Genomic DNA, 57,671 nt, shown 5'->3' on the forward strand with positions numbered 1-57,671 from the left:
TATCATCAACGAGTGCCCACACAGATTGATAGGTCTATATTGTTAAAGAGCTTGCTTTGCGAGAAGTTTTTCTCTCAAAGCGGAGGTGAATTCTAGCGAGATAATTGAGAGTGTCAAACACTTTTTTCAATTTATTTTCTCAGAAGTTTTTACCTCCTCGACTCTGCTGAAGCCTTGTGGCGTCTGCCGTGTCGATGGATGCGCATTATAGGGAGAAGATTTTCTTTGGCAAGACTAAAAATGCATTTTTTCTAAAAAAACATGCCAAGTGGATACTTTCCATCCAACCAGAAAAATACCCATAAATAACACCCAAGATTTCTACAGATTACCCACAAAAGCCTGTGGATAACTACTCATCACTGTCAAAGAAATAAGAAATCCGAGATCTTGGATTTAGGTACTCCCTAATTTTTTCGGGCAGTTTGGATGGATGAATCGCGTTTACGATTTTTAAGTCTTTTGATGCAAGGTCAATAATCGGCGCTTGTGTACGCGGAACTGAAGGGTCATAAACTAAGACATTAGGAAACAACAAGTGTGACGCATTTACTGAGATCACCAACCCCACCATATTATTGGAAAGTTGTACTACCGTTCCCGGTGGAAAAACGCCCATAAACTTGATCAAGATATTAAGGTTTCCTTCTTTATATAGATGTTTGCAATTCTTATATAAATGAGAGAGCGCGGTATAAGGTATCTTTTGTTCGGAAGGGACTGGCGTATGGCACAAATTATCAAAAGCATTCGCCACAATGATCACTTGAGCCAACTCATCGATACCATCCCCTTTTAACCCTTTAGGATAACCCGAGCCATCTCTCATCTCATGATGTTGGGCTATGACTCTTTTCGCGCTTTCAGGAAAGTCATCAATTTGATTCGCCATATCCAAGCCGTACTTGGTGTGCAACTTAAGATAGTTACTTTCTGGTTCAGTGAGCGGCACCTGTTTACGTAAAATAGCCGTTGGGATTTTAATTTTGCCCATATCATGAAAGAGCGCTGCAAAAGAGAGCGCTTTAAGCTGCTCTGCGGAGTATCCTTTTGCACGTCCAATCATCATAGCAATGACAGCAACGTTCAACGAATGGAAGTAGATATCTTCAAATTCATTTTTGCCATTCATTAAATGTAATGTGACATTATCATCGCACATCAACTTCTCAACGATATCGTCAATCAATTGTTTGGCTTCATCAACAGCAGCGGTGGGACGATTACGTATTTTCGTCATCACAGAGCGCATACGGGCGAGGGAACGCTCGAACTCTTTCTCACATTGAATGACTCGACGGCGATAAGCGCTAAGCTTTTCGATGCGCTTTTGCTTCTCTTGCCATAGCTTCTGAGCTTCCAGTTCTAAAGTGTCGTCCTTCTTTACTTCTACTTGCGGCTGATTCGCTGGTAGAGGCGATACTTCGCTCTGTTCTGAGTTAAAATAAACAAACTTAACTCCAAGGTGTCGGATCATCTCAACTTGTTCTTGGTCTTTGATTTTGAAGCTATTTAATAGGAAGGGGTGCTCGTTCCACTTGAGTGGGAGACGGATATGTAAGCCGGGCTGAATACGATCCACTGTAAGTTTAATTGTTGCCACTTTTCCACTACTGACTTAGTTCTTCTTGATAAGTCTTTAATAGTAGTGGATTTTGTAAATGAATTCATCAATAAGGCCGATGTATAAAGCGTCGATGTGCTCACCATCAATAGACAATAACGAGTAGGTTATAGGCCACTCAACCTTTAGCACTTACCATAAAGACCTATCGGCCTTACGTATTTTCAGTTGAGCTTCAAAGATAGGCTTGCTTTCTATTTGTTGATCTTTGACTAGCCCTATAAGAGTTTGCACTGCCACTCTCGCCATGTCACTAATTGGGAAATGAACCGCAGATACCGTAGGGTAGAGACTTTCACATAGGTCGACACTATCAAAGCTTACTAACGAAATTTGTTCTGGGACAGATATCTTATGTTCATGCAGAAATTGCATTGCCCCAACCGTCATCTCCTCACTACAAGAAAAAAGCGCGGTTATTTCAGGATGCCGTCTATATATAGAAGCCATTGCATCATAACCACTTTGACGGCCGTAGTTACCTTCTTCACACCAGCTTTCATCAATTTCGATGCCCGCACTCTTAATTGCATCTACATAACCTAACTTTCTAAGTAAGCTATTATGACGCTGTGAAGGGCCGGTAATACAAGCAATGTGCCTGTGCCCCCCCGAGATAAGGTGCTCTACCGCTATTCGACTCGCATCATGATGATTGAACGTGACACACCGCTCTTCAATACCTTCTACATAACGATCAAGTAATACAAACGGCGTTGGTAACTTTGCTAGTTCACGCAACTCATCATCAGACAAATAACGGCTGTGAAGCACATAACCATCGCAGCGAAGATCATTAAAACGCTCAATAGCCTCTCGCTCTCCTTCTGCGGAATGGTGACCTTGTGCGGTAATCAAAAACTTCTTATGGATGTCCAGTTCCGTTTGAACTTGCTCCATCATCTCCCCGAAAAATCCACCGGTGTAGTACGTCACCAATAAACCAACCATGTTACTTGATGAAGTCGCTAGGGAGCGGGCAATCGCACTTGGGCGATAATTTAATTGCGCCATGGCCGCTTCGACTTTTTTTCTTGTCTCTTCACGGAACTTGCCTTCGCCATTAATAATGCGAGAAACGGTGGAACGGTTTACTCCAGCGAGTTCTGCGACATCTTTTATCCTTGCCATATTGCTATTTAATCCAACTGCATGTTTTATTCGAAGAGATAACCTAGATAAAGCGGCCACCAGCAAGTCGTAAGGTGATAATAGGGTTCGACGCCGGCGGCCTAAATCATACACTGGCAACTTTGTGAGAAGAAATAAGCTCAGAGTAATCCGTGACTGCGATACCATGTTGAACAAGTTCTTGCTTAAGTATCGGGGAGGTCAGAACCTGCAGCTCTAATTCTCGTTGCAGCGCGTAACCGCTGCTAAGTATTAGAGGTTGATCGGCCTCTGCGGGATGACACATCACTTCGACAATATCGTACTGAAACTTTAATCTGAGCAAGCCCCTTAGCAACCCATCGAGACTTACACCTTGATCATAAAATTCATCAGTAAAGAAATATCGAACAGGATTCCTGACATGGCATAACCCACTTCCGCGTAAAGGTACACGATATTTTGTAGCAAGTTCTCTTATAACAGGGAGCAATTGAGGGTGAGTGTGCGCATGGTGATGGCTATCTAGATGACTCAATGATAAGCCTAAAGCAAGAAAGTGCTCTATTTGGCTTTGCGCTTCTTCATACACAGCCTTTAAATCGAAATCTTGTTTTTTCCATAACTCGGCATAACTAACAAAGTGCTCCTTACCATTGGTAAGATTAGGGTGCCCCGTAATTGGAGCACCAGCGGTAAAACGAAGGTGTATACCAATTTTCAAGTTAGAATTTTGTTTCGCCAATTCGACGGCATGCTTCTCGGCCCCCATTCCTACCATCATGGTGGTCGACCGAACCACACCTTGCTGGTGTGCTTTGATGATTCCGTTATTCACTCCGGGCGTTAAGCCAAAGTCATCAGCGTTAAAAATCACTTTCATTGGTGATATCCCTTTTTACAGCATTGTCAGTTTAAATTGAGGAAGGTAAGGTGCATTCACTTTCAATATGTCGTCCAAAATGGATTTCGCTCGCCCAATATCAGGCACTAACGGATTATTGGTCAACGCCATAAGTGCTTTGTCATAACTCCCTTCTACCGCAGCTTCAATCGCTAATTGTTCGTAAGCCTTAACTTGGTAAAGTAGTCCTTTTATGTTGGTCGAGAGCTCCCCTACTGCGAGCGGTTTTGCCCCCCAACTACCAATAACTGCACTACATTCAATCACAGCATTGTCAGGTAAACCGTTAATTGCGCCATTGTTTAGTACGTTCACCACATGAATACTATTGCGATTGTTATAAATCGAGTCCACTAGGTTCAATGATGCATCGGAATAGTAAGCTCCTCCCCGCTCTTCTAACTCTTTTGGTTTATGAGCCAAGTTAGGATCTTGATACAGCTTAAATAGTGCCGATTCGGTCTCCATAACTTGTTCAGCACGCGTGCCTTTTTCACCCGCGCTCTGTTTTTCTTCCGCTAGCATGGCATCTGTTTGATAGAAATAACGATGATAAGGACAAGGGATCGCCCCTAACGCTTTAAGAAATGCAGGATCCCATGGTTCCTCCCAAATATTCTTCATACTGAAGTTGGCACCATCTCCAACCTTCTCTAGTACTGTTTGAGTAATATCCTCTCCTCTAAGCCATGCTTTATGTACCCACACCAAGTGATTCAAACCTGCGAATTCCAGTTGCAGCTCTTTTGGTTCACAATCCATCATCTCGGCAATCATCATTTCCATCGAAACAGGCACATTACAAAGCCCAATACTCTTCACTTTGGTATATTTACTCACCGCTTCAGAGACTAAACCTGCTGGGTTAGTAAAATTTAACATCCAAGCATTTGGGGCTAATTCTTCAATATCTTTGCAAATATCGAGGATTACAGGAATGGTTCTCAATGCTTTGGCGAAACCACCCGGTCCTGTAGTTTCCTGACCGATAACATCATATTTAATAGGAATACGCTCGTCGTTCGCTCGCGCAGCTAAACCACCAACACGGAATTGCGTCATAACAAAGTCCGCACCTTTGATTGCTTCACGTCGATCAAAACCCGCTTTAATTTCAATGTCAGCACCAGCTTTATCGACCATACGTTGCGCTAAACCTGTGATGATCTCTAACTTCTCCGCCCCAGACTCAATATCAACAAAGTGCATCTTTTTAACAGGTAAGAACTCCAAACGTTTAATAACACCCTCAACAAGTTCAGGAGTGTAGCTACTGCCGCCACCTATAATAGCGAGCTTGATTGCATTTCTCGGCATCGTTGCTTCCTTACCTTTCAGAAATTTGCTTGTTCAATGCGACGATTTCTACCGCCATTTCCTGCGCTAAGATGGTCGTCATTAAATGATCTTGAGCATGCACCATAACCAAGGTCATTGGCACTTTGCCCTCTCCTTGATCCTCTTCAATCAATTGCGTTTGAATCAGGTGCGCTTTGTTAATGCACTCTTTCGCTTGAAAAAGCTTTTCTTCCGCTGCTGCAAAGTTTCTCTCTCTCGATAGGCGCAATGCCTCATAACTCAAACTTCTGGCTTCACCCGCGTTGCAGATAATTTCCATCACGACTAATTCTTGTTCCATGTCTTCTCTCCGAAAGGGAGGGCTATCGAATGACAGCCCAATCATCTTTATGCTGTTACGCCTTCACCGGATGGTTGTTCCGCGTCTTTTGTTTCTTTGCTTGTTGGAAGCTCTTGCTCTAATACTTGCTTTTCAAACATCTTGAAGAACGGCAAGTAGATAAACAGGTCAAGAATCAGTAGCCCTATCACGAGCAACACAGGTGAGAATGTCCAACCGCTACCCCATGATGCACCGATAATAGCTGGTGTAGTCCAAGGTGTTGTTGCTACCCCCATGCCAACAAAACCAAGGTGCACAGCAAAATACGCAATAGTGGCATTCAAGATAGGTGCGAATACGAATGGAATAAATAGAATAGGGTTCATCACCACAGGGCTACCAAAAATAACCGGTTCGTTAATTTGGAAGAAACCAGGCACTGCACTCATACGTCCAATACTTTTGAGGTGAGCTGAACGACTGAAGGACATAAGCATTACCAGCGCTAATGTTGCACCCGAACCACCAATAAAGATGTAGAAGTCCCAGAATGGCTGAGTGAATACATTTGGAATAGGTTGGCCAGCAACAAACGCGTCGATGTTAGCACTGATATTAGTAAGGAAGATGGGAGACAGAAGACCAACGACAATCGCCGCTCCATGGATGCCCGCAAACCACAATAACTGACAAACAAGCAAGGCGCCAATGATCGCTGGTAACGTATTTGAAGCACTGATCAATGGTTTGAACATTGCCATCACCGCATCAGGAATCAACATATCGTATTGCATTTGAACAAAAATACTCAGAGGGTAAAGTGTAACGAAAATCGCTAAGACGGGTAGCAATACCTCAAAGGATCGTGCAATAGCCGGAGGCACCTGCTCTGGCATGCGAATCGTAATGTTATGCTTTTTCATAAAGCGGTACAGCTCGACAGAAAAGAAAGCACTCATTACCGCAGTAAAAATCCCCGTTCCTCCCATATGATTCATTGCCAAAGCGCCGTCTTTAGCAGGAGCTGCAATTAATAAGAAACTCATAAGCGACAAAACAGCACTGGTTATCCCATCCATTTTGTACGCTTTCGCCAAGCTATAGGCGACCCCTAGCGAGACGAATATCGTCATGATTCCCATCGACATATTGAACGGCATCATAATGGTATCGAAATGCGTCGTCGCAAAGTCCAACCATATTTGACCTAGAGTAAACGAAGTCCCTTCTTCAAATGGTGGAAAAGCAAATATTAAGATAAAGCTACCTACAATAATAAACGGCATTGCCACGATAAATCCGTCTCTCATTGCTCTAACATGAGGTTGATTACCCACTTTTGCTGCAATTGGGGCTATATGCTTTTCGACTATTCCTATAATCGCATCATAAAGCTTCATAGAGTCCATCCTTATTTTTAGACAAAAGAACCCCGCATCAAATATCAATATTTGATGATTGTTCTTTTTATTTTAAACTATTGAATTAGTTAATAAGTTCTAATGCTTGCTTTAATACTTCTTCCCCTTTCATCATTCCATAAGCCTGTGGGGAAATTGCTTCTATATTTTTACCGTGCTCTTGAGCTGTTTTTCGCAACTCTTCTAATTGGAATCGAACTTGAGGTCCAAGCAAGCAAACATCGTACTCTTTGATTGCTTCATCAAACGCGTTCACAGACAACGCATCAATCTTACATGCAATACCTTGCTTTTCAGCAGCTTGCTCCATCTTTCTAACCAACATACTGGTCGACATCCCAGCGCTACAGCATAAAAGGATCTTTTTCATAGCCTTACTCCCGTTGTGTAATTTTCAACCTACAAAAACTGTAGCAAAAATAACCAACGCAAAAAAGCGCAACCGGTTGCATTGTTCGTGAACTAAATCTCACTTTAGAAAATACGCTCTATTTTTTATTAATTATTTAGGTCTAGGATAAAAGCCAGCAGAATAATAAAACACAAAATTTATATTTATAACTATCAATATATTACTACTGACAACGTCATAATTAATTTCTTAAAAGGAATAAAGAATGAAATTAAATAAACTGGCTATGGTTACACTCTTAGGCACTGCTCTATCTCAATATTCGTTTGCCCAAGCAGACCCAAAAGGCACGATATATTTAACTTTTGATGACGGCCCTATTAATGCGTCAATCGATGTGATTAATGTGCTTAATGAACAAGGGGTTAAAGGCACTTTTTACTTTAATGCTTGGCACCTAGATGGGATTGGTGATGAAAATGAGGACCGCGCTTTAGAAGCTTTGAAACTGGCTCTCGATACAGGGCATATCGTAGCGAACCACAGTTATGCCCATATGATCCATAACTGCGTGGAAGAATTTGGCCCTAGCAGTGGTGCAGAATGTAATGCGACGGGCGATCATCAAATTAACTCTTACCAAGATCCTGTCTACGACGCTCTAACATTTGACGAAAACTTAGCAGTACTCGAGCGATACCTACCAAATATTTCCAGTTACCCAAACTATCGCGGTGAAGAGTTTGCTCGATTGCCATATACCAACGGCTGGCGTGTAACAAAAAACTTTAAAGCAGATGGCTTATGTGCAACCTCTGATGACTTAAAACCTTGGGAACCTGGCTACGTCTGTGACACTAACAACCCGTCAAACAGCGTTAAGGCCTCGATTGAAGTTCAAAATATCTTAGCGAATAAGGGATATCAAACCCATGGTTGGGATCTCGACTGGGCACCGGAGAACTGGGGCATTGCAATGCCAGCAAATAGTTTGACGGAAGCAGAACCGTTTCTAGGTTATGTTGATGCGGCCCTAAACAGTTGTGCGCCAACGACGATCAACCCTATCAACTCCAAAACACAAGAATTCCCTTGTGGTACTCCGCTACACGCAGACAAAGTTATCGTGTTAACACATGAGTTCTTATTCGAAGATGGCAAACGCGGCATGGGAGCAACCAAAAACTTACCTAAGCTGGCTAAGTTTATCCAAATCGCAAAAGAAGCAGGATACGTTTTCGATAGCATGGATAACTACACACCAGTTTGGCAAGTTGGTCAGGCATACGTTGCTGGTGATTACGTAACACATTCAGGTACTGTTTATAAAGCGGTTACAACGCACGTCGCACAACAGGATTGGGCACCGTCTTCAACGTCTAGCCTTTGGACAAATGCCGATCCTGCAACTAACTGGACACTAAACGTTGCTTATGAAGCAGATGATGTCGTGACTTACCAAGGTCTTCGCTACCTCGTAAACATTCCGCATGTATCACAGTCGGATTGGACTCCTAATACACAGAACACCTTGTTCACAGCTCTATAGGCTGTTCCTACTATCACCATGTAGTAGTTTGCGCGAGGCATACCCCTCGCGCTTTTTTTTATTTTGGATAACCAGAAACAACAAAGCCCCGACTTTCGTCGAGGCTCTGTCTTGGAATATGGTACCGGTGGGCGGACTTGAACCGCCACGCCCGAAGGCAACGGATTTTGAATCCGTCGTGTATACCAATTTCACCACACCGGCATCTCGGGGCTATTGCCCTTTGATGGTTGGCATTATACGTAAGCTTTTGACCTGCGCAAGCAGAAAAACCTTAAATAACTATCGTTTGCTGATAATTTCGCCACAAAGTGTGACAAAGAAGATCTCATCACAGTTCAGTCTGCCATATCACCTGATAACAAGACCTCCCTCTCAGCCCTATAAACGGTTAACTGTAATATCCGAAACGTAACCATTACCAATATTAGAAAGCGCACCATGAATCATCCGCGCTGCATCACCTGCACTCATAAAGCTACTGGTGTCTAAAGTCTTACCGCTCGTCTCCCAAAATTCCGTCGCCATACCTCCGGGATACACAGCGATAATTTTCATTGGTTTGCCTTTTAACTCCATACGAACGGATTCAATCAAACCTTTGACAGCCCACTTCACCGCACAATAGGTCGATTCTTGTGCCTTAGCTTGCAGTGCTGCTGTCGACATCACCATCACAACATTTACTGGCTGCTCTTGATAACGTTTGACCAACTCTCGAAGAATATTAATCGCCGAAGTGAGGTTATTTTCAATCAGCTTTTGAATCTCTTGCGGGTCTTGCTCAGCTAATAAACCAAAATACCCACTTCCAGCACAGTGAATCAGAGTAGAAGGCGCTTTAGGCAGCTCATTAAACAAATTCTCGATTTGGGATGTATCCACCAAATCACAACTACACACTTGAGCTTTATTAGATAGGTGTTGAGCAAGAGTCGCCAACTTCTCTTCACTGCGTCCAGTTAACAGTGTTTCTTCGCCTTGAGCATCATACAACTTAGCTAGTTGCGCACCTAGTCCACTGCTCGCGCCGGTAATCACGATCATCTTGTACCTCTATCACGTCATTCGTAATCTCATGTTCTAAGCAAGGTACCGTATGTTTGACGATTTCACAGGTTAGGTGACGCGAAGTTTGAACTGGATAGCTTTGTTAAGTTAGACGATGGATATAAAGTGTCTTCTGCTATGGTGATTTCTTCGTAATTAGAGACTCTGTGCGTTAGCTCTCTTTTCACCGACAAGCGGAATCTATATCCTGACGCACAATTTTAAAGGTAAGTGATGGAACTATGACGACTTCTACAACTCTTCCACCAGCGGGCTTATTTCGCCGATTAGCGGCGTTGTTCTACGATATGCTGATTATCTTAGCAATTGAAATGATGGCCGCCGGCGTAGTGATGGCAATCGTCTTTGCGTTAAATGCAGCAGGATTATTGAGCTATGGAGAATATACAGATGCAGCGGATATGCTAGGAAAGCACCCTGTATTAAGCCCGCTATTTACCCTTTACTTGGCGACAGTCTGGGTATATTTCTTTGTCTTCTTCTGGACACGAGCAGGTCAAACACTAGGCATGCGAGCTTGGAAGATGCAGATCCGAAACAGCAAAGATGGCTCAGCTATTTCTGTAACTCAGGCACTGATTCGCCTAGCAACCTCTGGTTTCGGCTTAGCTAACCTCACTGTACCCATTGACCCACAGAAACGTGGTTTCCATGATATTTGGGCAAAAACTGAAGTCGTGGTATTACCGAAAGCTAAATAGTTAAATGGCAGAAGCAAAATAGAAAAAGGAAGGCATGGCGCCTTCCTTTTTTATGTTTACTGTCTTTGGGAATCTATAGCTTTCTTCTGAGCAGAGATACCGCAATAGCTAAGAATACGAGACTTGGAGCCAGTGCACCGAATACTGGCGGGATGCCATATACCAAGGTTAGAGGTCCAAAGAATTCACTGGATATGTAGAAAGTAAAGCCAGCAACCACCCCCGAAAGCACCCTTGCCCCCATGGTCACACTACGTAATGGACCGAATACAAATGACAGTGCCATCAACATCATTACCGCGATAGAAAGCGGTTGAGATAGCTTGCGCCAAAATGCCAGTTCATAACGTGAAGCATCTTGCTCTGATGCTTTCAGGTATGTCACATAGTCATACAAGCCACTTAGTGACAGCTCTTCTGGTTTTACCGTCACGACTGCCAGTTTGTCTGGTGCTAATGAGGTGTGCCACTCCATTTGTTCCAAATCACGCTTGGTAATGACGTTTTCATTCTCCATGTCAGTAACTTGCACGTAACGCATCAGCCAATTGTTGTCTTGTTGGTAATCAACCTCTTCAGCAAAAATGACTTTCTGTAGGTTTTTATCATCATCAAAACGCCACATGTTCAAACCATAGAGTTTGTCGTCTTCAACTTTGCCGATAAAGATAAAATCATTGGCATCACGAGCCCAAACACCAGCCCGAACAGAAACGATACTACCGCCAGACAGAGCAAACGCTCGTAGGTCACGTGCCATTTTTTGTGCTTCAGGTGCGCCCCATTGGCCAAGCGTCATGACGATTAGCATTAATGGAACCGCGGTTTTAAGCACTGATAAACCGATATCCAACTTAGAAAAGCCGGCTGCTTGCATTACTACGAGCTCGGAGCTGGATGCCAACATACCAAGGCCAATTAATGCCCCCAACAACGCAGCCATCGGGAAAAACATTTCTACATCGCGAGGGATACTTAGTAACACAAAGTAGAGGGCATGCATTAAGTCGTATGCACCACGGCCGACTTTACGCAGCTGCTCTACGTATTTGATGATGCCAGACAAACCAACAAAGGTCGCTAACACCAAAGCCGTGGTAGAGATTATCGTTCTACCGATGTAAAGGTCTAAGAGTTTGAACACAGCTTACGCGAGCCTCTTCTTACGGAATTTTTCTTTCATTCGACGAGCAGGAACACTGTCCATCATGTTCGCCAGGATAGCGACCAAAAGCAGTATCGCATTAATAGGCCACATGCCAATAGCAGCAGGTATAGCACCATCCTCTAACGCAGATTTCGTTGCACTAATTGCAAGGAAGTACGCCAAGTAAATCAAGATGGCAGGGCCCATTTTGGCGAAACGTCCCTGACGTGGGTTGACCGCGGAAAGCGGAATAACCAACATCGTCAACAGCGGAATACACACAAATAATGAAATTCGCCATTGCAGTTCTGCTTGCGCTTCTGGATCGGGGTGGCCGATCAAATCTGCGGTTGGGTAAGCTTCCCAATCACGACCTTTTTGCTTCACTTCGCGCTGGCCAATCAAGCCTTCATATTCGTCAAACTTGGTGATCATGTATTCCACGCGAGTCGGCACACCTTCATAGCGCGTGCCCTCATGCATCGTAATGATCTGACGGCCATCCGACAGTTCTTTTACATCGCCTGAAGAAGAGAACATCACGCTTGGTAGAATGGAATCGCGAGGGCGCATCTGTGCAACAAACACGTTGCTTAACGTGCTGTTTTTGATGTCGTCAATAAACACGACTGACGAACCATCTGGCGTTCCTTGGAATTGGCCTTTTTTTAGCAGGTCAACGCTGTTTTCTGCCGCGACTTGCTCGTACAGCTGCTCGACACGGTCCTGAGACCAAGGCGATAACCACAACGCATTAAACGCAGCAACACCTGATGTAATCAGAGCTAAGTACAATGCCGCCTGTACCAAGAATTTATTCCCGATACCGGTGGCATTCATTACCACGATCTCACTTTCCGCATACAAGCGACCAAAGGTGATCAATATGCCGATGTACAAACTTAATGGCAGCATCAATAAACCCATGGCTGGCATGTTTAAACCAACCACTGAGAAAATTAATCCAGCAGGAATATCCCCGTCCGAAGCATCAGCAAGAACACTGATAAACTTCTGGCTCACAAACACCAAAAAAAGTACGAAGAAAATCGCAAATTGGCTCTTGAGTGTTTCGCGGATCAAATATCTAACAATAATCACGCTGAAATTACCTATACAAAACTTGTTTTTTTGGTCGAATCACTATAGTTTCCCGTTGAACCATTTATTTTTTTAAAAATTATAAACTAGATGTTAGCGCTTAAATCAGCTCTGTTGGTAAGACCTGAGCTTAAATTCAACAAGTAAGCGATCATTATCTAACATTTAGAGCAATTTGTCTTCAGGATGTAGGAGTACGCATGGAGTTCAGTGTTAAAAGTGGCAGTCCAGAGAAACAACGTAGCGCATGTATCGTTGTTGGTGTGTTTGAACCACGTCGCCTTTCTCCAGTAGCCGAACAACTTGATAAAATCAGTGACGGTTACATCAGTTCACTACTTCGCCGTGGTGATCTAGAGGGTAAACCTGGTCAGATGCTACTACTGCATCAAGTACCAGGTGTTTTGTCAGAGCGCGTTCTACTTGTAGGTTGTGGTAAAGAACGTGAACTCGGCGAGCGCCAGTACAAGGAAATCATTCAAAAGACGATCAGCACACTTAACGAAACCGGTTCAATGGAAGCAGTATGTTTCCTAACTGAACTGCACGTTAAAGGTCGCGATACGTACTGGAAAGTACGTCAAGCAGTTGAAGCGACTAAAGATGGTCTTTACACATTTAACCAGTTCAAGAGCGTTAAGCCAGAAACTCGTCGTCCACTGCGTAAGCTAGTGTTCAACGTACCAACGCGTCGTGAACTGAACCTAGGTGAAAAAGCAATCACCCATGGTCTAGCTATTTCTTCTGGTGTGAAAGCATCAAAAGATCTTGGCAACATGCCACCAAACGTAGCAAACCCAGCTTACTTAGCCTCTCAAGCTCGTCGCCTTGCTGACGATTACGAAACCGTAACCACCAAGATCATTGGTGAGCAAGAGATGGAAAAACTGGGCATGACATCTTACCTAGCAGTAGGTCGTGGTTCGAAGAACGAATCTATGATGTCGATTATAGAATACAAAGGTAACCCAGAGTCAGAAGCAAAACCTATCGTTCTCGTCGGTAAAGGTCTGACGTTCGATTCAGGCGGTATCTCTCTAAAACCTGGTGAAGGTATGGATGAGATGAAGTACGACATGTGTGGTGCAGCATCTGTATTCGGTACAATGAAAGCGCTAGCGAAGCTAAACCTACCAATCAACGTTATTGGTGTTCTAGCAGGCTGTGAAAACATGCCAGGCAGCAACGCTTACCGTCCAGGTGACATCCTAACAACCATGTCTGGTCAAACTGTAGAAGTTCTGAACACGGATGCGGAAGGTCGTCTTGTTCTTTGTGACGCACTGACTTACGTAGAGCGTTTCGAACCAGACTGCGTAGTAGACGTTGCAACGCTAACGGGAGCTTGTGTTATCGCACTAGGCCACCACATCAGCGGCGTAATCTCTAACCACAACCCACTTTCTCATGAGCTAGTAAACGCTTCTGAACAAGCAAGTGACCGTGCATGGCGTCTACCAATGGCAGACGAGTACCATGAGCAGCTGAAGAGTCCATTTGCTGATATGGCAAACATCGGTGGTCGTCCTGCTGGTACTATCACTGCGGGTTGCTTCCTGTCTAAGTTTGCTAAGAAGTACAACTGGGCACACGTCGATATCGCAGGTACTGCGTGGAAATCAGGCGCAGCGAAAGGCTCAACGGGCCGTCCTGTCTCAATGCTTGTCCAATTCCTTTTGAACCGCAGCGGCCAAGAGACAGAAGAGTAATTTCTGAACACTATCTAAAAGGGCCGCAAGGCCCTTTTTTATTACCCCGATTTTCTTGAGAGAGAATAGGAATGTAAAATGGTCTAAGGATGAGGCCAATGGCAAGTGAGAGAATGATGCAAACTGCAACCTTCTACATCATTAAAGAAGAGAGCCCTCAAGCAACAAAGACGGGCTTTGAACAATACATCGTATTCTTGGCTCAGCACTTTGCTCGCCAAGGAGCTAAAGTGTATTTGAACTGCCAAGACAAGTCGCACGCCGAACAACTGGCCGAGGCTTTTTGGCAAATTGATGCAGATAAGTTCATGGCTCATAATCTCGTAGGTGAAGGACCGAAATACGCCACCAATATTGAGATCGGCCATGAAGGCGTAAAACCTAATTGGAATCGTCAATTGGTAATTAATTTGGCGGAAAATGAGACAACCTTTGCGAACAAGTTTGCTCAAGTGGTAGACTTCGTGCCTTGCGAAGAAAAAGCTAAACAGGTCGCAAGAGAAAGGTATAAAATTTACCGTCAAGCAGGTTATCAACTGCAAACGATCGAAATTCAATATCCTTAACGGTCAATCCTTATAGTTAAGGCGATCTTGTTAAGATCCCTCACTTATAAAGATTGACTTAGATTCAACCATCAACGTATCCATTAAAAGAGCGCTATGGAAAAGACATACAACCCAACTTCAATTGAACAAGCTCTGTATCAGACTTGGGAAGAGCAAGGCTACTTTAAGCCACACGGTGACACTACTAAAGAATCATACAGCATCATGATCCCGCCACCGAACGTCACTGGTAGCCTACACATGGGCCACGCGTTCCAAGATACGATCATGGATACGCTTATCCGTTGTGAGCGCATGAAGGGTAAAAACACTCTTTGGCAAGTAGGTACGGACCACGCAGGTATCGCAACTCAGATGGTTGTTGAGCGTAAGATCGCTGCAGAAGAAGGCAAAACAAAACACGATTACGGCCGTGAAGCTTTCATCGACAAAATCTGGGAATGGAAAGGCGAATCTGGCGGCACTATCACTAAACAGCTTCGTCGTCTTGGCGCATCTGTAGACTGGGATCGTGAGCGCTTTACGATGGACGATGGTCTATCTAACGCTGTTCAAGAAGTGTTCGTACGTCTATACGAAGACGACCTAATCTACCGCGGTAAGCGTCTAGTTAACTGGGATCCAAAGCTACACACTGCGATTTCAGATCTAGAAGTCGAGAACAAAGACACTAAAGGCAACATGTGGCACTTCCGCTACCCACTAGCAGATGGCGTTAAAACAGCGGATGGCAAAGACTACATCGTTGTTGCAACAACTCGTCCAGAGACCATGCTAGGCGATACTGGTGTTGCAGTTAACCCAGAAGATCCACGTTACAAAGATCTTATCGGTAAAGAAATCATTCTTCCTATCGTTGATCGTCGCATCCCAATCGTGGGCGATGAGCACGCAGATATGGAAAAAGGTACTGGCTGTGTGAAAATCACACCTGCGCACGACTTCAACGACTACGAAGTTGGTAAGCGCCACCAGCTACCAATGATCAACATTCTGACTTTCGACGCGAACATCCGTGACGCTTCTGAAGTATTCAACACCAACGGCGAAGCAAGCGACGCTTACAGCACTGAGCTACCAGCTAAGTACCACGGTATGGAGCGTTTTGCCGCTCGTAAAGCTATCGTTGCTGAATTCGACGAGCTAGGCCTACTTGAAGAAGTGAAAGATCACGATCTACAAGTTCCTTACGGCGACCGTGGTGGCGTGGTTATCGAACCAATGCTAACTGACCAATGGTACGTACGTACTGCGCCTCTAGCGAAAACAGCGGTTGAAGCAGTAGAAAACGGCGACATCCAATTCGTTCCTAAGCAATACGAAAACATGTACTTCTCTTGGATGCGTGACGTTCAAGACTGGTGTATCTCTCGTCAACTATGGTGGGGTCACCGCATCCCAGCTTGGTACGACAACCAAGGTAATGTTTACGTAGGTCGTGACGAAGAAGAAGTTCGTAAGAACAACAACCTAGAGTCAGTCATTGAACTGCACCAAGACGAAGACGTACTGGATACATGGTTCTCTTCTGCCCTATGGACGTTCGGTACTCAAGGTTGGCCAGAGCAAACTGACGATCTGAAAGTATTCCACCCTTCAGACGTACTAGTAACTGGTTTCGACATCATCTTCTTCTGGGTTGCGCGCATGATCATGATGACCATGCACTTCGTGAAAGACGAAAACGGCAAACCACAAGTACCATTTAAGACAGTTTACGTTACTGGTCTAATCCGTGACGAAAACGGCGACAAGATGTCTAAGTCGAAAGGTAACGTACTTGACCCAATCGACATGATCGATGGTATCGACCTAGAGTCTCTAGTAGAGAAGCGTTGTGGCAACATGATGCAGCCTCAGCTAGCGAAGAAGATCGAGAAGAACACTCGTAAGACGTTTGAAAACGGTATCGAAGCATACGGTACAGACGCACTACGTTTCACTCTTGCTGCAATGGCATCAACAGGTCGCGATATCAACTGGGATATGAAGCGTCTTGAAGGCTACCGTAACTTCTGTAACAAACTATGGAACGCAAGCCGTTACGTAATGATGAACACAGAAGAGCAAGATTGTGGCTTCAACGGTGGTGAGATTGAATACTCACTAGCGGACAAGTGGATCGAGTCTCAGTTTGAACTAGCGGCGAAAGCGTTCAACAACCATATCGACAACTTCCGTCTAGATATGGCATCTAACACGCTTTACGAATTCATCTGGAACCAATTCTGTGACTGGTACCTAGAGCTAACTAAACCAGTTCTATGGAAAGGTACTGAAGCGCAACAGCGTGGTACTCGTCGTACACTAATCACGGTTCTTGAGAAGACTCTACGTCTAGCTCACCCAGTGATTCCTTACATCACTGAAACTATCTGGCAAAGCATCAAGCCACTAGTTGAAGGTGTAGAAGGTGAGACAATCATGCTTCAAGCACTGCCTCAATTCGACGAAGCAAACTTCAACCAAGAAGCGCTAGACGATATTGAATGGGTGAAAGCGTTCATTACCAGCATCCGTAACCTACGTGCTGAATACGACATCAACCCAGGTAAGCCGCTTGACGTTATGCTGAAAGCAGCAAACGCAGAAGACGCTGCGCGTCTAGAAGCAAACAAACAAGTACTAATGTCTCTAGCGAAACTAGAATCTGTACGCGTACTTGCTGCTGACGAAGAAACGCCAGCGTGTGCAACAGCATTGGTTGCTAAGTCTGAGCTGATGATCCCAATGGCGGGTCTGATCGACAAAGACGCTGAGCTTGCTCGTCTAGATGGCGAAATCAAGAAGACTCACGGCGAAATCAAGCGTATCGAAGGTAAACTAGGTAACGAAGGCTTCGTAGCGAAAGCACCTGAAGCGGTTGTTGCTAAAGAGCGTGAGAAGCTTGAAGGCTACAAAGAGACACTAGCTAAGCTAGAAGAGCAGAAGACAACGATCGCTGCACTTTAATCGCTAAAAGCTAGAATAAAAGAATCAAAGGGTTGGTGTGAAAGCATCAACCCTTTTTGCATTTTATAGCTCGGAAAGCTTTCAAAGATATCCATTCTTCTCCCCTACTCTTCCTCCTATTTAATAGTTTTTACCTATCAAACTAATCTTAACTGCCCATTAGATTTAATGATAATAATTCTCAATAATAGACCTATCGAAACAACACAACGATTGAGTAATTATCATGAAAAAGACACTAACCTTTGCAGCACTCCATTTTACTATCGCGTTTAGTGTCGCTTACGTGCTTACTGGCGACATTCTAATTGGTAGTTTAATTGCCATGATTGAGCCTTCAGTGAACACCGTCGCTTTCTACTTTCATGAAAAGGCATGGGCAAAAGTCCCAGCGCTTAAAGCTCGTCAGTGGATGACCAAATTAAAAACCGCAAGCTTTGCCACCATCCACTTCAGTGTTGCCTTTAGCGTGGTTTACTTGCTAACAGGTGATGCGTTTGTCGGCGGTATCATGGCGATGCTAGAGCCAAGCTTGAACACAGTGGCTTACTACTTCCATGAGAAAGTATGGATGCGTAAATCAGATAGCCAAGCACCACAGTTCTGCTTACACCAACACGCTTAAACATGGAGGCTCAATACGCCTCCTAACGAGCAAAATAACATTTACCATTGACAAAGTTGCGTACCGCAATTAATTTAATTGCGGTGCGCAACTTTATTTTTAGAGGTAAGTGATAATGAATGCTCGTCAACTCCGACACTACTCCCGTCAAGCCGTCCGATTGCTTGGTATGCTCGATAAACAATGCGGCGATGTCGCTCTCACTCCAGTGCAAGCGCACGCGTTAGGTGAAATCCAGCTGCAGCCGTTGACCATCAATCAACTGGCACAGCAGCTCAATGTCGACAAGTCCAATGCGAGCCGAACCGTTACCGGTTTGATTAAATTAGGTCTGGTTGAGAGCATCGAAAACCCAAAAGACAAACGTAGCCAGCTCGTAGCACTTACAGAGCAAGGGCAACAGGCGTTATCGCAACTAGACCAGCAGCAAAACTGCTTCTTTGAACAACTGCTTACCCAACTCGATGACAGCGAGCAAGAGCAACTCAAACTTGGTCTAGAGACTTACCTAAAAGGGCTAACGAAAGTGTGTCAGGCTGAGGAATACGTTCTTCGACCTCTTACCAAAGCAGATAACTCGCAAGTTGCAGACGTGATTCGTAAAGTCTCTGCAGAATACGGTTTAACCGCAGACAAAGGTTATGGTGTGGCCGATCCAACGCTTGATGACATGTACTCGGTTTACGACCAGCAAGGCGCAGCCTACTGGGTAGTCGAATACCAAGGCGAGATTGTGGGCGGCGGCGGCTTTGCACCTTTAGCTGGTGAGCCAAATGTGTGTGAGCTGCAAAAGATGTACTTCTTACCTCAAACACGAGGGCACGGTTTAGCCAAACGCATCGTCGCATTGAGCTTACAACTGGCGAAACAGTTTGGGTATCAGCAGTGCTATTTAGAGACAACAGAATGTCTAAGAGAAGCGGTAGGCTTGTATGAAAAACTAGGGTTTGAACATCTCGATGCCCCGCTAGGACAAACAGGGCATGATGCATGTGAAGTCGTGATGCTTAAAACGTTATAGCGCTTTATCCCCAAACTTAAAGTACAAGGTGGGTAACACAGAGCTCTTGGCTAAGCGCCACTGTAAATGCTTGGCGTTGCCCATCCAACTCCACCACGAGTTCGTAAAGATCTTTTGGATCGGGATCGTTAAGATCGGCATACTTTGGCGCTTCGATCTGGAATAAAGCACTCGCATGATCCGCTCGGACATCAATAGGAATATGGTAAGTCATGCCATTAAACTTAACCGATGCTGATACTAAACCCGGCGCAAAAGTTTGGTAGTACAAATCCACCTTAAACTCACAACCACCACCGTGGTGCCAAATCTGCTCGGTAGCCACGCGGTCTAAACGCACATTGCGAATAAACTGCAGATACGGTTCTTGCCATACCCCTAAGCGCTCATCACTCTTTTGGTATTCATGATCCGCAAGTGAGCACAACTCTGGTTTATCCTCATCCAACAGAAGATCTTCTTCTTCCTCAAGGAACAGGATCTCAAAACGGTTGCGCCCCATCTGCATGAACGGGCGAATGTCTTTTTTGTACACGCTTTGTGAGCCATCACAGTCGAACAATGCTACCCCGTTCAAACGCACTTCTGCATGGTAATCCACACCACCCAACACCATTTCTACCGCAGGGAATGCCATCATGGATTCGTCCACTTCAATGTCGTGCATCAGGTGCCACTCTTGCTGACGAATCGCTTCTTCAGTCAGTTCAGCAGGCAATACCTGACTCAAAGGAGCAGGGAAAGTAATGTCATCCTGTGGGATAGAAAGGTCCGTCAGTGGAGAGACTTGCCATAAACCGGCGAGTGAGAGTTGCATATACACCTTGAGCTAGATCAATTTTCACGCATTATATACACAAGTAACTTAGGGTTACAGGCTATAAGCAGACAAACTCAATGAGAATTATTTATCGTCATCGGCGGTTATCATTTTCAAGGCACAAAAAAGCCAGCGATAAACGCTGGCTTCTTAGATTGAATAAGAGGATTACTCTTCGTCTTCATCATCTTCTTCAGGGTAAAGCGCATCTTCGCCTTCGTAGTAAGTACCCCAACCGTCGTAAATGATGTCGTATTTTTCTGCAAGATGAACCAGTTTCTCAACCTGTGCATCAATTGCTTCTGCGTTTAGTGCAGATTCCATTGTTGCATCACAGCAAAGCAGTTTGTTGCCGTCTTCATCTTCTGTTTCTTCAGCTTCAAGAACTTCAAAGCCCATCTTGAACGCTTCAACAACCGCTTTTTCTAGCGTGTCGAAGTCTTCAGCAAATAGGTGGTGCTCGATTTCGTATAGTGAATCTGGATCGCTGCCGTCTTCTAGCAATGCTGCAATGATATCGCGAGTCTCTTCCTTTTGAATCTCAATTAATTCTTCTACTGATAGATATTCATCTTCGTGAGACATGTTTTGGCTCCAGATTAGTTACTTGATGGAAACACTATACTCTAAACTGAGTACGTTAATGCGGTGAAATATGGCACGGATTGCGATGAAAAGCCACAAACAAACACCAAACTGCGGTGATTCTTGATGATAATTTTTGCTCGCAAATCTAAACCTCGCTCACAGAAACAAAAAATTAACAAAAACGGCTAATCTTTAATATTCAGAAGATCCTAATTGAACCTAAGACGAGTAATTTTAGACTTGTTTGCGTGTTTATGATCTTGGAGTGAATACAGCAACGGCTCGGTAATTCTGACCTAACGAATAAAAGAAAGCTAAAAACTGCATATTTCAGAATGGTTATGCACGTTTTATGCACTTTTGATGTATGAGTTCTTTCTCAAACGAAAAAGAATAAAAACGCACTTTTTAAAACTCATGAACAAACAACAAAATATAGAATTAAAATACACCAAGGAACCATTTACAAAATATAACGCCAAAAAACGATATTTTTGCAATATATAAGCAAAGTTCTAAGACTTGCATCTTTGCATCAAGCTTGTCATAACTAACGGCTGGAATATTTGTAAGGATGCAAAATGAGTAAGCTGTACGTTGGATCAGAAGTTGGTCAACTAAGACGAGTTCTATTAAATCGCCCAGAGCGCGCCCTCACCCACCTAACGCCATCGAACTGCCATGAGCTACTGTTTGATGACGTATTGGCGGTCGAAGCGGCTGGTGAAGAACACGACGCATTTGCGCGCACACTGCGTGAACAAGATGTCGAAGTACTATTGCTTCATGATCTGCTGGTTGAAACCCTTGCGGTTCCAGAAGCAAAACAATGGTTGTTGAATACTCAGATCTCTGACTTCCGTTATGGTCCGACTTTCGCTCGTGATTTGCGTCAGTACTTCGCAAAGATGGACGATGAGCACCTAGCAAGCATTCTTCTTGGCGGCTTGGCTTACTCCGAACTGCCAATCAAATCTTCATCAATGTTGCCGAAGATGAAGCGCCCACTGGATTTCGTCATCGAACCTCTGCCTAACCACCTCTTTACCCGTGACACGTCATGCTGGGTATACGGCGGCGTTTCTCTTAACCCAATGATGATGCCTGCACGTCAACGCGAGACCAACCATCTGCGCGCCATTTATCGCTGGCACCCAACCTTCGCGGGTCAAGACTTCATTAACTACTTTGGTGATGAAGACCAACACTACGACAATGCCAACGTTGAAGGTGGTGATGTACTGGTTATCGGTAAAGGTGCCGTTCTGATTGGTATGTCTGAGCGTACAACCCCGCAAGGTGTAGAAAACTTAGCGGCAAGCCTCTTTAAATCTGGTCAGGCGAAAGAAGTGATTGCTATCGACCTACCAAAACACCGCTCGTGCATGCACCTTGATACGGTCATGACGCACATGGATGTGGACACTTTCTCGGTATACCCAGAAATCATGCGTAAAGATTTAGACACTTGGCGCCTAACACCTAAAGGCAACGGTGAAATGCATGTCGAAGCGTCACACAACTATCTGCACGCCATTGAATCGGCACTTGGCTTAGACCAATTGAAGATCATCACAACCGGTGGTGACAGCTACGAAGCTGAGCGAGAGCAATGGAACGATGCCAACAACGTACTGACGGTGAAACCTGGTGTTGTGATTGGCTACGAGCGTAACGTCTACACTAACGAGAAGTACGACAAAGCTGGCATTGAAGTCCTGACTATCCCGGGTAACGAGCTTGGTCGCGGTCGTGGTGGTGCACGTTGTATGAGTTGCCCAATCGAACGTGACGATATTTGAGAAACCTCTCCCACCAAATAAAACCAATTGAGACTAAGGTTGATGTGAATGCATCAACCTTTTTTTGTTTTTAATTAAAATAATTATTCACAATAAAAGCATTTATATGTTTTAATGCTTTTATTCTTTATCAACCAAACGACCTAAGGGACGAGCTATGGCTTTCAATCTACGTAATCGCAACTTTTTGAAGCTATTGGACTTCTCAACCAAAGAGATCCAGTTTTTGCTCGAACTGTCTGCAGAGCTGAAAAAAGCTAAATATGCAGGAACAGAGCAGAAGAAACTTCAAGGTAAAAACATCGCACTAATCTTTGAGAAATCTTCTACTCGTACCCGATGTGCGTTTGAAGTCGCGGCCTTTGACCAAGGCGCTCAAGTCTCTTACATCGGTCCTTCTGGCTCACAGATAGGTCATAAAGAATCGATGAAAGACACCGCTCGTGTTCTTGGTCGTATGTACGATGGCATCGAATACCGTGGCTTTGGTCAATCGATCGTTGAAGAGCTTGGTACTTATGCTGGTGTACCTGTCTGGAATGGTTTAACGGATGAGTTCCACCCGACCCAAATCCTTGCAGACTTCCTGACCATGCAAGAGCACGGACGTGGGAAACAACTGCATGAGATGACGTTTGCTTACCTTGGTGATGCTCGCAATAACATGGGTAACTCACTCATGGTTGGCGCAGCAAAAATGGGCATGGACATCCGCCTTGTGGCGCCAAAAGCGTTCTGGCCAGAAGAAGCATTAGTGACAACTTGCCAAGAAATTGCCCAACAAACCGGCGCGAAAATCACGCTTACTGAAAACGTTGAAGAAGGCGTTAAAGGCTGTGACTTCTTATACACTGACGTTTGGGTCTCGATGGGTGAGTCGGCTGAGGCTTGGGATGAGCGTGTTGCGCTGATGACACCTTACCAAATCAATATGGATGTGATTAAGCAAACGGGTAACCCTCATGTGAAGTTCATGCACTGTCTGCCAGCCTTCCACAACGATGAAACGACTGTGGGTAAAGAGGTGGCAGAGAAATACGGAATGAAAGGGCTTGAAGTCACCGAAGAGGTATTTGAGTCTGAATACTCTATCGTATTCGACGAAGCCGAGAACCGCATGCACACCATCAAAGCCGTGATGGTGGCAACTTTAGGCAGCTAAACCAAAGCATTAAAAATGGTAACAAAAACCATGATGTAATCGCTTGCGCTCACGAAAGTTAAGCGTATAATGCTCGGCAATTTGTCTGAGGATTACGAAATGACCACGCCGATTGCTGACGTAAAAACGCGATTTGCTCTAGCTAAGCGACTACGCTTACGTGCTGTTATTTTCGTTAATTCTATTGAATTTTAAAACCTCCCCAATTGGGGAGGTTTTTTTATGTCCGAAATTCCATCAGGGTAATTTTGGGGATAGTCACCACTGTTATAGGGAAGAAGATCATGGCGAACTCGCTTTACCAGAAGCACATCATCTCTATTCCAGAGCTTTCACGTGAAGAACTGGAACTGATTGTAGAAACTGCAGGTCAGCTAAAAAAAGAACCTCGTCCAGAACTGATTAAAAACAAGGTTGTAGCGAGCTGTTTCTTTGAGCCATCCACACGTACTCGTCTGTCATTCGAAACAGCGATTCAACGTATCGGTGGCGATGTTATTGGTTTTGATAACGGTGGTAACACCTCTCTGGCGAAAAAAGGCGAGACGCTGTCTGACTCAGTTCAAGTGATCTCTTCTTACGTCGATGCATTCGTGATGCGTCACCCTCAAGAAGGCGCAGCGCGCTTGGCGTCCGAGTTCTCTAACGGCGTTCCTGTGATTAACGCTGGTGACGGTGCCAACCAACACCCAACACAAACGCTACTCGACCTATACACGATTGCAGAAACACAAGGTCGTCTAGACAACCTGAACGTTGCGTTCGTTGGTGACCTAAAATACGGTCGCACCGTGCATTCTTTGACTCAAGCATTGGCGAAGTTCAGTAACATTCGCTTCTTCTTTGTGGCACCTGAAGCGCTCGCGATGCCTGATTACCTATGTGAAGAACTCGATGAAGCAGGTATTCAATACAGCCTGCATACAGACATGGAAAGCGTGATTCCTGAACTAGACATTCTGTACATGACACGCGTACAGAAAGAGCGTTTCGATGAATCTGAATACGCGCACATCAAGTCAGCTTACATCCTAACAGCGGCACTACTAGAAGGTGCACGTGAGAACTTGAAAGTGCTACACCCACTGCCACGCGTGGATGAAATCACCACAGACGTCGACGTAACACCGCACGCTTACTACTTCCAACAAGCAGAAAATGGCGTGTACGCGCGCCAAGCATTGTTGGCATTGGTTCTAAACGAAACACTGTAATCGAGGGAGAAAAAGACATGACTAAAGAAACTCAATTGCAGGTAGAAGCAATCAAAAATGGCACAGTAATTGACCATATTCCAGCCCAAATTGGTATCAAAGTGTTGAAATTGTTCGATATGCACAACTCTTCTCAACGCGTGACGATTGGCCTTAACCTGCCATCATCCGCATTAGGTCATAAAGACTTGTTGAAGATCGAGAACGTGTTCATCAACGAAGAGCAAGCAAGCAAATTGGCACTTTACGCACCACATGCGACCGTAAACCAAATCGAAAACTACGAAGTTGTGAAGAAGCTAGCGCTGGAGTTACCAGAGCAAGTTAAAAACGTGTTTGAATGCCCAAACACTAACTGCATTACCCACAACGAGCCAGTTGCGAGCAGCTTCCAAGTGTTCGAGAAGAAGCAAGAAATCCGTCTGAAGTGTAAATATTGTGAGAAAGTCTTCGCTCGTGAGATCGTCACTGAACGTTAATTTCCCGCTTCAATTCTTGCTAACGATAAATTGACTGATACCCCGCCCGTGCGGGGTATTTTGCTCTTTACGTGCTTCATGTTTAAAGGCACACTGATTCTTCTTAAGAACGCTCAAATTGTTTGAGTACACTCTTTATTCCCCTAAACAGATGGAACAATTCAAATGACGAAAGTACTTCACACTGAGTCTGCACCAGCAGCAATCGGTCCTTACGTTCAAGGCGTAGATCTAGGTAACATGGTTCTAACTTCTGGCCAAATCCCAGTAAACCCAGCAACAGGTGAAGTGTCTGCGGACATCGCAGAGCAAGCACGTCAATCTCTAGAAAACGTGAAAGCAGTGGTTGAAGCTTCAGGCCTTAAAGTCACTGACATCGTAAAAATGACGGTATTCGTTAAAGACCTAAACGACTTCGGTACTGTGAACGAAGTTTACGGCAAGTTCTTCGATGAGCACGAAGTAGCAAACTACCCAGCACGTTCTTGTGTCGAAGTAGCTCGCCTACCAAAAGATGTTGGCATCGAGATTGAAGCAATCGCCGTTCGTAAATAATTGCGCTTGCTAAGAAACATAAAAAAACGGGTAGCTTAGGCTACCCGTTTTTTATTGTCTTTTTGTTGCAGTGTTCTATTTCAATTTAAGCGGCATTACGCTGTTTTACTTCTTCATCCAGCGCTTCTAGCTTCGCTTTCATTTGATCGCGACAGGTGTTTGCAAGTTCACGAACGCCTTCTTTGCCATAGCCTTCAGAGCTGATTGGTGGCAGCATTTCAATGATGACATGACCGTTATTCCAACGGTTCAATTTAATGTGATCAGTTGAACTACACACGATCGGAATGATTGACACCTCTGCGCCGATAGCAGCATGGAATGCGCCGGTTTTAAAAGGCAGTAAGCCACGGCCACGTGAGCGCGTCCCTTCTGGGAACATCCATACTGAAACGTCACTCTGCTTAATGCTATCAACTACTTGATCAATAGTGCCCTTAGCTTTAGAACGGTTACCACGGTCAATTAAAATGTTACCCGTTAGCCAGTAAAGCTGACCAAATAGTGGCATCCACGCTAAGCTTTTTTTACCTACCGTCACGACTTTTGGTGTCACTGCTGAAGATACAGTAAACAAATCCCAGTTGTTTTGGTGGTTCGCGATGTAAACATGCTGACCACGAGAGTAAGCATCTTCAGGAATTCGTAATTCTAATTTGATTCCGAACACACGAGACATCTTGCCGAACAAGCGGCCAAAAGTGAAAACGTGCTTAGGATTTCGAGGACTTAATAGGCAGTAACCACAACCACCAATAAACATCACAATTGCGAAAATTGCGACAGCAAATACACGTAATAGTGCAATCATTGTTGTTCTCCAGGAACCGGCTTTACGCCAGATACAGCTATTGTTGGTTCTTTGGACATAGTCATCAGCTATGAAAGAGAGCGCGACATAAAAAAGCCGAAACCTGAGTTTCGGCTCTCTTTATATCGAAGTCAACTGCGATGCAGTTTAACCCGCCTCACTCACGCGCTCAATATTTGCGCCAAGAGCAGACAGTTTATTTTCGATTTTGTCGTAACCACGATCGATGTGGTAAATACGATCAACGATGGTTTCGCCTTTCGCGATACAACCTGCAATCACCAAACTTGCCGAAGCTCGTAGGTCAGTGGCCATTACTTGCGCACCACTTAGAGAATCTACGTCACCACAGATGACTGTGTTACCTTCGATTTCCGCTTTTGCGCCCATGCGCATCAGTTCAGGTACGTGCATGAAACGGTTTTCAAAGATCGTTTCAGTAATTACGCCGCCGCCTTTCGCCATCATGTTTAATAGCGTGAATTGTGCTTGCATGTCAGTCGGGAAACCTGGGTGTGGGGCAGTACGAATGCTTACCGCTTTCAGTTCACGGTCCGTCATATCTACAGAAATCCAGTCTTCACCAGTCTCTACTAATGCGCCCGCTTCTTCTAGCTTCGCAAGTACCGCTTCTAACAAGTGACCGTTGGTGTTACGACACACAACTTTGCCGCCAGAAACAGCCGCAGCAACAAGGAACGTACCCGTTTCGATACGGTCAGCCACAACGTTGTGCTTACCGCCACCTAAACGCTCAACACCTTCAATAGTGATGGTGTCTGTGCCCGCGCCTGAAATTTTTGCGCCAAGCTTGTTTAGGAAGTCTGCTGTATCAACGATTTCAGGTTCACGCGCTGCATTATCTAGCGTTGTGGTACCTTCCGCTAACGCTGCCGCACACATGATAGTAATCGTTGCACCAACACTCACTTTGTCCATCACAATGTGAGCGCCTTTTAGACGACCATCCACTTCTGCTTTTACGTAACCATCTTCTAGTGTAATCGTTGCGCCAAGCTGCTCTAGACCTGTGATATGTAAATCAACAGGACGAGCGCCAATCGCACAGCCACCAGGTAGAGAAACTTGACCTTTACCAAAACGAGCCACCAGCGGACCAAGTGCCCAGATTGATGCACGCATGGTTTTCACCAAGTCGTAAGGTGCGCAGTATTCGTTGATGCTGCTTGGATCGACATGAACAGAACCATTACGGCTTACTTTTGCGCCTAAACGCTTAAGCAGTTCCATAGTAGTATCGATATCACGAAGGTGTGGCACATTCGCCACCTCTACTGGCTCTTCAGCCAAGATAGACGCAAATAAAATCGGCAGTGCTGCGTTTTTTGCACCTGAAATGGTCACTTCACCAACCAGTGGTTTATCTGACCCAATAACTCGAAACTTTTCCATCAATAAACCTTAAAGCGACATTAGCTTTTTATCACGAGCCCACTCTTCTGGAGTGAACGCTTTAATCGATAGCGCGTGAATGTCGTTACGCTGGATGTAATCCATCAGAGGACCGTAAATTAACTGCTGCTTCTTAACGCGGCTCATTCCATCGAAACAAGCATCAACAGCAACCACCTCATAGTGGCTACCTTCACCTTTTACATGCACTTCTTGAAGGTTTAGTGCTTCTTCTAGTAACTGTTGTACTTTTGCGCTATCCACAATTTACCCCTGATAATTCTGTATATGTTTGGCCACTAAAGATTCAACGTTGCTCAGCTGAAACAAAGTGCGCAATTGCGCCGGCACGAAACTGAGCATTATATGACAGTTTTGTTTTTTTGCATGCTCTAATAAGTGGATTAACATCACCATTCCCGCAGAGTCGACGCGCTCAATCTCTTCTAACGAGCATTCTAGCTCGGTTTGAGATGGCTGCCATCGCTGCGCAACGGCCCACAAAGAAGGCACGGTATCTCGATCCAACGCCCCTGTAAGCTTAAGAATATCTGATTGTAAATGCCACTGAGAATGAGACTGCGCCATTACTTTGCTGCCTCGAAACGAATTGGCTGTGCCGCCAATTTTTCAAGATCTTTTGCTACTGCAAGGATACCGTCTTGACGAATCTTTGTATTCCACTCCGATTGCTTGCTTGAAAGTAAGCTAATACCTTCTGCAACCATGTCGAATGCTAACCATTCACCGGTTTTCTTATCTTTACGCAATTTAAACTCAAGTTTGATGTTCGGACGCGGAGCGTCGATGATATCTACTTTAATGCTTGTAATGCGCTTAGATGGGTCTAACTTAGGTTCAGGGCCAAACTCGATTTGCTGGTCTGTGTATTGTGTTAAGACTTGTGCGTAAGACGTCACCAAGTAAGAACGAAATGCCTTAATAAACTCACCAACGTCTTCACGCTTCGCGCCTTTTAAGTTCGGACCAAGCAGTTTTAATGCCGCATAGCGATCGTTGACGTAAGGCATCAGCTCTTCTTCAACGATAGTCTTAAGCAAATTTGGATCTTGCTTAATTTGTGGCTGTTCAGCTTTCAAACGATCAAATGTCACTTCCGCAACTTGTCTCATCATTTGATAAGGCTGAGTTTTATCTACTTCTGCCGCCACTGCACCAAAAGCAGTAAATGCCGCTACGAAAGAAAGTAATAATCTAGAGAACATGGGTTATTCCTTACTTGTGTTGCCAGAATCGCCGGAGCCACCGATGCTGTATAGCACCTGTCCAATTAAGTCTTCTAAAACTAAGGCAGACTTGGTGTCTTCGATGGTATCACCATCAACTAACATTTCTTCATCATCAAAGATGAAACCCGGAACTAAGCCAATGTACTGCTCGCCAATCAATCCAGAAGTCAAAATTTGTAAACTAGAAGTTTCTGGGAATTGATTGTATTGACTGTTAATCGACAAGCTCACAATTGGAAGTAGGCTTTCAGGGTTAAGTGTAATATCACTCACACGACCAACCACAACGCCGCCAACTTTCACTGGTGAACGAACTTTTAAACTACCAATATTATCGAACTCAGCTTTCAGGGTATAAGTATTGCCAGAGCCAATGCTTTTTACGTCAGCAACCTGAAAAATCATCACAAGAATCGCGCAAATTCCTGCCAATACAAAGCTGCCAACCCATAATTCAGTTTTACGTGTTTGTTGCATGATTAATTCCCAAACATCAATGCGGTCAGTACAAAGTCTAGTCCCAGTACTGCTAAAGAAGAATGCACTACCGTGCGCGTCGTTGCTCGGCTGATCCCTTCCGAAGTCGGAATCGCGTCATAGCCATTAAAAAGAGCGATCCAAGTAACGGTAATCGCAAACACGATACATTTGATCATGCTGTTACCAATATCTTGGCCTAATTCTACTGACGACTGCATTGCCGCCCAAAAACTACCGTGGTCAACGCCTTTCCAATCAACGCCAACAATTTGAGCGCCCCAGATACCAATAGCCATGAAGATCATCGCCAACAGTGGCATGGAAATCACACCTGCCCAAAAACGAGGAGCGATAACGCGTTTAAGCGGGTCTACCGCCATCATTTCCATACTCGAAAGCTGCTCAGTGGCTTTCATCAAGCCGATTTCTGCGGTTAATGCAGACCCAGCTCGCCCAGCGAATAACAAGGCGGTTACCACAGGCCCTAGCTCACGCAATAGCGATAGAGAGACCATTTGCCCGAGACTGCCTTCCGCACCGTAGTCCACCAGCACGACATAGCCTTGTAAACTCAACACCATGCCGATAAACAAACCCGATACGACAATGATAGCCAGAGACTGCACACCAACGGAGTAAAGCTGCTTCACTAATAACGGGAAGTTTTTGACCGGTTGTGGTCGGGTTACCAAAGCACCAACCAACATTAGTGTCGCACGGCCAAAGGCTTCACAGATGGCCAACGTGCGTCTTCCTAATGAAGCGACAAATTGAATAAAACTATCGACCATCAAATAAATCCTTTTCGATACTTTGAGCGGGAAATCGGAACGGTACCGGACCATCCGCATCACCCAACAAGAATTGCTGCACGCGTGGATCTGGATTGTCTCTCAGATCTTGTGGCGTGCCAAAAGCAATGATTTTGCCATCGGCCATCAAATAAACCCAATCCGCAATACTCATCACTTCTGGTACATCGTGTGAAACGACAATCGAAGTCAGACCTAGCGCTCGATTCAAATTACTGATCAACTCAACTAATACGCCCATGGTGATCGGATCCTGACCAACAAACGGTTCATCATACATGATAAGGTCGGGATCGAGCGCAATCGCGCGTGCTAAAGCAGCTCGCCTAGCCATACCGCCAGAAAGTTCACTTGGCATCAACTTTGCGGCACCACGTAGACCTACGGCTTCAAGCTTAAGCAGCACCATAGTACGGATAAATTCTTCAGAGAGTTCTGTATGTTCACGTAAAGGAAAGGCAACATTATCGAAAACGTTCAAATCCGTGAACAGAGCGCCTGATTGGAACAACATGCTCATCTTCTTTCGAGCATGGTAAAGCTTCTTACGTGAGAGTGCTGGAATGTTATCGCCATCAAACCAGATCTCACCTTGTTCGGGGTACAACTGACCGCCAATTAAGCGTAACAGTGTCGTTTTACCGATCCCCGATGGCCCCATAATGGCCGTCACTTTCCCTTCTGGCACGTGTAAATCAACGCCATCAAAGATCTTACGTTCGCCTCGTGAAAAAGTGAGATTGTTAACGGTAACTAAATCGTTGTTCGACATACTATCTCTTCTACTGTTTGTGAGTTTGACTCACAGAGTCATCAGCCAACTCAACCCCGATTGTTTTCAAGATATTACGTCGAGAATATCCTAAAGTGACTTCGGTACACTTATTAGGCTGCAATCATAAGCACATTGAACTTGAATTAAAAGCACTGTTCAATTAAATAAAGCCGACCAAATTCAAGCAATTCTTCATAAAATATGACGAAATCAAAGGAAGGTGTTTAAATTCAACTCCAGATAAGCGGTATCAAATACAACACGCGATCGAGCAACAATTAAACACAATTTCGTTACTAACCTTTAATTTATTTGTTGTTTATCTTCCATTTTTGGCTGTGAAAGGTCAAAATTAGCGGTTACTCATTTCACTTATTTTTATTACTTAGGAATCATCATGCTCGAAGCCGTAGCGTTGCTTATCGTCGGTCTTGTTATACTTGTATGGAGTGCAGATAAACTTGTTTTTGGCTCTGCAGCTCTGGCCCGCAACGTCGGTATTTCACCTTTAGTGATCGGCATGACCATTTTGGCGATGGGTTCTTCTGCGCCAGAAATGATGGTTTCTGCAACCGCAGCATGGGACGGTAAAACCGACACAGCTGTCGGTAACGTTCTTGGCTCGAACATCGCCAACATCGCTTTAATTCTTGGTATCACCGCCATCATCAAACCACTTTCCATCAGCTCTGCTGTGGTTCGTCGAGAATTGCCATTGATGATAGCAGTAACCGTACTGGCTGGTATTTTACTTTGGGATAACCACCTAGGTTTCTACGAAGGCGTATTGCTGTTTGTACTCTTTGCTGCGTTCCTATTTGCCATGTTGCAAATCAGCCGCAAAGAACAAAAAGCGGGTGATGCTTTTGTCGATGAACAAGAATCAGAAGTCCCTGAAGGTGTAAGTAATCCAAAAGCCGTTATGTGGGTTGTGATCGGTCTGATACTTCTACCTTTGGCAGCAAGCATGTTAGTCGACAACGCCGTCATCATTGCAAAACACTTTGGTATGAGTGATCTCGTTATCGGCCTTACTATCATTGCTATCGGCACTAGCCTACCGGAGCTTGCTGCATCTCTAGCAGGCGTTCTAAAGGGCGAAGACGATATGGCTGTGGGTAACATCATCGGTTCAAACGTTTTCAACATTTTGGCGGTAATGGGCCTACCGGGCATCATCAATCCTTCAATGCTAAGTGAATTTGCGATGGGTCGTGACTTTTGGGTTATGCTCGGCGTATCGCTACTGCTTGTGGCAATGTGTCTTGGTAAATCTCGCAGTATCAACCGTTTAGAAGGTTCAATCCTGTTTGTGTGTTTCTTAGGCTACCAAGTGTACCTATTCGCAAACATGGCCGCTTAATAACATAATAAGTAAAGACAAATTGGAGCTCTGATATGTCCACTCAATTTGATTTTCGTGCTGCTGCTAAACAAGTTCTTGATATTGAAGTGGCCGCACTTCAACAACTGGACCAGTATTTTGATGCGCAGTTTGAACAAGCTTGCGAATTGATTCTTTCCAATAATGGCAAAGTCGTTGTTATGGGGATGGGCAAATCAGGTCACATTGGCAACAAGATTGCTGCGACCCTTGCAAGTACAGGCACCTCCGCGTTTTTTGTTCACCCTGGTGAAGCTGCGCATGGTGACCTAGGAATGATCAGTGAAGGCGATATCGTCATTGCGATTTCTAACTCTGGTGAGTCTCACGAGATTTTATCTCTATTCCCAGTATTGAAACGTCTGAACATCAAAATTATCAGCATGACAGGCAAGCCTGAGTCGAACATGGCCAAATTGTCGGATATGCATTTGCAAATCACCGTTCCGCAAGAAGCCTGCCCACTTGGTCTTGCACCAACGAGCAGCACAACAGCAACTTTGGTCATGGGCGATGCTCTTGCCGTTGCCCTGCTTCAAGCTCGTGGTTTTTCTGCAGAAGACTTCGCTCTATCACACCCTGGTGGTGCGTTGGGAAGAAAATTGCTGCTCAAGCTGTCTGATATTATGCACTTTGGTAATGCACTACCAAAAGTTGCGCCAGATGCATTGATTCGCGACGCACTTCTTGAGATTTCAGAGAAAGGCTTAGGGATGACCGCGATTGTCGATGAGCACGATGCTATGCTTGGTATATTCACTGATGGTGACTTGCGTCGTACTTTGGATAAACGTATTGATATTCACACCACAGCAATCGGTGAAGTGATGACTCAAAACCCAACAACGGCTCATCCAGAAATGTTAGCTGTCGAGGGTTTGAATCTTATGCAAGATAAAAACATCAATGCTCTGATCTTGTGCGACAACAACAAGATTGTTGGTGCGCTGAATATGCACGATTTGTTGAAAGCGGGTGTGATGTAATCCATCCATCAACAAATGTTTACACAATTTGATTAACAGATTAAGGCAATGGTCAGGGAAGTACTGAGCTAAGATAAAGGCCTTTATTTTATGAGTTTTACTCGCCTTATTTATTTGCTCCTGATCTTCGTTGTCGCATGGTGTGGTTATTATTTGCTGACACCAAAAGGCGATGAAGATATACAGGTTGCACCTAATTTAGAACTGCCTATGTTCAGTGGTACTGGACTAGAAAATATCACTTATGGTGAAAATGGTGTCCGCAGTTACATCATTCGCTCTAACAGCTTGGATCATTACGCCAAGAGTGGAGATACGATTTTTAATAGCCCAACACTGATGGTTTACCGTGAAGGTAGCGTTGTTGAGTGGAAGGTCACTGCAACAAGAGCAGTACTTGATGAAGACCAGATCCTGACGTTATACGACAAAGTTCTCATGCAAAACTTATTGCCTGACGCAAGCTTTGACACCATGGCAACAGACAAGCTGGTCATCAACTTAAGCAATCGTGATTTTAAAGCCGATCAACAAGTAATGTTGGTTGGACCACAATTTGAAACTACCGGAGGCGCAATGCAAGGCAACTTAAAAGCCCACACTGCGACTCTGACAGATGAAGTTCAAGGTCGATATGAAACCGTTACACCTTAGCCTATTGGCATTGGTATTAGCAGCGCCACAAGCGTTGGCACTTAAGTCGGATACGCAACAGCCGGTTTACATTAATTCAGACACCCAGCAGGTGGACATGAAGAGTAACCAGGTGACCTTTAAAGGTGATGTATCTCTTAAGCAAGGTAGCATCAATATCGATGCTGACAGAATTGTTGTAACTCGTGACCCGAAAACGGAAGCGATCAAACAAATTCAAGCATTTGGTAAACCTGCCACTTTCTCTCAATTAATGGACGATGGTAAAACACTCAGTGGTCAAGCTACTGAATTGGATTACCGTATTTCTACTGACGAATTGACCATGAAAGGCCAAGCACAGCTAGCCCAAGACGGTAACACCATCAAGGGCTCATCAATTCGCTACCAAATTGGTCAACAGAAGCTTGTTGCTGACAGCTCGAAGAATGAGCGCGTTACCACCATCCTGCAACCGAACCAAATCGAGAACTAATATGGCAGTACTGAGCGCAAAGAATCTTGCTAAAAGCTACAAGAAACGCAAGGTCGTTACGGACGTGAGCCTCGAAGTCGAGTCTGGTCAAATTGTGGGACTGTTGGGTCCAAACGGCGCAGGTAAAACCACATCGTTTTACATGATTGTCGGCTTGGTACCTCGTGATGAAGGCATCATCACTATCGACGATCAAGACATCAGTATCCTACCGATGCACAGTCGCTCGCGCCTAGGTATCGGCTACTTGCCACAAGAAGCTTCCATATTCCGTAAGTTATCGGTTGAAGACAACATCATGGCCGTCCTAGAAACTCGCCAAGAGTTAACTCGAGAAGAGCGCCAAGATAAGCTTGAAGATTTATTGGAAGAATTCCACATACAGCACATACGCACCAGTGCGGGTATGGCACTATCAGGTGGTGAACGCCGCCGTGTAGAAATCGCTCGTGCATTGGCAGCAAACCCTCAGTTCATTTTGTTGGATGAACCGTTCGCGGGTGTTGACCCAATTTCGGTTAACGACATCAAAAAAATCATTGAACACTTGCGCGATCGTGGTCTTGGTGTGTTAATCACTGACCATAACGTTCGTGAAACCTTGGACGTTTGTGAAAAAGCCTATATCGTAAGTCAAGGACACCTTATTGCTTCAGGAACTCCGGATGAGGTTCTCAACAACGAGCAGGTGAAACAAGTTTATCTCGGTGAACAATTCCGTCTATGATTACATTAGGAACGGTAAGATTCTGAGCATTACAAGGTAAGTAACACTGAATGAAACCTTCATTACAACTCAAGCTAGGTCAACAGTTAGCCATGACGCCGCAGCTACAACAAGCGATTCGTTTGTTGCAATTGTCGACGCTCGACCTTCAACAGGAAATCCAAGAAGCCTTGGACTCCAACCCTTTATTGGAAGTTGAAGAAGGCCAAGAAGAACCTCAAGCAAATGGTGAAGACAAATCAGCACTCGATGCTGCAGACAACAGTGCCAATGAAACTGCCGAGATTGATGTTCCTGATAGCTCAGACGTGATTGAAAAATCTGAAATCAGCTCTGAGCTAGAAATCGACACCACTTGGGACGATGTTTACAGCGCGAACACTGGCAGCACAGGCTTAGCGCTTGATGACGATATGCCGGTCTATCAAGGTGAAACCACTGAATCGCTGCACGATTACCTGATGTGGCAGTTAGACTTAACGCCATTTAGCGAAACCGACCGCACCATCGCGTTAGCCATCATTGATGCGGTTGACGACTACGGTTACCTCACGCTCTCTCCAGAAGAAATTCATGAAAGCTTCGACAACGAAGATGTTGAACTTGATGAAATCGAAGCCGTTCGCAAACGCATTCAACAATTTGACCCCCTTGGCGTTGCCTCTCGCAACCTTCAAGAATGTCTATTACTGCAATTAGTGACCTTCCCAGAAGATACACCGTGGCTCGCTGAAGCGAAAATGGTGCTGAGCGATCATATCGATCATCTTGGTAATCGCGATTACAAGCTCGTCATCAAAGAGACCAAACTGAAAGAAGCAGACCTACGTGAAGTGTTAAAGCTGATTCAGCAATTGGACCCTCGACCTGGCAGCCGTATTACTCCAGATGATACCGAATACGTTATTCCTGACGTTTCCGTTTTTAAAGATCATGGCAAATGGACGGTTTCCATTAATCCTGACAGCATCCCAAAACTAAAAGTAAATCAACAATATGCGCAACTGGGCAAAGGCAACAGTGCCGATAGCCAGTATATTCGCAGCAATTTGCAAGAGGCAAAATGGCTGATTAAGAGCCTAGAAAGCAGAAACGAGACGCTTCTCAAAGTTGCAAGATGTATTGTTGAACATCAACAAGATTTCTTCGAGTATGGTGAAGAAGCCATGAAACCAATGGTACTTAACGATGTAGCATTGGCAGTGGACATGCATGAATCCACGATCTCTCGTGTGACTACACAGAAGTTCATGCACACACCACGTGGCATTTTTGAATTGAAGTACTTCTTCTCTAGTCATGTCAGTACAGACAATGGCGGAGAATGTTCGTCCACAGCAATTCGCGCGCTCATCAAAAAGTTGGTCGCAGCGGAAAATACCGCTAAACCATTGAGTGACAGCAAGATTGCTGCTCTTCTGGCTGACCAAGGGATTCAAGTCGCAAGACGTACGATCGCGAAGTATCGTGAATCCTTGGGTATCGCCCCTTCAAGTCAGCGTAAACGCCTACTTTAAGGCACCAACTGAAAAGGAAAGTCTATGCAAATCAATATTCAAGGCCATCACGTTGATCTTACCGATTCAATGCAAGACTATGTTCAATCAAAGTTTCAGAAGCTCGATAGATTCTTCGACCATATAAACCAAATACAAGTTGTACTAAAAGTTGAAAAACTTAACCAAATCGCGGAAGCTACGCTTCACATAAATCAGGGCGAAATCCACGCGTCATCGAATGACGAAAGTATGTATGCAGCAATTGATTCGCTGGTGGATAAATTAGTTCGTCAACTTAACAAGCACAAAGAAAAACTAAACAGTCATTAATCATGCAATTGAGCGAGATACTGTCACTGGACTGCACCAAAAGTGCAGTCCATTGTACAAGTAAGAAACGAGCCCTAGAGATGATCAGCCAAATTGTTGCTGAAAACACGGGCCAAGATTCAACCGAACTGTTTGAGTGTATGCTCAGCAGAGAAAAGATGGGTAGTACGGGTATCGGCAACGGTATTGCTATCCCTCACGCAAGAATGTCATCCAGCGATAAAGCCATTGCCGTATTACTTCAATGTGATGAAGCGATTGAGTTTGATGCGATCGACAACCGACCTGTAGACCTTCTCTTTGCGCTTCTGGTTCCAGAAGAACAGTGCAAAGAACACCTCAAAACACTATCCTCTATGGCTGAACGCTTGAGCGACAAGCAAGTGTTAAAAATGCTGCGCAAAGCTCAGAGCGATGAAGAACTCTACGACATTATGATTCATCAGTAATCGAGGCGATCACCATGCGATTAATTGTTGTTAGCGGGCACTCCGGTGCCGGGAAGAGTGTTGCCCTGCGCGTACTTGAGGACTTAGGGTATTACTGCGTAGACAACCTACCAGTTAACTTGCTTGATGCGTTTGTAAAGTCGGTATCCGACAGTAAACAGAACGTTGCCGTAAGTATCGATATTCGAAATATCCCAAAGAAACTCAAAGAGCTGAACACCACTCTCGAAAAACTCAAAACTGAGTTAGACGTAACGGTGCTGTTCTTAGATGCGAACAAAGAGACCTTACTCAAACGCTACAGCGAAACCAGGCGGATCCATCCGCTGTCGCTTGGCGCTCAATCCTTATCTCTTGATCAAGCCATTGAGTTAGAACACGAGATACTGATGCCCTTAAAAGCACACGCGGACTTAGTGCTCAACAGCAGTGGTCAATCCCTGCATGACTTGAGCGAAACCGTACGTATGCGCGTTGAAGGGCGAGATCGAAAAGATCTGGTGATGGTATTCGAATCCTTCGGTTTCAAATATGGACTACCCTCTGATGCCGATTACGTGTTTGATGTGCGCTTCTTGCCAAACCCGCATTGGGAACCAGCATTGCGCCCTCTTACAGGTCTAGATGCCCCGATTGGAGCCTTCCTAGAGCAACATCAATCTGTACTCGATCTTAAGTATCAAATTGAAAGTTTTATCGAGACTTGGCTGCCTCTGCTAGAAAAAAACAATCGCAGTTACTTAACTGTCGCGATTGGTTGTACTGGTGGTAAACATCGCTCAGTGTATCTCACGCAAAAAATTGGTGAGTTCTTCGCTGACAAAGGCCATCAGGTACAAATTCGCCACACTTCATTGGAAAAAAACGTTAAGGAATAAGGGTGGAATTAAGTCGTAAGGTATTGATCCAAAACCGCTTAGGGCTTCACGCTCGCGCTGCGGTAAAACTGGTCGAACTGGCACAAAGCTACGATGCGATCATTACGATCGACAACGAAGAAGATAAAACCGCGACCGCTGATAGCGTTATGGGGCTATTAATGCTTGAGTCCGCCCAAGGGCAATACGTGACGATCCACGCCACTGGCGATCAATCAGAGCAAGCCCTTGATGCGGTTTGTCATTTGATTGAAGATAAGTTTGATGAAGGCGAGTGATTCACTCGCTTTTTTATTTTTAACACCCAAATATTCCACATCGCTTCCCCTTCCTACTTAAATTCCGATAAATAATTTTGTCGACTTTCATAAGTTGTTATTAAAAGGTGCCTAGAATTAAGTTATTATTCAAAGCATTGTAAATATCAGGAATTAGGGGGAATGAATGGCAGAGCAAATAGAATTCGACCAAGCTCACCAAGCCCTCCAAGAAGTCACAGAAGCGCTGGAAAACGGCCGCTTTGTCCATGTTCGTCGCCAATTGCAGGACATGGAACCTGAGGATATCGCCCACCTTTTAGAAGCCTCTCCACGTAAAAGTCGTGAAGTACTCTGGCAACTGACTGACCCAGAAGACTACGGTGAGATTCTTGACGAGCTAAACGAAGACGTCAAAGACAGTCTCGTGTCCAAAATGGCCCCAGAAGCGCTTGCAGAAGCGACGGAAGGCATGGACACTGATGATGTGGCTTACGTACTGCGTAGCTTGCCTGACGACGTCTCACGTGAAGTTCTATCCCAGATGGACACCGCTGACCGTCAACGAGTCGAAACGGCGCTATCCTACCCTGAGGATACCGCTGGCGGATTGATGAACACCGACGTAATCACCATTCGTGGTGATGTGGATGTGGACGTTGTCCTGCGCTACTTACGCATGAAAGGCGAACTACCAGAAGCAACCGATGCGTTATACGTCATTGATGATGATAGTAAGCTGATTGGTGAACTGCCGATTACCACACTGATTACCACTCAACCTGATGTCAAAGTCAGTGCTGTGATGGAAGATGCCGACGATGCAATTACCGTAGATACCAGTGACTCTGATGTTGCTAGTCTATTTGAACGTCGTAACTGGGTATCAGCACCTGTGGTTGATGAAAACCAACATCTGGTTGGTCGTATCACCATCGATGACGTGGTCGATGTTATCCGTGAAGATGCCGAACACTCAATGATGAGTATGGCGGGTATGGATGACGATGAAGATACCTTCGCACCTGTCGTAAAATCCGCTCGTAAGCGCAGTATTTGGCTCGGTGCCAACGTACTTGCAGCGCTAGCGGCGGCCTCAGTATCCAACATGTTTGAAGCAACACTAGAGCAAATGGCGGCTATCGCCGTCTTGATGACCATTGTTCCATCGATGGGTGGCGTTGCGGGTAACCAAACGGTCGCTCTGGTGATCCGCGGTTTAGCACTTGGTCATATTGGTGATTCAAACAAACGAGAACTATTGCTGAAAGAAGCCGCTATCGGCTTACTTAACGGCATCATGTGGGCACTGATCATCGGCGGTATCGTGGTTGCTTGGAAAGGAAACTGGATGCTTGGCGGTATCATCTCTGCGGCCATGTTGACCAACCTTTTTGTAGCAGGTGTTGCCGGCGTAACCATCCCTATTCTACTCAAGAAAATGAACATCGACCCAGCCTTGGCTGGCGGTATGGCACTGACTACGGTCACTGACGTGATTGGTTTGTCAGTCTTCTTAGGCCTCGCGACCCTGCTGATTTAATCTCATGTCATAAACTGCCATGAACAAGCAATAAAAAAGCCTGATGAGTACATCAGGCTTTTTTGCATCTAGCGGTTAGCGGGGTGATATTATTCGCCCGCCACCTTCATGGTATCAAGCAAGATAGAGCCGGTTTGGATTTGAGAACGCGTTTCCACATCGCTACCCACAGCAACAATTTGGTTGAACATGTCTTTTAGGTTACCCGCAATGGTAATTTCTGATACTGGGTATTGGATTTCACCATTTTCTACCCAGAAGCCAGCAGCACCACGAGAGTAATCACCTGTCACGACGTTCACGCCTTGGCCCATGGTTTCAGTTACCAGTAAACCTGTGCCAAGTTCTTTCAGCATTTGCTCGAAACTTTGTCCCGTCGACTTCACGTACCAGTTGTGGATACCACCAGCATGGCCAGTTGGGTCCATTTTCATTTTACGAGCCGCATAACTCGTTAGCAGGTAAGTCGCGAGTACACCATCGGTGATGATTTCACGATCTTGCGTGTACACACCTTCACTATCAAATGGACTAGAAGCTAGGCCACGTAAGACATGTGGACGCTCTGAAATATTGAACCATTCTGGAAGTACTTGCTTGCCGAGGTGATCAAGTAAGAAAGAGGATTTACGGTACAGGTTACCACCGCTGATTGCCATCACTAGGTGGCCAATCAAACCTGTCGCTACGTCCGCAGCAAACATGACTGGGTACTTACCCGTTTTCAGCTTTTGAGCGTCTAAGCGACTTATGGTTTTTTCTGCGGCACTGCGGCCAACCACTTCAGGAGCCCAAAGGTCGTCACGATGGCGAGCAACGGTGTAGCTGTAGTCACGCTCCATCTCACCATTTTTGCCTACACCAATCACACAACAGCTGGTGCTGTGGCGACTTGACGCGTAGCTTGCCAACAAGCCATGGCTGTTACCGTACACTTTGACGCCGTAATGACTGTCATAGCTCGCACCATCGCTTTGCTTAATCGCATCGCTGTAGTTAAGTGCTTCTTTTTCAGCGGCAATCGCAACTTGTGCTGCGTAATCTGGATCGGGTGCGTCTGGGTGGAAAAGGTCTAAATCAGGCACCTCTTTCACCATATATTCTTTCGGAGCTGGGCCCGCGAATGGATCTTCTGATGTGTATTGAGCGATGTCTAATGCTGCTAACACCGTTTGCTCGATAGCCGCTTCGCTCAAATCGGATGTGGAAGCACTGCCTTTACGTTGGCCACGGTAAACGGTAATACCCAGTGCGCCGTCGCTGTTGAATTCAACGTTTTCCACGTCACCCATGCGAGTGGAAACACTCAAACCCGTGCTCTTGGTAATTGCGACTTCAGCGGCATCAGACTTCGCCGCAGCGATTTCTAGTGCACGTGAAACGGCTTGTTCTAGCTCGGTACGTTGCTCAGCAACCTGCTGTTTAATATCCATTGTCTTTCACATCATGTATTCGATGTACAATAGAATAACAAGAATTTCGCTTTCTCCCCACGATTCTTGTTAAAATAGTCATAATATTAATCAAAACACAGGCAACTGAAATGGCACGTAAGAATCAAAAAGCGCCATGGGAACCAGAAGAAGAGATCATCTGGGTAAGTAAATCCGAGATGAAGCGCGACATGGAAGAGCTGCAAAAGCTTGGCGAAGAGCTTGTCGGCCTTAAGCCAGCAGCTCTCGAAAAGTTTCCATTGAGCGAAGACCTACGCGAAGCAATTGCTGATGCGCAGCGCTTTAAAAACGAAGCACGCCGTCGTCAACTGCAACGTATCGGTAAGTTAATGCGTTACGAAGATCCAGAGCCAATCCAAGCGGCACTAGACAAAGTTCGCAACAAACACTCGCAAGCAACAGCGGCACTACACAAGCTTGAAGCGCTGCGTGATCGTGTAGTCGAAGAGGGCGACAAAGCAATTGATGACGTTATGGAGCTTTATCCAGAAGCAGACCGTCAACGTCTACGCCAACTTGCTCGCCAAGCAGCGAAAGAGAAGAAGGCCGGTAAACCAGCAAAATCTTACCGTGAAATTTTCCAAATTCTAAAAGCCTTGAACGAAGAAGAAATCTAATTCAATGCTTAAGAACGCAAAAAGCAGACCTTTGTGTCTGCTTTTTTTATGCCTATTTTCTAGTATTACGCTAGACGATTGAGGTTCTCACCACGATCAAACGCGTTAATATTCTCAATTAAAATCTCAGCTAAACGCTGTATCGAAGAATCACTTCCCCACGCAACATGCGGCGTTAGTAGCAAGTTAGGCAAATACATATTCGCAATCAACGGGTTGCTTTCATCAGCGGGTTCTTGGGTAAAGACATCGAACCCAGCCCCAGCAATCTCACCTTGCTTTAACCCATCGACCAAAGCTTGCTCATCCACCAAGCCGCCACGTCCGGTATTAATCAAAATAGACGTTGGCTTCATCTGCTTAAGTTCCGCTTCACCAATCAAATTATGTGTCTCATCATTCAATGGACAATGTAGCGTGATGGCGTCCGCTTGATCCAACATCTCGGTAAAAGAAACATAGCCTTCTCGGCACTCTGTTACACCTTTACGTTCTGCAAACAACACATTCATACCCAATGCTTTTGCCAATTGTGCCGTTGCTTGACCTAATGCGCCGCTGCCAAGCACACCTAAGGTGCTGCCTGCAACATCTCCAATCGGATGCGTAAAGAAACAGAACTGCTTGTTGCGCTGCCATTCGCCAGCAGCGATATCTTGGTGATAACCAAACAAGTTACGACGCAAAGCAAACAGCATCGCGATAACGTGTTCTGGCACAGAGCGGGTCGCATAGCCACGCACGTTGGTAACCGCGATGTTGTGCTCGGCGCAATAGTTTACATCGACGTTATTAAAGCCCGTTGCCGCGACGGCAATCATCTTGAGGTGAGGAAGTTGAATGAGAACAGAGTGGTCGAGCACCACCTTGTTGCTGATCACGATATCCGCATCAGCAAGACGCTCAACAACTTGCTCAGAAGAAGTCAGATCGTATTCCACCCAATCATGGGCAAAGCTTGGACGAGGTATTTGAATTTGGGCTGGGATGGTCGCTCGGTCGAGGAAGACCACTTTAGGCAGTGACATAACAACTCCTTGTTCACTGCCTAAAGATGAATTTATGGACGTGGCAGTGTTTTGTAATCTGGTAATTTACGCGCTGGGTTGAAATAGTCAAAGATCATCTCTTCCGCTTCTAGGTAAAAATCACAAGGAACAAAAATACTGCGCAACCAATCGGTTTTCGGGTGATAAAAGCTCAGCTCTGCGGCGTGCAACTCTAGACGTTCAGAGAAGGCTTTTGCTTCTTCTGTTGCGTAAAACTCATCACCCACAATTGGGTGACCTAACGCTTGCATATGAACACGCAATTGGTGTGAGCGGCCTGTAATCGGCAATAAACGCACAATCGTCGTCTTTGAACCATCAGGGTGTTCTTCTCGCTTCGCTACTTGGAAGATCGTCCTAGAGGGTTTGCCATCTTCAAAGCATACTTTCTGCAGAGGACGATTCGGCCAATCACAAATCAAAGGCAGATCGATCTCGCCCTCTTCTTGTTCAATATGGCCCCAAACACGTGCGTAGTAGATTTTATGCGTCAATCGGTATTGAAACTGTTTTTTTAACGCACTTTCTGCACGCTTGTTTTTAGCAAGAACCATTAAGCCAGAAGTGCACATATCTAAACGATGCACGACTTGAATGTCTGGATATTGCTCGGTTAAGCGACTCCACATGCTGTCATAGTGCTCAGCAAGACGCCCCGGCACAGAAAGCAAACCAGATGGCTTGTTTACCGCCAAAATTTGCTCATCTTCAAAAACGACATCAATCCAAGGGTCGGTTGGTGGATTGTACTCAAGCATTGCCATGGGCAGGATCTCTACAGAATAAAAACGCGCTGATTATACCCAAGAGATGCAAAGATGCATGCAGAAAAATCGCTTAAACCCTGCCTCTTTTTACCATCGATATAACTTTTAGAAATAACAAAAGCAACCAAGTCAATAACGAAGAAAAAAATTAAAAAAATCACTTCGTAAATATAAATTGACAAGCTGAGCGGTAATGTTATTTATAAGCACTAGTTGACACAAAAAGGACAATAATAAATGGAATCCGCAGTATCCGATCAACCCCAATCCAAAGTCTCGCAATTCTTCCGCTCTCTTGGCCCTGGTATTCTCATGGCCTCTGCCGCCGTCGGTGGTTCTCACCTTGTTGCATCCACCAAAGCTGGGGCTATCTACGGCTGGCAACTTGCGGCGCTCATCCTGCTGGTAAACCTTTTTAAATACCCATTCTTCCGAGCAGGCGTGCAGTACACCATGGGCACTGGTAAAACGTTGGTTGAAGGCTATGCCAAACTTGGTCGCCCATACTTGTGGTTGTTCTTATTCCTCAGTTCCGTTTCTGCGGTCATCAACACAGCAGCACTGTTGATGTTCAGCGCGAGCTTGTTGGGCTATTTCATTCCATTTTCTTTGTCGATGGCATCACTCAGTGTCATTGTTTTGGTGACATGTTTAGTGATTTTATTCGCCGGCCACTACAAAGCACTGGATACACTTTCAAAAGTCATTATGACGGTCCTAACGATAGCGACGCTACTTGCGGTTGCGATAGCGTTTGGAAACCCTGTAGAGCCTGTTGCGAACTTTGAATCCCCTTCTCCGTGGTCAATTGCTGCCATCGGCTTTATCGTTGTGACCATGGGCTGGATGCCTGCTCCAATCGAGATATCTTGTTTAACGTCTGCGTGGCTAAAGCGCCAAACTAGCCAACAAGAAGTTACGGCAAAATCTGCCCTGTTTGATTTCAACGTCGGCTACATTGGTACTGCGGTATTGGCTTTGGTGTTTGTATCACTAGGTGCGTTGATGCTGCACGGTTCAGGTATTGAGCTTAAGAGCTCCGGCGTAGGCTTCTCCCATCAGCTTGTTGGCTTGTACGCCTCAACCATTGGTGAATGGTCACGTTACCTGATTGCTGTGATTGCGTTCTTTTGTATCTTCGGCAGCACCATTACGGTAATTGACGGCTACTCGCGTGTGATTTCAGACTCTCAACGGTTACTGCGTTCACAACCAGAAACCGATCCAAAAGCGACGTCGGCCATCATGCTTATTGTTTCTCTATGTGCTTTAGGTATCGTTGTTTTCTGGGCTTCAGCACTATTACCGATGTTGAACTTTGCCATGGTATTGGCGTTTATGACGACGCCATTCTTCGCGCTTTTAAACTATATTCTAGTGAGTAAAACCGACTTGCCTAAGCCATTGGCGCTGGGTCGTAAATTGAAGTGGTTGTCGATTGCTGGTTTGATTTACTTATTCGGCTTCTTAGCGCTATTCATTTGGTGGAAGTGGTTGATGTAATCAGCTGTGAGCAATCAACTGAGCTTATGAGATAAAAGCTCAGATAAAGAAAAAGGTCTTCAATTGAAGACCTTTTTTCGTTTGTATGGACGCTGATTAGTTGTGGCTGACGACAATTAAACGTAGCGAATCTAGCTGAACCTGAGCTTGGTTGATATAACCTGTTAGCTCTTTGATTTGTTCTTCAATCGCTTCAATTTCTTCGTCACGGATGTTCGGGTTAACCGCTTTCAGTGCTTGTAGGCGCTCGAGCTCTGCATTCAAGCTTTGTTGCATGTCTTGCTGTGCTTGCTTGCGAATCTCTTCCACTTTCTGCTCAACCAATGCGTCACCCGCTTCGATGAGGCTGTGGATGTCTTTCTGTACTGATGTCACTAGCTTGCTGCCTAGGTGACGGTTTACTGGGCTAAGCTGACGGTTGAAACCTTCAAACTCAACCTGAGAAGACAGATCATTACCACGACCGTCCATCATCATGCGGATTGGCGTCTTCGGTAGGAAACGCGTAATACCGCTGCGTTTTGGTGCTTGCGCATCCACCGCGTAAACCAACTCAAGCAAGATAGTGCCCACTGGTAGCGCTTTGTTCTTCAGCAAAGAAACCGCTGACGTACCCACACCTTCGCTCATCAGCAGATCGATACCGCCTTGAATCATTGGGTGTTCCCAACTGATGAAGTGCATGTCTTCGCGAGACAGCGCGGTATCGCGGTCAAACGTGATTGTCGCGCCTTCGTATGGCAAACCTGGGTAGCTTGGCACCATCATGTGCTCAGATGGAGTTACAATAAGTGCGTTTTCACCCTTGTCGTCTTGGTTCAGACCGATGGTATCGAACAGAGACAACGCGAATGTCACTAGGTTTGTATCGCCATCCGTCGATGCGATTTTCTCAACGATTTGCTGCGCTTTGTCGCCGCCGTTTGAGTGCATTTCTAGCAGGCGGTCACGACCTTGCTCAAGTTGTGATTTCAGCTCTTTGTTCATCTTCGCTGATTCTTCAATCACTTCATCAAGGCTTGAAACATCACCAGATGCCAGCATTTCAATCAGTGCATCAGAGTACTTATCGTAAACCGCGCGACCTGTTGGACACGTTTCAGCAAACGCGTTCAGACCTTCATCGAACCAACGCGCAAGGATCGCTTGTGAAGTACCTTTTAGGTAAGGTACGTGGATGTCGATATCACGCTTCTGACCGATACGGTCCAGACGGCCAATACGTTGCTCTAACAAGTCTGGGTTGAATGGCAAATCGAACATCACAAGCTGGTTAGCAAACTGGAAGTTACGACCTTCTGAGCCGATTTCGCTACAGATAAGAACCTGCGCGCCACCCTCTTCTTGTGCGAAGTAAGCCGCTGCTTTATCACGCTCAAGAATCGACATGCCTTCGTGGAATACGGTTGCACGAATACCTTCACGCTCACGCAATGCTTGCTCAAGTTGCAACGCAGTGCTTGCACGAGAAGCAATAACCAATACTTTATCGCTGCGCTTCTCTTTTACTTTTTCAAGTAACCAGTTCACACGTGAGTCGAACTGCCACCAACTTGAATCTTCGCCTTCAAATTCTTGGAAGATTTCTTCTGGGTAAAGGTTCTTCACCGCGCGCGCTTCTGGTGTCATCTTGCCACCGATCATGCCTGATACACGCATTGATGTGGTGTACTGCTGCGGAATATCCATTGGCATGAGATGCACGTTACGCTTCGGGAAACCTTTGATTGCAGCACGTGTGTTACGGAACAGCACTCGACCTGTACCGTGACGGTCCATCAGGTTGTCGATCAGTTCTTGGCGTGCTGACGCTTTCGCTTCTTCATCACTGTCGCTTTCGATAATACGGAATAGCGGCTCAACGTCCTGCTCAGAAAGCAGTTCTGTAATTTGGTTTTTCGCTTCGTCTGGCAGTTTCTCACCAGAGAATAGCGACGTGATAGCATCCGCAACAGGTGCGTATTGCTCTTCTTCTTCAACAAACGCTTCATAATCGTAGAAACGATCTGGATCTAGAAGACGTAGACGAGCGAAGTGGCTCTCACGACCTAGCTGCTCTGGCGTTGCGGTAAGCAGTAACACACCCGCTGTGCGTTCTGCCAAGCCTTCTACCACTTGGTATTCGCGGCTTGGTTTGTCTTGGCTCCACTCTAGATGGTGCGCCTCATCGACAACCAATAGATCCCACTCACCTTCTAGCGCTTGTTCAAAACGCTTACGGCTCTTACGTAGGAAATCCAGTGAACACAGTACGTATTGCTGCGTATCAAATGGGTTTTCTGCTTCTGCAAAAGCTTCAATACAGCGCTCTTCATCGAAGATAGAGAAGTGCAGGTTGAAACGACGCATCATCTCAACGAGCCACTGGTGTTGCAGTGTCTCTGGTACCACGATAAGAATACGCTCGGCACGACCCGCCAGTACTTGCTGGTGGATGATCATGCCCGCTTCGATGGTTTTACCAAGACCCACTTCATCCGCTAGCAATACGCGAGGCGCGTGACGGCGACCGACTTCGTGTGCAATGTACAGCTGGTGAGGAATCAAACCTGCACGCATGCCACACAGACCACGCATTGGGCTCTTGTGTTGTTCAAATTGGTTTTGTAGCGCACGGTAGCGAAGTACAAAGTTGTCCATGCGGTCGATTTGACCTGCGTACAACTTGTCTTGCGGTTTGTTAAAACGAATGTGGTTGCTTAGGAAGATTTCACGCAACACGATCGCCGTTTCTTGCGTGTCTTCACGAGTACCGAAATAGGTGTATAAACCTTCATCTTCCAGTACTTCTTCAACTTTTAATGACCAACCTTCTTGGCAATCGATGACATCACCGACGTTGAACGTTACTCGGGTAACTGGTGCATCGTTACGTGCGTAAACTCGGTTTTCCTCTGATGCTGCAAACATCAATGTCACAGTACGAGCATCCATTGCCACTACGGTACCTAAACCTAAATCGCTTTCCGTATCGCTAATCCAGCGCTGCCCCAAAGCAAATGTCATGAATTGACTACCTCGTTGTTGTTTCTTGTTGGTCTCTACCCATCCCGATGGGCATGGATATTAGTTTAGATCTGATTCTGGCTTCTGCTATGCCAATCGTGCTTGTCATGCCACTTTGTGCTGTGCATTTTTAAGCCAGCTGAACATGATAAATCGGACGTAGCCTATACGCAGAAAAAGGTCGCTAATCTTACTTGAAGCTGTGATTTAGGTCACGTCGAAACCGCCCAGAGGGCAAACTTTTTTTCCTGAATTAGGAATGCAATCAAATTGTAAAAAACTCATGACAATTATTAAGTTGTAAGAAGTAAATATTACGTATACTTCTACTGAGGGGCGCTTAGAGTCATCGTGCATGATTTGAGCGCATTAAGTACACGATTAGGATCAACACGGGTTTGCAGTAAGTTGTCTTGCTACTCGGTTGCGCACTAACCGACATTGCCCGACAACCTCTATTGCAAGCAATCAGAGTTAGGAAGTCTGTTCCTTCTTAACTACTAGCCAGCAAAGCCGCGCTGCGGCAAGGAGACGCTATGGGCGATACCGATCGGAAACTATTTGTACTCGATACCAACATTCTTCTTCATGAACCCTTCGCCATCTTCTCTTTCCAAGAACACGATGTCGTCATCCCTATGACTGTGTTGGAAGAACTCGATCGAATCAAAGACAGCAAACGTGATGTTGCACGAGATGCACGCGTTGCGATTCGCGCTTTGGAGGATTTATTTAGAGAAGCCACGCCAGATGAAATCTCAGAAGGCATTCCCGTTTCTAAAGACAACCCAAGCCAAGGCACCATCTCTATTTTGGCGGACTTCGAATTGCAGGAAACCGTCAAAGCCTTCGCCGACAAAGCCGGTGATAACCGCATACTCAATGCGGTGCTTTATCTGCAAAACAAACGCGCACCACGCGAAGTTGTGCTCGTAACCAAAGACATCAACATGCGTTTGCGAGCCAAAGGTGCTGGCGTACGTTTCGTTGAAGACTATCGTACGGATCAGCTGATTGATGATATCCAATACCTCACCAAAGGCTTTCAACAACGTGAAGGCGAATTTTGGAGTGGTGTGGATGAGGTGGAAAGCTACGCGCTGGGTGGAAAAACGTTCCATAAACTCAGCCGCGAACCGTTCGATCCGACCTTTATTAATCAATACGTGATTGATGAAGAGAGTGATTTTGTAGGTCGAGTAGAAACCATCAATGAGGATAAGCTCACCTTGCTCGACCTCAGCCGTGAGCGCATGATGCATCGCCGCGCTTGGGACATAACACCGAAAAATATCTATCAAGGCATGGCGATGGATGCCCTGCTCGATCCAGATATTGACTTGGTGATTCTGACCGGTGCCGCCGGTAGTGGTAAGACACTGCTCGCAATGGCAGCGGCATTGGAACAAACCATTGAAAAAGGCATGTTCGATAAGATCATCGTAACACGGAACACGCCAGACATTGGGGAGTCGATTGGTTTCTTACCGGGATCGGAAGAAGAGAAAATGATGCCTTGGTTAGCAGCGGTGACCGATACCTTGGAAGCGCTGCACAAGAACGACCATTGCACCGAAGGCTCGATGAAGTACATCTGTGATAAAGCCAACATTCAGTTTAAGTCGATTAACTTTATGCGTGGCCGCTCTATCCAGAACGCCTTTGTCCTGCTCGATGAGTGTCAGAACTTAACCGCTTCACAAATCAAAACCATCATCACCCGTTGTGGTGAAGGCACTAAGATTGTGTGTTCCGGTAACTTGGCACAGATTGACTCTCACTACCTAACCCCAGTGACGTCTGGTTTGACGTATATGGTTGAACGTTTCAAGAACTTTGAAGGCAGCGCCAATATCCACCTAAATGGTGTGGTGCGAAGTCGCTTAGCAGAATTTGCTGAAGAAAACCTATAACGAACACTCTCCCCCTAAAACCAAAAGAGCGCTCAATGAGCGCTCTTTTTAATTCTGCTTCAGATGAAGTTTATTCAGTACCACCAACGGTGATGGAATCGAGCTTCAATGTAGGCTGACCAACGCCAACCGGTACGCTTTGACCCGCCTTGCCACACACGCCAACACCTCTGTCGATGCTTAGGTCGTTACCAACCATAGAAACTTGCTGCATCGCTTCAATGCCAGAGCCAATCAGCGTTGCGCCTTTCACTGGACGAGTGATTTTGCCATCTTCAATCAAGTACGCTTCTGATGCTGAGAATACGAACTTACCAGAAGTGATGTCCACCTGACCGCCACCGAAGTTTGGTGCGTACAGACCTTTCTTCACCGTAGAGATGATCTCTTCTGGTGTGTGCTCACCCGGTAGCATGTAAGTGTTAGTCATACGTGGCATTGGTAGATGCGCATAAGACTCACGGCGACCGTTACCTGTTGGGTTTACACCCATTAGGCGTGCGTTTAGCTTGTCTTGCATGTAGCCTTTTAGAACGCCATTTTCGATAAGCGTGTTGTATTGACCGTTCACACCTTCATCATCGACGTTCAATGAGCCGCGTAGGTCTTTTAGCGTGCCATCATCCACGATAGTACAAAGTGGAGACGTCACTTGCTCACCCATCTTGCCAGAGAACACTGATGACTCTTTGCGGTTGAAGTCACCTTCCAAACCGTGACCTACCGCTTCATGCAGCAATACGCCCGGCCAGCCAGAGCCAAGTACCACAGGCATCATGCCTGCAGGTGCCGCTTCTGCTTCTAGATTCACTAGCGCCATACGAATCGCTTCATCAGCGAATTGGAATGCTTGTTTCACGCCGTTTGTTTCAGATAGGAAAAAGTCGTAACCGAAACGACCACCGCCACCAGCGCTACCGCGTTCGCGGCGATCGCCTTTTTCAGCAAGAACACTGATTGAAAGACGAACAAGCGGGCGAATGTCACCAGCGTAAGTACCGTCGGTTGCAGCAACCAACATTTGCTCATGCACACCACTGATGCTGATCGATACTTCTTTGATCATTGGCTCTTTGGTACGAATGTACGCATCTAAAGACAATAGCAGTTCGGTTTTTTGTTGCTTTTCCCAGCTTGCCAGTGGATTTACCGCATCGTAGTAAGCTTGGTTATCAGAACGTTTGAATGCGTGCACTTTGCCATTTTGGCCTTGCTGCGCAATACCACGCGCGGCAATCGCACTTTGCTTCAAACCGTCTAGTTGAATTTGGTCTGAATAGGCGAAACCGGTTTTCTCGCCTGTGACTGCTCGTACACCGACACCACAGTCAATATTGAAAGAGCCATCTTTAATGATGCTGTCTTCTAGAACCAGAGACTCGTGCCAGCTGGACTGAAAGTAAATGTCCGCATAATCGATCTGGCGCGTCGCAATGCTCGCTAGTGTGTCAGCGATGTCTTGCTCTGTCAGACCGTTTGGGGCAAGGAGTGCCTGTTCTATTTGGTTTATGCTCATAGTTAGCTCTTTTATTTCCGTTTCAATTCATTTTGAAAGCGACTGTGTTGAGTCAGCGGCATATTCTGCCTTACTTGCTGGTTGTGTGACAAATCTATCTCTGCCACCAGCAGTCCTACTTGGTCATTCAATTGTTGGTGAACGCCTCCCCAAGGGTCAATCACCATAGAATGCCCCCAAGTTTGGCGACCACATGGATGTGTCCCCGTTTGTCCGCAGGCTAGAATCCAACATTGGGTTTCAATCGCACGCGCTCGAAGTAGTACTTCCCAATGCGCTTGCCCCGTCACCGCGGTAAACGCAGCGGGCACAACAATAACTTGTGCTCCTGCTAAGCGTAGCGCTTTAAACAATTCAGGAAAGCGTACGTCGTAGCAAATACTTAAGCCTACCGTACCAATATTGGTCTCTGCCGTCACGATACGATTACCTGCACTAAAGGTATCCGACTCACGATAGCTGCCATGCCCATCGGCGACATCCACGTCAAACATATGCAGCTTATCGTAATGAGCAATGCACTCGCCTTGCGGTGAGAAAACCAATGTCGTGGTAGTCACACCTTGTTCAGTGCGAATCGGCATACTGCCGACTATTAGAGTTAATTGATTGCGTTGTGCGATCTCAGATAAACACCGCTGAATAGGACCGTCACCCAAAGTTTCTGCGTTCTGGTGATAAGCCTCTCGGTTGGCAAACTGCGTAGCGTTTTCTGGTGTCACAACCAGCTTCACACCTTGCTCAGCTGCCAATGCACATTGCTTGGCAATGAAGTCCAGATTCTCCTCGATATCTGGACCCGATGTCATTTGAATGATGCCAACACGTTCCATGTATTCAATTCCTTGTTCGTCAGAAGACTGACCGCGCAATTACTTCGCTTGCTCACGCAGTTTTTCTGGCAACTTGTATTCACCTTTGCTTCGTGAAATCTCTTTTACGGTAGGTGAATCCAGAGGACCTTTCACTTCGTAATTTACCTGCGTGAAGACTTCCACCACAGGAGAGATAACGGTCGAAATCGCCAGTACGTACAGCGCGGTTTGAGGTGCTACTGCAAAGGCGGTCAGCATTGGAATACCCGAAGTGATGTCTGGTGTGAAGTTCACTTCCGCATCTACCAAGCGTGTGTTCATGTCAGCAATACCGCGAATCTTCATCTCTCCAGCTAATGCATCCATCACAATATCGTTGGTGATAAACACGCCATCTTGGATCTTGCCTGTCCCCGTGATTGAGTTGAATGCCATCCCTTTATCGAATACGTCAGTAAAGTCGAGCTGCATCTTACGAATGATAGAATCGAGACTAAAAAGCCCCAGCAATCGCGCTGCACCACTGACTTCAGTGATCACACCTTTACCAAACTCAGTAGACACATCACCTTGCAAGCTTTGTGTCTTCATCGACCAAGGTGCGCCATCCCAATCTAGGTTGGCATTAATTTCAAACGGCGCTTGTTGGATACCGGAAGTAATCCCAAATCGCTCCATCAAGTCACTGTTGTTTTCACCCTTCACTTTCATGGTCAGGTTTGAATGACTTCGCTCTTTCGTCAGTTCCCACCATCCGCTTATGTCGACACGGTTTTGACCACTACTGAAGTTAACATTTTTCCATTCGAGGCGGTTGTTAGCGCGCTCGACGTCCACATTTACCTTACCGACCTTGTAACCTTGCAACCAAAAATCATCAATGCTCAAGGTTAAGTTTGGCATCTCTGTATGGAACTTGCGGTCAAAGTTTGAGATGAGCGGCGCGGCTTGGTCTTCACTGGCAAACAGAGAACTGCGTTCTTTGGTCATCTCATCAAAGCCAGGAATATACAAATGCAAATGATCTAAAGAGACAGATAAGTCAGAAGGTTTGAGGTAATTTGCTTTGCCCTTCACCTCTTGGCTGTCTACTTCTAATTGCCAACTCGAGTTCTTTTTACGTGCATTCAAATCCACATCATGGAACTCAATTCCACCAAGCTCTAAGTTCTGCACATCCATGTTAATGCGCGTCGGCAGTGGAATGGTTGGCGTCTTCATGCTCGATAGTACAGATTGGGTTTTGCTTTGCGGCACATGCATGAGATCAGCCCAACGATCTAAGCTCAGGCCATCCAAACGAATCGAAGCATTGTGTCCAACGACTGGGCTAATTTTAAAACCACCATTACCTAAAACCAGGTGCGTTGCCGTCAATTCCGGCACATCTCCTGAAATATCAATTTCAGTTTGGTATTTCGCATTTGGTATTTCTAAACGAGCAGAGATACTCTCTTGGTTGCCCGATGCTTGTAGTTTAGCTTGTCCTTTTTCGCCGCGCTTTTTCGCTAACGGGTAAGGATAATCACTCACAAGCTGACTAAGCTGCGCCAAAACGTCTACCTGATACGTAAAGCCTACGTCATTGAGTTGCAAGTCGATGTCCATTTGCCAAGGCGCATGACCAGAAACGAGGCTCAACCAGCGCTCACCAAGATAAGGCTTAAGTGGGCCGACTTCCCAATCACCTAAGGTGTTGATAGTCACGTTGTAGCCTTGTTCGGCATTCTCACCACGAAAATCAAGTGAAATAGGCTGTTTCAACAGTTCGGCCGACAAGCCAGAAGTGGTCACAACGTCGTTATCAAACTTGATACGGCCCGTCGCGTTTTCTAACGTCATCGGCGGCGCATCAATATCAACACGGTTGTTTTTAAGATCGGCGTAACCCCAAGCACGCGCGTCTTTCTCGGAGTCAAATGGGATATTGAGTTGGAACTCTGAATAAACAGGACCACTCACTTGCAATGCCGTCAAAGCCGCACCAACTGAATCGACGAGAGGGGTTGCCATCATGTAATCACGAACTTCATTGCCCGGCGCACTAGCCTTGGCTTCGATTTCGATGTGACCGCCTTCAGCAAGCTCAGGAATACGTCCTGTAATTCGCTTAGCTTTGACACCATTTAACGTCGCAGACTTCGAGTCCAAATACATGGCATCGTTTTCGAACAGCAAATCTAACTGTAGATTGGTGATGGTTGGCCACGCCGTGTCAAAACTGAATTTCGCATTCTTCAATCCAACCCAAGCTTGGAACATACCGTTGTGTTCTTTGTATGGGAAATCACCAAGCTCACCATACCAAAGCAGTTTTGCAGTATTGACCTTACCACCTTGAATTGCGGTAGATAGGTAGTCGGTCAGGTCTTGCCCAAGCGCAAGAGTTGGCAGATAACGCCAAGTTTCACCCGCGTTGTAGAGGTCAGCTTCGGCATAAAACGATAGGAATGGGCTTTGATCTTTCGGGAAATCAAGACGGAACGCGCCAAGTACCTGTAAGTCAGGTGTCGCTGCAGTCACTTTATCTGACCACAAACGCCAACCGCTCTCGTCTTGCTGCCAAATAATGTCCACCTGACCTTGTTTGATATTCAGTGGCGCTTGGAAAACATCACCGTATGGGAAAACATCATCAATCACGGTAACGTTGGCTTTCGCCTGATTTAAGTCCCCAGCTACAGTACCTTGCACGTGGTTAAAGCCCGGCAATAACTCCCATTGGGTTAAGCCTAATTGGTCTAGCTCGGCAGAGTAGCGCAGGGTATCAAGCCCACCGCTCATTGAAAGACGAATGTCTTCCACTCGTCCTTTGGGTGCGAGTTTATTAAGCAATTCACTCGTGGATTCCGACTCTGGCGCTAACTTGATTAATGGCGTCAATGCTTCAATATCAAGTTGAGACAGATTAAGTAACCAACCATCCGGCTGCCAATCAAACGCGACGTCTAACTCTGGCCATGGTCTGTCATCAGTGCGGATTTGCAGTGAGTGACCATTTACTTTCCAACCATCTTTGTCTGGGGAAAGCTTAAAAATGCCTGATTCAAGCAATAAGTCATGACGGCCATTTTCATTCCAAACCAGCTCAGATGGCTGCAATTCAACATAGGCATAATTCGGCTGACTGTGTTTTAGAGTGAGCCATGTATTCAGGCTCACCTTGCCCGATTCCACACCTGATTCATCACGCATGTAAGTGGTTAACCAAGGTGTGACAGAAAGGTCTTGTGCACTCACATAGAATTCACCTGAAACATCGCGTAGTGAACCATGATCTTTGAAGTTGGCACGCACTAACAAAGCATTCAAACTCGCATCCGCAATGCTTACGGTTCCTTCTGCTAAATGGTGTTTGCCATCGTTACTCCAACGAAGCTGCTCTATGTCTAAGCGGCGCGTTTCGCCAGAGACCGATTTGTACCAAATGCGCGAGTCCGTAATGGTAAAATCTTCAAATTGACGTAACAGCAATGAATCGAGTTGGTCGATTAATTTGCTTTCATTTTTACTGGCATTCGCTTGCGGTTCTTTGCCTTCTGATTTGGACAGAAGATCGACGGTACGAATATCTAAAGCCAAGTCGTCGATTGTCAAATCTGCGACCACAGGTCGAAACTTGAAAATCGATTGGATCAAATCAAATTCGATATGAATTTCATCAACGGCAAAACGTGCGTCTTGGTTATTCGGCAAATTCGCCTCTAAACCTTGCAACGAAATCGAGGGGTGGCTATTACGCCAAGAACCAGCAACGCTGGTGATAGAAAAGTCAAAACCTGTGCCTTGCTTGACCCAGGTTTTGATCTCATCTTGGAAGTGGTTAAGTTGTGGCAATGCTACGCGCAGGGTAGTTACTAGTATGGCTAAAAGAACCAACAGAGTAACCAAGCTCCACGCGCAGAAGCGCCCGAAACGGTTAAAACCAGAATTCACAAATTTTCCAATTACATCATCACGACGTCAAACTGCTCCTGAATGTACAGGTGTTCAGCTTGAATACGAACTTGCTTACCAATAAATACTTCGAGTTCAGCGAGCGCATGGGACTCATCGCCCAACAGCGTTTCCGCGACAAATGGTGATGCGTACACAACAAAGTTGTCCGCATCATAAGCGCGGTTCACTCGGGTGATTTCACGCAGAATCTCGTAACACACGGTTTCGACAGTCTTCACGCTGCCACGACCTTCACAAGTAGGACAGCTGGA

General features: G+C 45.6%; 55 protein-coding genes and 1 tRNA gene (1 of these 56 running past the window's edge). 27 read left to right on the forward strand and 29 right to left on the reverse strand.

Annotated features, from left to right (window positions below):
- Window positions 1–352 precede the first annotated feature (352 nt).
- The 7 genes from VJL_RS16700 to VJL_RS16730 form a co-directional block, all read right to left on the reverse strand.
- Entirely contained in the window at window positions 353–1,603 is a 1,251-nt protein-coding gene (locus VJL_RS16700; RefSeq protein ID WP_038879654.1) for a cyclic di-GMP phosphodiesterase, read from the reverse strand.
- Between the two features lie 153 nt (window positions 1,604–1,756).
- A complete protein-coding gene (locus VJL_RS16705; RefSeq protein WP_038879656.1) occupies window positions 1,757–2,755 on the reverse strand; it encodes a LacI family DNA-binding transcriptional regulator in 999 nt (332 codons plus the stop codon).
- Window positions 2,756–2,861: 106 nt separating this feature from the next.
- Window positions 2,862–3,617 (reverse strand): chitin disaccharide deacetylase, encoded by a 756-nt coding sequence (gene chbG, locus VJL_RS16710; protein ID WP_038879658.1) that lies wholly within the window; start codon window positions 3,615–3,617, stop codon window positions 2,862–2,864.
- 15 nt (window positions 3,618–3,632) lie between these two features.
- Window positions 3,633–4,955, reverse strand: a complete 1,323-nt coding sequence (locus VJL_RS16715) for a 6-phospho-beta-glucosidase (protein WP_038879661.1) — start codon at window positions 4,953–4,955, stop codon at window positions 3,633–3,635.
- A gap of 10 nt (window positions 4,956–4,965) precedes the next feature.
- Window positions 4,966–5,277 (reverse strand): PTS lactose/cellobiose transporter subunit IIA, encoded by a 312-nt coding sequence (locus VJL_RS16720; RefSeq protein WP_038864462.1) that lies wholly within the window; start codon window positions 5,275–5,277, stop codon window positions 4,966–4,968.
- Between the two features lie 47 nt (window positions 5,278–5,324).
- On the reverse strand, window positions 5,325–6,659 hold the full coding sequence (locus VJL_RS16725; RefSeq protein ID WP_038864463.1) for a PTS sugar transporter subunit IIC: 1,335 nt from the start codon (window positions 6,657–6,659) through the stop codon (window positions 5,325–5,327).
- Between the two features lie 85 nt (window positions 6,660–6,744).
- The gene (locus tag VJL_RS16730) at window positions 6,745–7,050 is read right to left on the reverse strand and encodes a PTS sugar transporter subunit IIB (protein WP_081634993.1); all 306 of its coding nucleotides are present in this window, start codon (window positions 7,048–7,050) and stop codon (window positions 6,745–6,747) included.
- A gap of 247 nt (window positions 7,051–7,297) precedes the next feature.
- Here VJL_RS16730 and cod point away from each other — a divergent pair, with 247 nt between their 5' ends.
- Window positions 7,298–8,581, forward strand: a complete 1,284-nt coding sequence (gene cod / locus VJL_RS16735) for a chitin oligosaccharide deacetylase (RefSeq protein WP_038879665.1) — start codon at window positions 7,298–7,300, stop codon at window positions 8,579–8,581.
- Between the two features lie 119 nt (window positions 8,582–8,700).
- Here the strand turns inward: cod and VJL_RS16740 are convergent.
- Together VJL_RS16740 and VJL_RS16745 are read right to left on the reverse strand one after the other, a co-directional pair.
- Window positions 8,701–8,785 (reverse strand) — tRNA-Leu (locus VJL_RS16740).
- A gap of 177 nt (window positions 8,786–8,962) precedes the next feature.
- Window positions 8,963–9,628 (reverse strand): SDR family NAD(P)-dependent oxidoreductase, encoded by a 666-nt coding sequence (locus VJL_RS16745; protein WP_038879667.1) that lies wholly within the window; start codon window positions 9,626–9,628, stop codon window positions 8,963–8,965.
- 245 nt (window positions 9,629–9,873) lie between these two features.
- Here VJL_RS16745 and VJL_RS16750 point away from each other — a divergent pair, with 245 nt between their 5' ends.
- Window positions 9,874–10,353, forward strand: a complete 480-nt coding sequence (locus VJL_RS16750; RefSeq protein WP_038864467.1) for an RDD family protein — start codon at window positions 9,874–9,876, stop codon at window positions 10,351–10,353.
- A gap of 73 nt (window positions 10,354–10,426) precedes the next feature.
- Here VJL_RS16750 and lptG read toward each other — a convergent pair whose 3' ends face one another.
- Both lptG and lptF read right to left on the reverse strand, forming a co-directional pair.
- Window positions 10,427–11,497 (reverse strand): LPS export ABC transporter permease LptG, encoded by a 1,071-nt coding sequence (gene lptG, locus VJL_RS16755; RefSeq protein ID WP_038879670.1) that lies wholly within the window; start codon window positions 11,495–11,497, stop codon window positions 10,427–10,429.
- Window positions 11,498–11,500: 3 nt separating this feature from the next.
- Window positions 11,501–12,601, reverse strand: coding sequence for an LPS export ABC transporter permease LptF (gene lptF / locus VJL_RS16760; RefSeq protein ID WP_038879672.1), 1,101 nt, complete (start codon window positions 12,599–12,601; stop codon window positions 11,501–11,503).
- Window positions 12,602–12,801: 200 nt separating this feature from the next.
- Between lptF and pepA the strand changes: the two genes are divergently transcribed.
- From pepA to VJL_RS27990, 5 genes are all read left to right on the forward strand, one after another.
- On the forward strand, window positions 12,802–14,310 hold the full coding sequence (pepA, locus tag VJL_RS16765) for a leucyl aminopeptidase (RefSeq protein ID WP_010450385.1): 1,509 nt from the start codon (window positions 12,802–12,804) through the stop codon (window positions 14,308–14,310).
- Between the two features lie 116 nt (window positions 14,311–14,426).
- Window positions 14,427–14,876 carry a DNA polymerase III subunit chi gene (locus VJL_RS16770; protein ID WP_038864600.1) on the forward strand — a complete coding sequence of 150 codons (450 nt, stop codon included), beginning with the start codon at window positions 14,427–14,429 and terminating at the stop codon, window positions 14,874–14,876.
- Between the two features lie 96 nt (window positions 14,877–14,972).
- Window positions 14,973–17,831, forward strand: a complete 2,859-nt coding sequence (locus VJL_RS16775; RefSeq protein WP_038879675.1) for a valine--tRNA ligase — start codon at window positions 14,973–14,975, stop codon at window positions 17,829–17,831.
- A gap of 226 nt (window positions 17,832–18,057) precedes the next feature.
- Window positions 18,058–18,456: a DUF2061 domain-containing protein gene (locus VJL_RS16780; protein WP_005441986.1), complete on the forward strand. Its 399-nt coding sequence runs from the start codon at window positions 18,058–18,060 to the stop codon at window positions 18,454–18,456.
- A 115-nt stretch (window positions 18,457–18,571) separates the two neighbouring features.
- Window positions 18,572–19,477 carry a bifunctional helix-turn-helix transcriptional regulator/GNAT family N-acetyltransferase gene (locus tag VJL_RS27990; RefSeq protein WP_080637406.1) on the forward strand — a complete coding sequence of 302 codons (906 nt, stop codon included), beginning with the start codon at window positions 18,572–18,574 and terminating at the stop codon, window positions 19,475–19,477.
- 16 nt (window positions 19,478–19,493) lie between these two features.
- Here the strand turns inward: VJL_RS27990 and VJL_RS16790 are convergent, their stop codons facing one another.
- On the reverse strand, window positions 19,494–20,294 hold the full coding sequence (locus tag VJL_RS16790) for a glycosyl hydrolase 2 galactose-binding domain-containing protein (protein ID WP_017187889.1): 801 nt from the start codon (window positions 20,292–20,294) through the stop codon (window positions 19,494–19,496).
- Between the two features lie 171 nt (window positions 20,295–20,465).
- Window positions 20,466–20,882, reverse strand: a complete 417-nt coding sequence (rraB, locus tag VJL_RS16795; RefSeq protein ID WP_005432867.1) for a ribonuclease E inhibitor RraB — start codon at window positions 20,880–20,882, stop codon at window positions 20,466–20,468.
- 584 nt (window positions 20,883–21,466) lie between these two features.
- On the opposite strand from rraB, the gene arcA reads away from it, so the two are divergent.
- From arcA to VJL_RS16820, 6 genes are all read left to right on the forward strand, one after another.
- Window positions 21,467–22,687: an arginine deiminase gene (gene arcA / locus VJL_RS16800; RefSeq protein WP_038879678.1), complete on the forward strand. Its 1,221-nt coding sequence runs from the start codon at window positions 21,467–21,469 to the stop codon at window positions 22,685–22,687.
- A 157-nt stretch (window positions 22,688–22,844) separates the two neighbouring features.
- Complete coding sequence (locus tag VJL_RS16805) at window positions 22,845–23,849, forward strand: ornithine carbamoyltransferase (RefSeq protein ID WP_038879681.1); 1,005 nt, start codon at window positions 22,845–22,847, stop codon at window positions 23,847–23,849.
- A 69-nt stretch (window positions 23,850–23,918) separates the two neighbouring features.
- On the forward strand, window positions 23,919–24,044 hold the full coding sequence (locus VJL_RS30355; RefSeq protein WP_005432831.1) for a hypothetical protein: 126 nt from the start codon (window positions 23,919–23,921) through the stop codon (window positions 24,042–24,044).
- A gap of 89 nt (window positions 24,045–24,133) precedes the next feature.
- A complete protein-coding gene (pyrB, locus tag VJL_RS16810) occupies window positions 24,134–25,063 on the forward strand; it encodes an aspartate carbamoyltransferase (RefSeq protein ID WP_038879683.1) in 930 nt (309 codons plus the stop codon).
- 17 nt (window positions 25,064–25,080) lie between these two features.
- Window positions 25,081–25,542, forward strand: coding sequence for an aspartate carbamoyltransferase regulatory subunit (gene pyrI, locus VJL_RS16815; protein ID WP_038879686.1), 462 nt, complete (start codon window positions 25,081–25,083; stop codon window positions 25,540–25,542).
- Between the two features lie 165 nt (window positions 25,543–25,707).
- Complete coding sequence (locus tag VJL_RS16820) at window positions 25,708–26,097, forward strand: RidA family protein (RefSeq protein WP_005432832.1); 390 nt, start codon at window positions 25,708–25,710, stop codon at window positions 26,095–26,097.
- 85 nt (window positions 26,098–26,182) lie between these two features.
- On the opposite strand, the gene VJL_RS16825 is transcribed toward VJL_RS16820, so the two are convergent.
- The 8 genes from VJL_RS16825 to mlaF all read right to left on the reverse strand — a co-directional run bounded on the left by VJL_RS16825 (window position 26,183) and on the right by mlaF (window position 31,635).
- On the reverse strand, window positions 26,183–26,908 hold the full coding sequence (locus VJL_RS16825; RefSeq protein WP_038879689.1) for a 1-acylglycerol-3-phosphate O-acyltransferase: 726 nt from the start codon (window positions 26,906–26,908) through the stop codon (window positions 26,183–26,185).
- 147 nt (window positions 26,909–27,055) lie between these two features.
- Window positions 27,056–28,321 (reverse strand): UDP-N-acetylglucosamine 1-carboxyvinyltransferase, encoded by a 1,266-nt coding sequence (gene murA / locus VJL_RS16830; RefSeq protein ID WP_038864493.1) that lies wholly within the window; start codon window positions 28,319–28,321, stop codon window positions 27,056–27,058.
- 9 nt (window positions 28,322–28,330) lie between these two features.
- Window positions 28,331–28,585, reverse strand: a complete 255-nt coding sequence (ibaG, locus tag VJL_RS16835) for a BolA family iron metabolism protein IbaG (protein WP_005432865.1) — start codon at window positions 28,583–28,585, stop codon at window positions 28,331–28,333.
- A 3-nt stretch (window positions 28,586–28,588) separates the two neighbouring features.
- Entirely contained in the window at window positions 28,589–28,909 is a 321-nt protein-coding gene (locus tag VJL_RS16840; protein WP_038864494.1) for an STAS domain-containing protein, read from the reverse strand.
- Window positions 28,909–29,547 (reverse strand): phospholipid-binding protein MlaC, encoded by a 639-nt coding sequence (mlaC, locus tag VJL_RS16845; RefSeq protein WP_038864496.1) that lies wholly within the window; start codon window positions 29,545–29,547, stop codon window positions 28,909–28,911. The genes VJL_RS16840 and mlaC overlap by 1 nt, the downstream gene beginning before the upstream one ends.
- 3 nt (window positions 29,548–29,550) lie before the next feature.
- Entirely contained in the window at window positions 29,551–30,048 is a 498-nt protein-coding gene (gene mlaD, locus VJL_RS16850; protein WP_038879692.1) for an outer membrane lipid asymmetry maintenance protein MlaD, read from the reverse strand.
- Window positions 30,049–30,050: 2 nt separating this feature from the next.
- Complete coding sequence (gene mlaE, locus VJL_RS16855) at window positions 30,051–30,842, reverse strand: lipid asymmetry maintenance ABC transporter permease subunit MlaE (protein ID WP_038879694.1); 792 nt, start codon at window positions 30,840–30,842, stop codon at window positions 30,051–30,053.
- The gene (mlaF, locus tag VJL_RS16860; protein WP_038879697.1) at window positions 30,832–31,635 is read right to left on the reverse strand and encodes a phospholipid ABC transporter ATP-binding protein MlaF; all 804 of its coding nucleotides are present in this window, start codon (window positions 31,633–31,635) and stop codon (window positions 30,832–30,834) included. The genes mlaE and mlaF overlap by 11 nt, the downstream gene beginning before the upstream one ends.
- Window positions 31,636–32,035: 400 nt before the next feature.
- On the opposite strand from mlaF, the gene VJL_RS16865 reads away from it, so the two are divergent.
- The 11 genes from VJL_RS16865 to mgtE all read left to right on the forward strand — a co-directional run bounded on the left by VJL_RS16865 (window position 32,036) and on the right by mgtE (window position 40,820).
- Window positions 32,036–33,001: a calcium/sodium antiporter gene (locus tag VJL_RS16865; RefSeq protein WP_038864502.1), complete on the forward strand. Its 966-nt coding sequence runs from the start codon at window positions 32,036–32,038 to the stop codon at window positions 32,999–33,001.
- A 35-nt stretch (window positions 33,002–33,036) separates the two neighbouring features.
- The gene (gene kdsD, locus VJL_RS16870) at window positions 33,037–34,008 is read left to right on the forward strand and encodes an arabinose-5-phosphate isomerase KdsD (RefSeq protein WP_038864503.1); all 972 of its coding nucleotides are present in this window, start codon (window positions 33,037–33,039) and stop codon (window positions 34,006–34,008) included.
- 90 nt (window positions 34,009–34,098) lie between these two features.
- Window positions 34,099–34,662 carry an LPS export ABC transporter periplasmic protein LptC gene (lptC, locus tag VJL_RS16875; RefSeq protein WP_038864505.1) on the forward strand — a complete coding sequence of 188 codons (564 nt, stop codon included), beginning with the start codon at window positions 34,099–34,101 and terminating at the stop codon, window positions 34,660–34,662.
- Entirely contained in the window at window positions 34,643–35,137 is a 495-nt protein-coding gene (lptA, locus tag VJL_RS16880) for a lipopolysaccharide transport periplasmic protein LptA (protein ID WP_038864506.1), read from the forward strand. Before lptC ends, lptA begins: the two co-directional genes overlap by 20 nt.
- A 1-nt stretch (window position 35,138) precedes the next feature.
- The gene (gene lptB / locus VJL_RS16885) at window positions 35,139–35,864 is read left to right on the forward strand and encodes an LPS export ABC transporter ATP-binding protein (protein WP_038864508.1); all 726 of its coding nucleotides are present in this window, start codon (window positions 35,139–35,141) and stop codon (window positions 35,862–35,864) included.
- Between the two features lie 50 nt (window positions 35,865–35,914).
- Window positions 35,915–37,381 carry an RNA polymerase factor sigma-54 gene (locus tag VJL_RS16890; RefSeq protein ID WP_038864510.1) on the forward strand — a complete coding sequence of 489 codons (1,467 nt, stop codon included), beginning with the start codon at window positions 35,915–35,917 and terminating at the stop codon, window positions 37,379–37,381.
- Between the two features lie 24 nt (window positions 37,382–37,405).
- Window positions 37,406–37,693, forward strand: coding sequence for a ribosome hibernation promoting factor (gene hpf / locus VJL_RS16895; protein WP_038864512.1), 288 nt, complete (start codon window positions 37,406–37,408; stop codon window positions 37,691–37,693).
- A 2-nt stretch (window positions 37,694–37,695) separates the two neighbouring features.
- The gene (gene ptsN / locus VJL_RS16900; protein WP_038864515.1) at window positions 37,696–38,142 is read left to right on the forward strand and encodes a PTS IIA-like nitrogen regulatory protein PtsN; all 447 of its coding nucleotides are present in this window, start codon (window positions 37,696–37,698) and stop codon (window positions 38,140–38,142) included.
- A 14-nt stretch (window positions 38,143–38,156) separates the two neighbouring features.
- Window positions 38,157–39,020, forward strand: a complete 864-nt coding sequence (gene rapZ, locus VJL_RS16905) for an RNase adapter RapZ (protein ID WP_038864517.1) — start codon at window positions 38,157–38,159, stop codon at window positions 39,018–39,020.
- Between the two features lie 2 nt (window positions 39,021–39,022).
- The gene (locus tag VJL_RS16910; protein WP_038879700.1) at window positions 39,023–39,298 is read left to right on the forward strand and encodes an HPr family phosphocarrier protein; all 276 of its coding nucleotides are present in this window, start codon (window positions 39,023–39,025) and stop codon (window positions 39,296–39,298) included.
- Between the two features lie 166 nt (window positions 39,299–39,464).
- Window positions 39,465–40,820 carry a magnesium transporter gene (gene mgtE, locus VJL_RS16915; RefSeq protein WP_038864521.1) on the forward strand — a complete coding sequence of 452 codons (1,356 nt, stop codon included), beginning with the start codon at window positions 39,465–39,467 and terminating at the stop codon, window positions 40,818–40,820.
- A gap of 89 nt (window positions 40,821–40,909) precedes the next feature.
- Here mgtE and pmbA read toward each other — a convergent pair whose 3' ends face one another.
- Window positions 40,910–42,253 carry a metalloprotease PmbA gene (pmbA, locus tag VJL_RS16920; protein WP_038864524.1) on the reverse strand — a complete coding sequence of 448 codons (1,344 nt, stop codon included), beginning with the start codon at window positions 42,251–42,253 and terminating at the stop codon, window positions 40,910–40,912.
- A 110-nt stretch (window positions 42,254–42,363) separates the two neighbouring features.
- Here pmbA and yjgA point away from each other — a divergent pair, with 110 nt between their 5' ends.
- Window positions 42,364–42,891 carry a ribosome biogenesis factor YjgA gene (gene yjgA / locus VJL_RS16925; protein WP_038864526.1) on the forward strand — a complete coding sequence of 176 codons (528 nt, stop codon included), beginning with the start codon at window positions 42,364–42,366 and terminating at the stop codon, window positions 42,889–42,891.
- 65 nt (window positions 42,892–42,956) lie between these two features.
- Here yjgA and VJL_RS16930 read toward each other — a convergent pair whose 3' ends face one another.
- Complete coding sequence (locus tag VJL_RS16930) at window positions 42,957–43,919, reverse strand: D-2-hydroxyacid dehydrogenase (protein ID WP_038879701.1); 963 nt, start codon at window positions 43,917–43,919, stop codon at window positions 42,957–42,959.
- 32 nt (window positions 43,920–43,951) lie between these two features.
- Window positions 43,952–44,704: a bifunctional tRNA pseudouridine(32) synthase/23S rRNA pseudouridine(746) synthase RluA gene (rluA, locus tag VJL_RS16935; protein WP_038879703.1), complete on the reverse strand. Its 753-nt coding sequence runs from the start codon at window positions 44,702–44,704 to the stop codon at window positions 43,952–43,954.
- Window positions 44,705–44,944: 240 nt separating this feature from the next.
- Here rluA and VJL_RS16940 point away from each other — a divergent pair, with 240 nt between their 5' ends.
- Window positions 44,945–46,210 carry an NRAMP family divalent metal transporter gene (locus tag VJL_RS16940; RefSeq protein ID WP_038864533.1) on the forward strand — a complete coding sequence of 422 codons (1,266 nt, stop codon included), beginning with the start codon at window positions 44,945–44,947 and terminating at the stop codon, window positions 46,208–46,210.
- Window positions 46,211–46,306: 96 nt separating this feature from the next.
- On the opposite strand, the gene rapA is transcribed toward VJL_RS16940, so the two are convergent.
- A complete protein-coding gene (rapA, locus tag VJL_RS16945) occupies window positions 46,307–49,216 on the reverse strand; it encodes an RNA polymerase-associated protein RapA (protein ID WP_038864536.1) in 2,910 nt (969 codons plus the stop codon).
- A gap of 536 nt (window positions 49,217–49,752) precedes the next feature.
- Between rapA and VJL_RS16950 the strand changes: the two genes are divergently transcribed.
- On the forward strand, window positions 49,753–51,129 hold the full coding sequence (locus VJL_RS16950) for a PhoH family protein (protein WP_038879704.1): 1,377 nt from the start codon (window positions 49,753–49,755) through the stop codon (window positions 51,127–51,129).
- Between the two features lie 70 nt (window positions 51,130–51,199).
- On the opposite strand, the gene tldD is transcribed toward VJL_RS16950, so the two are convergent.
- The 4 genes in view from tldD to rng are tightly spaced (at most 39 nt apart) and all read right to left on the reverse strand, a layout consistent with a single transcriptional unit that may run on beyond the window.
- On the reverse strand, window positions 51,200–52,645 hold the full coding sequence (gene tldD / locus VJL_RS16955; RefSeq protein WP_005438159.1) for a metalloprotease TldD: 1,446 nt from the start codon (window positions 52,643–52,645) through the stop codon (window positions 51,200–51,202).
- Window positions 52,646–52,656: 11 nt separating this feature from the next.
- Window positions 52,657–53,478: a carbon-nitrogen hydrolase family protein gene (locus VJL_RS16960; protein WP_038864543.1), complete on the reverse strand. Its 822-nt coding sequence runs from the start codon at window positions 53,476–53,478 to the stop codon at window positions 52,657–52,659.
- 39 nt (window positions 53,479–53,517) lie between these two features.
- Window positions 53,518–57,396: a YhdP family protein gene (locus VJL_RS16965; RefSeq protein WP_038879705.1), complete on the reverse strand. Its 3,879-nt coding sequence runs from the start codon at window positions 57,394–57,396 to the stop codon at window positions 53,518–53,520.
- Between the two features lie 11 nt (window positions 57,397–57,407).
- A protein-coding gene (rng, locus tag VJL_RS16970; RefSeq protein WP_038879706.1) for a ribonuclease G crosses the window boundary here: on the reverse strand, window positions 57,408–57,671 show its end. It continues 1,206 nt past the right edge of the window; only the last 264 of its 1,470 coding nucleotides appear in the window; its start codon lies off the right edge, out of view; it ends in the stop codon at window positions 57,408–57,410.

Origin of the sequence: Vibrio jasicida CAIM 1864 = LMG 25398 (assembly GCF_000400365.1) — a bacterium.
In the GTDB taxonomy this organism is placed as follows: domain Bacteria; phylum Pseudomonadota; class Gammaproteobacteria; order Enterobacterales; family Vibrionaceae; genus Vibrio; species Vibrio jasicida.

Excerpts from the sequence above, each read along its gene's own strand:
- VJL_RS16705 (WP_038879656.1), bottom strand. The coding sequence starts at position 2,755 with ATGGCAAGGATAAAAGATGTCGCAGAACTCGCTGGAGTAAACCGTTCC.
- chbG (WP_038879658.1), bottom strand. The coding sequence starts at position 3,617 with ATGAAAGTGATTTTTAACGCTGATGACTTTGGCTTAACGCCCGGAGTG.
- VJL_RS16715 (WP_038879661.1), bottom strand. The coding sequence starts at position 4,955 with ATGCCGAGAAATGCAATCAAGCTCGCTATTATAGGTGGCGGCAGTAGC.
- VJL_RS16720 (WP_038864462.1), bottom strand. The coding sequence starts at position 5,277 with ATGGAACAAGAATTAGTCGTGATGGAAATTATCTGCAACGCGGGTGAA.
- VJL_RS16725 (WP_038864463.1), bottom strand. The coding sequence starts at position 6,659 with ATGAAGCTTTATGATGCGATTATAGGAATAGTCGAAAAGCATATAGCC.
- VJL_RS16730 (WP_081634993.1), bottom strand. The coding sequence starts at position 7,050 with ATGAAAAAGATCCTTTTATGCTGTAGCGCTGGGATGTCGACCAGTATG.
- cod (WP_038879665.1), top strand. The coding sequence starts at position 7,298 with ATGAAATTAAATAAACTGGCTATGGTTACACTCTTAGGCACTGCTCTA.
- VJL_RS16745 (WP_038879667.1), bottom strand. The coding sequence starts at position 9,628 with ATGATCGTGATTACCGGCGCGAGCAGTGGACTAGGTGCGCAACTAGCT.
- VJL_RS16750 (WP_038864467.1), top strand. The coding sequence starts at position 9,874 with ATGACGACTTCTACAACTCTTCCACCAGCGGGCTTATTTCGCCGATTA.
- pepA (WP_010450385.1), top strand. The coding sequence starts at position 12,802 with ATGGAGTTCAGTGTTAAAAGTGGCAGTCCAGAGAAACAACGTAGCGCA.
- VJL_RS16770 (WP_038864600.1), top strand. The coding sequence starts at position 14,427 with ATGCAAACTGCAACCTTCTACATCATTAAAGAAGAGAGCCCTCAAGCA.
- VJL_RS16775 (WP_038879675.1), top strand. The coding sequence starts at position 14,973 with ATGGAAAAGACATACAACCCAACTTCAATTGAACAAGCTCTGTATCAG.
- VJL_RS16780 (WP_005441986.1), top strand. The coding sequence starts at position 18,058 with ATGAAAAAGACACTAACCTTTGCAGCACTCCATTTTACTATCGCGTTT.
- VJL_RS27990 (WP_080637406.1), top strand. The coding sequence starts at position 18,572 with ATGAATGCTCGTCAACTCCGACACTACTCCCGTCAAGCCGTCCGATTG.
- VJL_RS16790 (WP_017187889.1), bottom strand. The coding sequence starts at position 20,294 with ATGCAACTCTCACTCGCCGGTTTATGGCAAGTCTCTCCACTGACGGAC.
- rraB (WP_005432867.1), bottom strand. The coding sequence starts at position 20,882 with ATGTCTCACGAAGATGAATATCTATCAGTAGAAGAATTAATTGAGATT.
- arcA (WP_038879678.1), top strand. The coding sequence starts at position 21,467 with ATGAGTAAGCTGTACGTTGGATCAGAAGTTGGTCAACTAAGACGAGTT.
- VJL_RS16805 (WP_038879681.1), top strand. The coding sequence starts at position 22,845 with ATGGCTTTCAATCTACGTAATCGCAACTTTTTGAAGCTATTGGACTTC.
- VJL_RS30355 (WP_005432831.1), top strand. The coding sequence starts at position 23,919 with ATGCTCGGCAATTTGTCTGAGGATTACGAAATGACCACGCCGATTGCT.
- pyrB (WP_038879683.1), top strand. The coding sequence starts at position 24,134 with ATGGCGAACTCGCTTTACCAGAAGCACATCATCTCTATTCCAGAGCTT.
- pyrI (WP_038879686.1), top strand. The coding sequence starts at position 25,081 with ATGACTAAAGAAACTCAATTGCAGGTAGAAGCAATCAAAAATGGCACA.
- VJL_RS16820 (WP_005432832.1), top strand. The coding sequence starts at position 25,708 with ATGACGAAAGTACTTCACACTGAGTCTGCACCAGCAGCAATCGGTCCT.
- VJL_RS16825 (WP_038879689.1), bottom strand. The coding sequence starts at position 26,908 with ATGATTGCACTATTACGTGTATTTGCTGTCGCAATTTTCGCAATTGTG.
- murA (WP_038864493.1), bottom strand. The coding sequence starts at position 28,321 with ATGGAAAAGTTTCGAGTTATTGGGTCAGATAAACCACTGGTTGGTGAA.
- VJL_RS16840 (WP_038864494.1), bottom strand. The coding sequence starts at position 28,909 with ATGGCGCAGTCTCATTCTCAGTGGCATTTACAATCAGATATTCTTAAG.
- mlaC (WP_038864496.1), bottom strand. The coding sequence starts at position 29,547 with ATGTTCTCTAGATTATTACTTTCTTTCGTAGCGGCATTTACTGCTTTT.
- mlaD (WP_038879692.1), bottom strand. The coding sequence starts at position 30,048 with ATGCAACAAACACGTAAAACTGAATTATGGGTTGGCAGCTTTGTATTG.
- mlaE (WP_038879694.1), bottom strand. The coding sequence starts at position 30,842 with ATGGTCGATAGTTTTATTCAATTTGTCGCTTCATTAGGAAGACGCACG.
- mlaF (WP_038879697.1), bottom strand. The coding sequence starts at position 31,635 with ATGTCGAACAACGATTTAGTTACCGTTAACAATCTCACTTTTTCACGA.
- VJL_RS16865 (WP_038864502.1), top strand. The coding sequence starts at position 32,036 with ATGCTCGAAGCCGTAGCGTTGCTTATCGTCGGTCTTGTTATACTTGTA.
- kdsD (WP_038864503.1), top strand. The coding sequence starts at position 33,037 with ATGTCCACTCAATTTGATTTTCGTGCTGCTGCTAAACAAGTTCTTGAT.
- lptC (WP_038864505.1), top strand. The coding sequence starts at position 34,099 with ATGAGTTTTACTCGCCTTATTTATTTGCTCCTGATCTTCGTTGTCGCA.
- lptA (WP_038864506.1), top strand. The coding sequence starts at position 34,643 with ATGAAACCGTTACACCTTAGCCTATTGGCATTGGTATTAGCAGCGCCA.
- lptB (WP_038864508.1), top strand. The coding sequence starts at position 35,139 with ATGGCAGTACTGAGCGCAAAGAATCTTGCTAAAAGCTACAAGAAACGC.
- VJL_RS16890 (WP_038864510.1), top strand. The coding sequence starts at position 35,915 with ATGAAACCTTCATTACAACTCAAGCTAGGTCAACAGTTAGCCATGACG.
- hpf (WP_038864512.1), top strand. The coding sequence starts at position 37,406 with ATGCAAATCAATATTCAAGGCCATCACGTTGATCTTACCGATTCAATG.
- ptsN (WP_038864515.1), top strand. The coding sequence starts at position 37,696 with ATGCAATTGAGCGAGATACTGTCACTGGACTGCACCAAAAGTGCAGTC.
- rapZ (WP_038864517.1), top strand. The coding sequence starts at position 38,157 with ATGCGATTAATTGTTGTTAGCGGGCACTCCGGTGCCGGGAAGAGTGTT.
- mgtE (WP_038864521.1), top strand. The coding sequence starts at position 39,465 with ATGGCAGAGCAAATAGAATTCGACCAAGCTCACCAAGCCCTCCAAGAA.
- pmbA (WP_038864524.1), bottom strand. The coding sequence starts at position 42,253 with ATGGATATTAAACAGCAGGTTGCTGAGCAACGTACCGAGCTAGAACAA.
- yjgA (WP_038864526.1), top strand. The coding sequence starts at position 42,364 with ATGGCACGTAAGAATCAAAAAGCGCCATGGGAACCAGAAGAAGAGATC.
- VJL_RS16930 (WP_038879701.1), bottom strand. The coding sequence starts at position 43,919 with ATGTCACTGCCTAAAGTGGTCTTCCTCGACCGAGCGACCATCCCAGCC.
- rluA (WP_038879703.1), bottom strand. The coding sequence starts at position 44,704 with ATGGCAATGCTTGAGTACAATCCACCAACCGACCCTTGGATTGATGTC.
- VJL_RS16940 (WP_038864533.1), top strand. The coding sequence starts at position 44,945 with ATGGAATCCGCAGTATCCGATCAACCCCAATCCAAAGTCTCGCAATTC.
- rapA (WP_038864536.1), bottom strand. The coding sequence starts at position 49,216 with ATGACATTTGCTTTGGGGCAGCGCTGGATTAGCGATACGGAAAGCGAT.
- VJL_RS16950 (WP_038879704.1), top strand. The coding sequence starts at position 49,753 with ATGGGCGATACCGATCGGAAACTATTTGTACTCGATACCAACATTCTT.
- tldD (WP_005438159.1), bottom strand. The coding sequence starts at position 52,645 with ATGAGCATAAACCAAATAGAACAGGCACTCCTTGCCCCAAACGGTCTG.
- VJL_RS16960 (WP_038864543.1), bottom strand. The coding sequence starts at position 53,478 with ATGGAACGTGTTGGCATCATTCAAATGACATCGGGTCCAGATATCGAG.